We start from the raw sequence: 55769 nt of genomic DNA, 5'->3' as shown, positions 1-55769 counted from the left end.
CGGTTCGCCTCCCGGCGGCAACTCCCGGCGGCGACCCGCACCTGGAAACCGGACCCGGCCGAAGACCACCGGACCCGCCGGCTACGCCGACCCCGCGGAGGGAGGCGCGTCGCGGAAGCGCCGTCTCTCGCCCCGCGCCGGGGCCGGCGCGTCCGCCAGTCTCAGCACCGCGCCGTCCCGCCCCGCCACGACCGGCCCGCCCGCCCGCGCCGCCTTCGCCCGGTACTGCGCCGCGTCCGCCAGCCGGAACAGCCGTCGCGCCGACCCCACCTCCCCGATCGGGTCCCCCGTCGACGCGATCCCGCACGCCACGCCCTCGCCCAGATCCAGCCCGGCCGCCCGCTCGCACACCTCGGCCGCCACCGTCAGCACCTCGTCCGACGTGGGCCCCACCGTCAGCAGACAGAACTCGTCCCCGCCCAGTCGCGCCACCAGCGCGCCGGGGAGCCGCGCGCCGCATACGGACAGCAGGGTGGCGAACCGTTCCAGCAGACGGTCACCGGCCGCATGGCCGTGGGTGTCGTTGACCTTCTTGAGGCCGTTGAGATCGCAGACGACCAGGCTGACGACGGCCCCCTGCTCCTGGTACCGGACGATCGCCTCGTCGAGCCGTACGTCGACCGCGCGCCGGTTGGCGAGTCCGGTCAGCGGATCGGTGAAGGCGAGCCTGCGGACCTCTTCGAGCCGTTCCGTCTGCGCGATCCCCGCCGCCACCACCGACGCGATGACGGTGGCGAAATCCGCGTCGGCCGTGTCGAAGACCGGTGCTTCCGGGGGCCTGGCCACATACAGCTCGCCCCACGCCCGCCCGTGCAGCACGATCGGCGCGACGACGCAGCAGCCGCGGCCCCGCCTGCGCAGCGCGGCCACGCGCTGGCGGTTGTAGCCGGGTACGCCCGAGCCCCCCGGGTCTCCCGAGCCCCCTGGGCCTCCCGAGCCCCGCGAGCCCCCCGAGTGCCCCGGGCCCTCCGGCGGCGCCGGCGCGACAGCCGGCGTCGGCGCGACAGCCGGCCCCGCCGCCGTCTCGACCCAGGCCTGCGGCCCGCCGCCGCCCGCCCAGCGCCCGTGCAGGAACTCCGCGATCTCGGGAAACTCATGCACGGGATACGTCTCGTCCTCGGGGAACTCCTCCTCCCCGGCCGCCCGTGCCCCCGTGTTCACCAGCACCTTGAGGCGACCGAGATCCCGCTCCCACACCGACAGCGCCCCGAAGCTCCCGCCGAGCGCCTCCAGCGCGCCGCGCGCCGCGGCCCGCCAGGACTCCCGCGCTGTTGGGGCCGCCGCCATCGCCTGAGACAGTCGCACTATGGCGCGCAGTCGCCCATCCACTCCCATCGCCCCACCTTAAGACGGTTTGACGGGATTTGATCATCCGGACCGGTGGGTGATCACGCCGCGTTCACCCGTACCGCGCGCCCCGTGGCGTGCTCAGGCGCGCTCACTCACCGGGCCACTGCGGCTTCCGCTTCTCGTTGAAAGCGGCGACCCCCTCCGCCCGGTCCCCGGAGAACGCGACGGACCGCCACGCGGCGTCCTCGACCTCAAGTCCCGCGCGCAGATCGAGCCCGTGCCCGAGCCGCAGCGCGCGCTTGGCGGCGCGCAGGCCGACGGGCGAGTTGGCGGCGATACGGCCGGCCAGGGCCAGGGCCTCGTCCCGGTCGGCGCCCTCGTCCACGAGCTGGTCGACCAGCCCCAGCGCCGCCGCCTCGGCCGCGGCCACCCGCCGTGCGGTGAAGACCAGTTCCGCGGCGCGCGCGGCGCCGACGCGGCGCGGGAGCAGCTGCGTACCGCCGCCGCCGGGGATCACCCCGACCGACACCTCGGGCAGCCCCACGACCGCCGTGGGGTCGGCGACGATCAGATCGCAGGCGAGCGCCAGCTCGAAGCCGCCGCCCAGCGCGTAGCCGTGCACGGCCGCGATCGTCGGCATCGGCAGTTCCAGTACGCCGGTGTACGCGGCCCGCGCGGTCGGGCGCTGGCGCACGAGTTCGGCGTCGCTGAGGGAGTTGCGCTCCTTGAGGTCCGCGCCGACGCAGAAGGCCCGCGCGTGGGTGGAGGTCAGCACCGTGACCCGGACATCCCCGTCGGCGCCGAGCGCGTCGCACGCGGCCGCGAGGGACCGGGCCAGCTCGGTGGAGACGGCGTTCATGGCCTTGGGCCGGTCCAGGACCAGTTCGGCGACATGGCCGTGCCGCCGTACGACGACGAACTCCCCGAACCTCTGCTCAGCCTCAGTCACGACCGCACCCCTCCCGGTTAACGACAGTTCACTTCCGTCGGACCGATCCTAGGGGGCGGCCTCGCGGAGGGGCCATGGGCCCGGCGGACGCCCCCCCCCGGGCCCGGAAGAACCGTGCGCGGCCCTAAGCGTTGCGCCGCCCCATCAGCCACGGCTCCACCACGCCCAGTCCCCGCACCGGCCGCTGCCACATCGGCTGGAGCCCGAAGCGGTACGAGGGCAGCGCCGCGCCCTCCTTCTCGGCCTTCGCCGCCTGCGCCTCGGAAGCCGGGGCGTCGCCCGTGCGGATCAGCTCCTCCGCGAACGCGCCGTCGACCAGCACCGTGTCCTTCGGCGCTATGGAGGTCAGCCGGCTCGCGAGGTTCACGGTCGTGCCGAACACGTCGCCCATCCGCGTCGTGACCGTCCCGAACGCGATCCCGACGCGCAGCGCCGGCATCGAGTCGTCATGGGTCATGGTCTCTATCAGGCGCAGCGCTATCTCCGCGGCCGTGCCCGCGTCGTCCGCCGCGAACAGGACCTCGTCGCCGAGGGTCTTGATCAGCCGGCCGCCGTGCGCGGCGACGAGGTCGGCCGCGGTCGTCTCGAACGCCTCGACCAGTTCGCCGAGTTCCTCCTCCTCCAGCCGCCGGGTCAGCCGGGTGAACCCGACGAGGTCGGCGAAGCCCACGGCGAGCCGGCGGTCGACCATCTCCTCGTCGTCGGCGGCCTGGACGACGCGGCCGGTGGCGGCGGCGAGCTGGCGCCGCCAGACGTAGACGAGGAACTCCTCCAGCTCGGGCAGGAGCAGCTCCACCAGGGGGTACGTGACTTCCGTACGGGTCATCCCCGGCTCGGGCGGCTCGATGAGCCCCTCCAGGAACGAATCGATCTGCCACTCCGCCAGCCGGGCGGTGGTCTGTCCGGTCGAGCGGGCGACCTGGATCGCCATCGGCTCGCTGAGCAGCCCCGCCTCCACCAGACCGGCGAGCCGTCGCAGCGCCAGGACGTCCGCCTCGGTGAACGCCTTGGCCTGGCCGACGTCCGCGAAGCCCATGGCCCGCCAGAAGCGGGAGGCGAGGTCCATCGAGACGCCGGCGGTACGGGCCGCCTGAAAGGGGGTGTAGCGGCGTTCGGCGCCGAGGATCAGCTGTTCGAGGCGGATGGCCAGCGGGTCGTCGGACGGCTCGGCCGTGTGGTCGACGACATGGTGGGGATTGGGGTGTACCGAGGACTCCGACGGCGGCTGCGCGTCCTCGCCGGAAGTCGAATCGTCGACGGTCACCAGCCGCCTCCTGCCCGTTCCCTGCGCACTGCCCTGCCGATCTGTCGTGGACCGCCTCAACGATACGGCAGATGTGCGCTGGCTCACGTATCGCGTGAGGAACCTGAATCCGGGCGCGACGGTCCGGTCACGGGCCGTCGCCGGCGGACGCCCCGGGGCCGGCACGGCGACGGGCCATGTGCATTCTGCATATGCCTAGGTCAACAGACACCCTCGAACAGGCACGGCGGCGGACGCCCCCGAGCGGACACCGCGCGCCTCAGCCGGCCGGCCGCAGATGGACGATGTCGCCCGCCCCGACCGGATGCCTGGCGCCGTCCTCGGTCGCGACCACCAGCCGTCCGTCGCCGTCCACCGCCACCGCCTCGCCCACCAGCTCACGGTCGCCCGGCAGGACCGCCCGTACCGAGCGGCCCAGCGTCGCGCACCCCGCCGCGTACGCCTCCTGGAGCCGGCAGAGCCCCGGGTCGCCGCCCGCCTCGCGCCACTCCCCGTACCACCGCTCCAGGGCCCGCAGGACCCCGCGCAGCAGGGTGTCGCGGTCGAGGGACACCGCGTTCGCCAGGGCCAGCGAGCCGGCCGCCGGTACGGGCAGTTCCGCCGTGTGCAGCGAGACGTTCACGCCCACACCCACCACGACCGCGCCGTCCCCCGCGCGCTCCGCGAGGATCCCGCCGGCCTTCCGTTCCTCGCCGTCCACGGTCACCAGCAGGTCATTGGGCCATTTGAGTGCCGTGTCCACGCCCGCGGCCCGCGCCAGCCCGGTCGCCACGGCCACTCCGGTCAGCAGCGGCAGCCAGCCGTAGCGGTGGACCGGTACGCCGGGGCCCGGCCTGAGCAGTACGGAGAAGAACAGCCCGGAGCGCGCGGGCGCCGACCACCGCCGGTCCAGCCGGCCACGGCCCGCCGTCTGCTCCTCGGCGATCAGCACGGTGCCCTCCGCGGCTCCCGGTGTGCCGTCCGCCGCCGCCACGGCCCGCGCGGCCAGATCGGAGTTGGTGGATCCGGTGGCGGCGACCACGTCGAGCGAGCTCCACAGCCCGCCGGGCCGGATCAGCCCGCGGCGCAGCGCGCGCTCGTTCAGCGGGGGGCGTTCGAGGTCGGACCAGCGGCTCTCAGGTGCATGGGGATCCGTCATGCGAGCCACCCTAGGTGTGGCCAACACCGCACTGCCGAACGGTATCGGCGCCGATACCCTACGGATCAGTAGCAGCCGGAACACCCGCATCCGTGACCCCGCAGGGAGCCGCATCCCGATGTCCGAGCCGGAAAACGCCCGAGGAATCCCCCACGGAACCGCCGCCCACACCACCGCGGGAAAGATCGCGGACCTGCGGCGGCGTATCGAGGAAGCCACGCACGCGGGTTCCGCGCGCGCCGTGGAGAAGCAGCACGCCAAAGGCAAGCTGACGGCCCGCGAGCGGGTCGATCTGCTGCTGGACGAGGGATCCTTCGTCGAGCTGGACGAGTTCGCCCGGCACCGCTCCACCAACTTCGGCATCGAGAAGAACCGCCCGTACGGGGACGGGGTCGTCACCGGCTACGGCACGGTCGACGGCCGGCCGGTCTGCGTCTACTCGCAGGACTTCACGATCTTCGGCGGCTCGCTCGGCGAGGTCTACGGCGAGAAGATCGTGAAGGTCATGGACTTCGCGCTGAAGACCGGCTGTCCGGTCATCGGCATCAACGACGGCGGCGGCGCCCGGATCCAGGAGGGGGTGGCCGCCCTCGGTCTCTTCGCCGAGATCTTCCGCCGCAATGTGCACGCCTCGGGTGTCGTCCCGCAGATCAGCCTGATCGTCGGCCCGTGCGCGGGCGGCGCGGTCTACTCCCCCGCGATCACCGACTTCACGGTGATGGTCGACCAGACCTCGCACATGTTCATCACGGGTCCCGATGTCATCAAGACGGTGACCGGCGAGGACGTGGGCTTCGAGGAGCTGGGCGGCGCCCGTACGCACAACACGACCTCCGGCGTCGCGCACCACATGGCGGGCGACGAGAAGGACGCCATCGACTACGTCAAGTCCCTGCTGTCGTACCTCCCCTCGAACAATCTGTCCGAGCCGCCCGCCTTCCCCGAGGAGGCGTCGCTTGAGCCGACGGACGAGGACCGCGAGCTGGACACGCTGATCCCGGACTCCGCGAACCAGCCGTACGACATGCACGCGGCCATCGAGCACGTACTGGACGACGCCGAATTCCTGGAGACCCAGGCGCTGTTCGCGCCGAACATCATCACCGGCTTCGGCCGGGTCGAGGGCTTCCCGGTCGGGATCGTCGCGAACCAGCCGATGCAGTACGCGGGCTGTCTGGACATCAACGCCTCCGAGAAGGCCGCGCGTTTCGTCCGTACGTGCGACGCCTTCAACGTGCCGGTGCTGACGTTCGTGGACGTCCCGGGGTTCCTGCCGGGGGTCGACCAGGAGTACGGCGGCATCATCCGGCGCGGCGCCAAGCTGATCTACGCGTACGCCGAGGCCACGGTCCCGCTGATCACGGTGATCACCCGCAAGGCCTTCGGCGGCGCCTACGACGTCATGGGCTCCAAGCATCTGGGCGCCGATCTCAACCTGGCCTGGCCGACGGCGCAGATCGCGGTGATGGGCGCGCAGGGCGCGGTGAACATCCTGCACCGCCGCACGATCGCCGCGGCCGGTGACGCGACGGCGCAGGAGGAGACGCGAGCCGAGCTGATCCAGGAGTACGAGGACGCGCTCCTCAATCCGTACGTGGCGGCCGAGCGCGGCTATGTCGACGCGGTCGTCATGCCGTCGGACACCCGGGCACACATCGTCAAGGGCCTGCGTCAGCTGCGGACGAAGCGGGAAAGTCTGCCCCCGAAGAAGCACGGCAACATCCCCCTCTAGGAATCCGGGAAGGGCGCCGAACAGTGATCAAGGTTGTACGAGGAAATCCCACCCGGGAGGAACTGGCCGCCGCACTCGCGGTGGTACGGGCCCGCGCCGCGGCGGTGGCGGACGCGCCGGCGGACGCGGCGCCGCCCCCCGCCGAGTGGTCCGCCCCGACGCGGATCGCCCGCCGCCGGCTCCCGGACCCGGGGCCGCGGGCCTGGGCCCGCACGTACTGGCCCGGCTGACACCGCTGGGGCGCGAGGATAGGCCGTCGGCACCGCGGCGCCTGAGTACACGTACTCAGGCGCCGCGGACCCGGCGGCCGGAGTATCGGTCCCATGCTGTGGTCCGACCCGGAGAACGAGCCCCCCAGGGAGATGCGCGACGCGCAGCTCATGCTGCGCCGCGCCGGTGTGCTGCTCGCGCTGGCGGTGGTGCTGGCGATGCTCGTGCTCGGCCTCCACTGATCATCTCCGGACCTCCCCCGTACCGGCCGGACACCGCGACCTACGATGGCCCGCATGACCGATCAGCGCCGCCGGCTCGTTCTCGCCTCCGCCTCCCCCGCCCGTCTCGGACTGCTCCGGCAGGCCGGGCTCGCCCCCGAGGTGATCGTCAGCGGCGTCGACGAGGACGCCCTCTCCGCCCCGACCCCCGCCGAACTGGCGCTCGTGCTGGCCGAGGCCAAGGCCACCGCCGTGGCCGCGCTCCCCGCGACGGCCGGCGCGCTGGTCGTCGGCTGCGACTCCGTCCTCGAACTGGACGGCGACGCGTTCGGCAAGCCCGCCGACGCCGAGGAGGCCACCGCCCGCTGGAAGTCGATGCGCGGACGGGCCGGAATCCTGCGGACCGGTCACTGCGTGATCGATACGACGACCGGCCGCCGTGCCGCCGAGACCGCGTCGACCACCGTCCGCTTCGGGACTCCGACGGACGCCGAGATCGCCGCGTACGTCGCCTCGGGCGAACCCCTCCACGTCGCGGGCGCCTTCACCCTGGACGGCCGGTCCGCGCCCTTCGTCGACGCGATCGACGGCAGCCACGGCAATGTCATCGGCCTGTCGCTGCCCCTGCTGCGCCGGCTGCTCGGCGAACACGGCGTCACGATCACCGACCTGTGGGCCTGAACCGGCCCCACCGGCACCTGTTCAGCCGACCGCTCAGTCGAGGACCGCGGTGGCTTCGACCTCCACCAGATGCTCGGGCACGTCCAGTGCCGCGACGCCGATCAGCGTGCCGGGTGCCAGCGGCGTGACCCCCAGCTTCGCGGCGGCCCGGTCCACCCCCTCCAGGAACAGCGGCATCTTGTCGGGGGTCCAGTCGACGACGTAGACGGTCAGCTTCGCCACGTCCTCGAAGGAGCCACCGATGCCGGCCAGGGCGGTGCCGACGTTCAGGTAGCACCGCTCGACCTGCGCGGCGAGGTCACCCGCGCCGACCGTGACCCCGTCGGCGTCCCAGGCGACCTGTCCTGCGATGAAGACCAGCTTCGATCCGGTCGCGACCGACACCTGACGGTAGACGGCGATGTCCGGCAGCCCGCCGGGGTTCACCAGAGTGATGGCCATGGTCTCCGCTCCTCGTGGTCTCTTGTGGTTACTGGAGAACTGTAGGAGAGTGACCGCTGACCTGGAAGAACGCACTTTTCGGTAACTGGGGAACCTGATGGTGACCAAGGAATTCACGGGCTCGCCCGACGAGGCCGACCTGACGCGCGCGGACTCGCTCGCGCGGGAGATCTTCTCGGACGTCGCCAACAAGTGGGCGCTGCTGATCATCGAGGCGCTCGGCGAGGGCACCCTGCGCTTCGGTGAGGTGCGGAACGGAGTCGAGGGCATCAGTCACAAGATGCTCACCCAGAACCTGCGCATGCTGGAGCGCAACGGCCTGGTCGACCGGACCGTGCACCCCACCGTGCCGCCGCGGGTCGAGTACACCCTCACCGAGCCGGGCCGGGCGCTGCGGGAGACGGTCGGCGGAATGTGCGACTGGACCCATCGGTACCTCGGGCACATCGAGTCCTCCCGCGACCGCTTCGACGCCTGACCGAGCCCGTCCCTAGCACGCGCGGGCCGAACACGCCCCGAGCGCACCGGGGCCGGGCGGACCCCGGCCGAGCGCGCGCGGGACGTGGCCGGAATCAGGCGGGGGCGGGCTCGTCGTCCGGGGCCGTCCGCTCCGGTTCGTACCCCACCAGCACCAGCACGATCATCCCCAGCACGACCATCATGAACGCGAAGGCGCTCCACCCCACCAGCCCCACCGTCACCGCGCCGAGCACCCCGTGCACGACCGCGCAGGTGATGAGCACGGCCCTGCCGAAACGGCCCGGAATGCGGTCCTTGAGGGCCGTACGCCCCAGAATCGCCGCGACGAGCACGAGATAGCAGCCGAAGACGCCGCCCATCACCCATGCACCGAGCGACATGGCGGACGGGTCGAGTCCGGCGAGGGACATCCGCTGGTTGTCAACAACCGTCGCCAGCACGCCGTTGACGAACACGATGCCGACCGCCTCAAGCAGCAGCACCGCCGCGGCCACCCAGGCCACCGGTCTGCGCGCCACGGCGCCACCCTCTTCCCCTGTTACCGGTAGTACGTAGGACATCGCGAACGCTACTAACCGGTAAACCTCCGGACAAGGGCCCCGGCGGGTGCAGAGAATCATTCGGCCATTCGTAGGGACTCCACAAAGAATCGCGATCCGCCGAGGGGTACTCGGACAGAGAGCTGGACCACATCCGAGCGCTACTGTGCGACGGGGGATCCCGGCGTACCGTGGTGCCACAAGGGATTTCGCCTTCTGAACGAGCCTCGAACCACGCGCCGTGTGGGCAAGGTCACCATGGGGGACGGATCCATGGGGCGTGTCGGCAGTCCCTAAACTCAGCTTGTTTTCAAGGAGGGAGCCATCGTGCGCAAGGTGCTCATCGCCAACCGTGGCGAAATCGCTGTCCGCGTTGCCCGTGCCTGCCGGGATGCCGGGATCCAGAGCGTAGCCGTCTACGCGGACCCGGACCGGGACGCCCTGCACGTCCGCGCGGCCGACGAGGCGTTCGCCCTGGGCGGTGACACCCCGGCAGCCAGCTATCTCGACATGGCGAAGGTGCTTCAGGCGGCCAAGGACTCCGGCGCGGACGCGATCCACCCCGGCTACGGATTCCTGTCCGAGAACGCCGAATTCGCTCAGGCCGTGCTGGACGCCGGGCTCACCTGGATCGGCCCGCCGCCGCAGGCCATCCGCGACCTCGGCGACAAGGTCGCCGCCCGCCATATCGCCCAGCGCGCCGGTGCCCCGCTGGTCGCCGGCACCCCCGACCCGGTCTCCGGCGCCGACGAGGTCGTCGCGTTCGCCAAGGAGAACGGCCTGCCGATCGCCATCAAGGCGGCCTTCGGCGGCGGCGGACGGGGCCTCAAGGTCGCCCGTACGCTCGAAGAGGTCCCGGAACTGTACGAGTCGGCCGTCCGCGAGGCCGTCGCCGCCTTCGGCCGCGGCGAGTGCTTCGTCGAGCGCTACCTCGACAAGCCGCGCCACGTCGAGACCCAGTGCCTGGCCGACTCCCACGGCAACGTCGTCGTCGTCTCGACCCGCGACTGCTCCCTCCAGCGCCGCCACCAGAAGCTGGTGGAGGAGGCCCCCGCGCCCTTCCTCTCCGACGCCCAGAACGCCGAGCTGTACGCGGCGTCCAAGGCGATCCTCAAGGAGGCCGGCTACGTCGGCGCGGGCACCGTCGAGTTCCTCGTCGGCACCGACGGCACGATCTCCTTCCTGGAGGTCAACACCCGCCTCCAGGTGGAGCACCCGGTCACCGAAGAGGTCACCGGCATCGACCTGGTCCGCGAGATGTTCCGCATCGCCGATGGCGAGGCCCTCGGCTACGGCGACCCGGCCGTGCGCGGGCACTCCTTCGAGTTCCGTATCAACGGCGAGGACCCGGGCCGCGGCTTCCTGCCCGCCCCCGGCACCGTCACCACCTTCGCCCCGCCCACCGGCCCCGGAGTCCGCCTCGACGCGGGCGTCGAGTCCGGCTCGGTCATCGGCCCCGCCTGGGACTCCCTGCTCGCCAAGCTGATCGTCACCGGCGCCACCCGCGAGCAGGCCCTCCAGCGCGCCTCCCGCGCCCTGAACGAGTTCACGGTCGAGGGCATGGCCACGGCGATCCCCTTCCACCGCAAGGTCGTCGTCGACCCGGCCTTCACCTCCGACCCGTTCACCGTCCACACCCGCTGGATGGAAACGGAGTTCACCAACGACATCCCGCCCTTCGCGGCCCCCACCGACACCGAGACGGACGACGAGCCCGGCCGCGAGACCGTCGTCGTCGAGGTCGGCGGCAAGCGCCTCGAAGTCTCGCTGCCGTCCAGCCTGGGCATGACGCTGGCCCGCACCGGCCTCGCCGCCGGCGCCAAGCCCAAGCGCCGCGCCGCCAAGAAGTCCGCCTCGGCGGCCTCGGGCGACACCCTGGCCTCCCCGATGCAGGGCACCATCGTCAAGGTCGCCGTCGAGGAGGGCCAGGAGGTCAAGGAGGGCGACCTCGTCGTCGTCCTCGAAGCCATGAAGATGGAGCAGCCCCTCAACGCGCACCGCTCCGGCACGATCAAGGGCCTCTCCGCGGAAGTCGGCGCGTCCCTCACCTCCGGCGCGACCATCTGCGAGATCAAGGACTGACCCACCGTCGAGGCCCCGCCCGATGTGCTCGGGCGGGGCCTCGACGTGTGCGGTGGCATCCTTGACGCCACGGGCGGAGACAGAGAGGACCCCCAATGGCGAGCAGTACGGCACACGCACTGCCCCGGCCCATGCGCGCCGACGCGCGCCGCAACTACGGACGCCTGCTCACGGAGGCCCGCCGCAGCTTCGCGGAACACGGCACGGACGCCTCCCTGGAGGACATCGCGCGCCGCGCGGGAGTCGGCATCGGCACGCTCTACCGGCACTTCCCGAACCGCCACGCGCTGATGAACGCGGTCTTCCAGGAAGCGCTCGCCTCCCTCATCGACCGTTCCCGCGAACTCGCCGAGTCGGAGCAGCCGTGTGCGGCGCTGGTCGAATGGCTGGGTGCGCTCATCACTCATGCGGGTGAGTACCGCGGGCTCTCGCAGGCGCTCATGTCGGCCTCGCACGACAAGAGTTCGGCGCTGTCGCAGTGCAGCGTGCCGATGCGCGAGGCGGGCGGGCGCCTCCTGGAACGGGCGCAGCGGGCCGGGCACGTACGGCAGGAGGTCTCGATCGACGACCTGTTGCAGCTCACGAACGCGATCGCGCTGGCGGCGGAACAATCGTCGGACCCGAGCCTGGGCGAACGCCTGCTCACACTGACGCTGACGGGCCTACGGCCCTGACGGGTCGTCTGGTGCGTTTCGGCTGGGGCCGGTGGTCTGGTGCGGGTTGTCGCCGGGTGGCGCTCCGGGCCTCGCGCCCGGGACTGCATGCTGTGCTTCCCCGGGGGACACCCCCGGACCCCCGTACGGCGCGTTCTGCCTGGCGATGGTTCGGGCCGGTCGCGCGCCACACATCACGCTCTACGTCCCGGACACGCCCCCCGCGCGCCCCCCTTCACCGCCCGCCACCGACTGGCGCGTCCGTGCGCGAGGGCGGGCGGGGGAGGCGGCGGCATCCTCCCGCCCCCGTACCCCACCAGGCCACAACGCACCCCGCGCCACAGGCGCACAACGCACCCCGCCGGACGGCGCCCCGCACCCCCCGCCGGAGGCGCACCGCTACCGCCGCCGTAAGTCCGCCACCCGCGCCCTCTCCCCCGGTTCCTGCGCCGCCAGCGACGCCGCCGCGCTCCGCAGTTGCGGACCCGGCCCGCCGTTCCCCGGCCCCTGTCCCGGCCCCGCCACATGCGTACGGCGCTGCCCAGGAAGCGGTACGTCACGTCGCGACTGCCGCCCCGCCGGATGCGCCTCACCGCCCGAACCGCCGGCCCCGGCAACGGAACCCGTACCGGCCGCGCCCCCGGACACCCCGCCCGCAGAACCGCCGGCTCCGCCGGCCACCCCGCCGGCCACCGCGATCTGTACGCCTTGGTCCGCCAGCGCCTGAAGCTCCGTCGCCGCGCGGTCGTCATGCGCCGGCGGCTCGTCGGTCACCAGCCTGCTGATGAGATCCGTCGGCACCGTCTGGAACATCGTGTCGGTGCCCAGCTTCGTATGGTCGGCGAGCACCACGACCTCCGCCGCGGCCTGCACCAGCGCCCGGTCGACGCTCGCCGAGAGCATGTTGGACGTGGACAGCCCGCGCTCGGCGGTCAGTCCGCTCCCGGACAGGAACGCGCGGGTGACCCGGAGGCCCTGGAGGGACTGTTCCGCTCCGCTGCCGACCAGCGCGTAGTTCGAGCCGCGTAACGTGCCGCCGGTCATGACGACTTCGACCCGGTTGGCATGCGCGAGCGCCTGCGCGACGAGCAGCGAGTTGGTGACGACGGTCAGACCGGGGATCCGCGCGAGCCGACGGGCCAGCTCCTGCGTGGTCGTACCGGCGCCGACGACCACGGCCTCGCCCTCTTCGACGAGACTCGCGGCGAGATCGGCGATGGCCGTCTTCTCGGCCGTTGCGAGATGGGACTTTTGCGGAAAGCCGGATTCTCGCGTGAATCCGCCCGGCAATACCGCACCGCCGTGCCGGCGGTCGAGGAGTCCTTCGGCCTCCAGCGCCCGCACGTCCCGCCGTACGGTCACTTCGGAGGTCTGGACGACGCGGGCGAGCTCACGGAGCGACACGGCCCCGTTGGCGCGCACCATTTCGAGGATCAATTGGCGACGTTCTGCAGCGAACACGAAACTGACAGTAACCCCAACCGCCGTCTACTTTCAGCAGTTTGCGCCGAATAAGAGAAGTTATACACAGACGGGTACGCACAGTGGTATAAGGCCGGGTCCGGAGCTACCCGACGGGCCCCGCCGTCGCGCTCCGCGGTAATCAACTCGTCGAACTCACCCCATAAGACGATTCAAGTTTGTAATAAGTTCTCCGTAAGGTCTAGACCGCTGTCTCTTAAGACCAGCAAGGTCCTCCCGTACCACACCGCCAATCAGGTTCAACCTCAGCGGAACCGCTTCCCCACAGTGATTCCGCAGTACCCCCACAGCGAGAACAGGAACCACGTACATGTCCCACAGAGCTCGTTCGCGCCGCCCCATCACCTACGTACTCGCCGCACTGGGGGCGGGCGCGATAGCGGCGGCAGGCACTGTCGCCTTCGGGGAGTCCGCTCGCACCGACAGCAGCCCGAAGGCCACTGCCCCGTGTGCCTCCCCGGCCGCCGCCATCAAGCTGGGTACCGCCTGGGAGCTCAACCTGCCCACCAAGGACCCCAATCAGGCGAACAAGCCCCTGACGATCACGCAGCCGCAGCTCGCGGCCTACACGAAGGCTCCGTACTTCACGACGACCTCCGACTGCAAGGCCATCCTCTTCCGCGGTCCGGTCAACGGCACCACCACCCCGAACACCAAGTACCCCCGTTCGGAACTGCGGGAGATGAGCGGCGACGGCTCCAAGATCAAGAGCTGGCCGTCCACCTCCGGCACCCACACCATGACCTTCACCGAGGCCATCACCCATCTGCCGAACGACAAGCCGCATGTGATGGCCGGCCAGATCCACGACAGTGACAGCGACGTCACCTCGTTCCGCCTTGAGGGCACCAAGCTGTACGTCACCTCGTACAACAACCCGCGTTACAAGCTCCTCACCAGCGCCTACAAGCTGGGCACCCCCTTCACGGGCAAGTTCGTCGTCAGTGGCGGCAAGGTGCGCGTCTACTACAACGACGTGCTCAAGGCCACCATCGACGCCAAGTTCGCCAGCGGCTACTTCAAGGCCGGCGCCTACACGCAGGCGAACTGCGCCAACTCCGCGCCCTGCGCAAGCACCAACTACGCCGAAGTCGCCCTCTACAAGGTAGACCTCGAACACAGCTGAGGTCCTGAGGCGTCCTGAAAGGCGGGGTTCCGGAGCGGGTCACCGTTCCGGAACCCCCGCGGAGCGCCCGTCCGTCAGCCCTCCTCGCCGGTCTTCCGGGTGTGCAACTGCCGTGCCACCTCGGCGATCGAGCCCGACAGGGACGGGTAGACCGTGAAGGCGTTCGCGATCTGCTCCACGGTCAGGTTGTTGTCGACGGCGAGCGCGATGGGATGGATCAGTTCGCTGGCGCGCGGTGAGACGACGACCCCGCCGACGACGATCCCGGTGCCGGGGCGGGCGAAGATCTTGACGAAGCCGTCCCTGATGCCCTGCATCTTGGCGCGCGGGTTGCGCAGCAGCGGCAATTTGACGACGCGCGCGTCGATCTTGCCGGCGTCGACGTCCGCCTGGCTGTAACCGACGGTGGCGATCTCCGGGTCGGTGAAGACGTTCGACGAGACGGTCTTCAGGTTGAGCGGGGCGACCGCGTCGCCCAGGAAGTGGTACATCGCGATCCGGCCCTGCATGGCGGCGACCGAGGCGAGAGCGAAGATCCCGGTGACGTCACCGGCGGCGTAGACGCCCGGCGCGGAGGTGCGGGAGACCCGGTCGGTCTTGATGTGGCCCGACTCCTTGACCAGGACGCCGGCCTCCTCCAGGCCCATGCCCGCCGTGTTCGGGATGGCGCCGACGGCCATCAGGCAGTGCGTACCGGAGATGACCCGGCCGTCGGAGAGGGCCACCTCGACCCGGTCGCCCACCCGCTTGGCGGCCTCGGCGCGGGAGCGGGACATCACGTTCATGCCGCGGCGCCGGAAGACGTCCTCCAGCACGCCGGCGGCGTCCGGGTCCTCGCCCGGCAGTACGCGGTCACGGGACGAGACGAGTGTGACGCGCGAGCCGAGCGCCTGGTAGGCACCGGCGAACTCGGCGCCGGTGACACCGGAGCCGACCACGATCAGTTCCTCGGGCAGCTCGTCGAGGTCGTACACCTGCGTCCAGTTGAGGATGCGCTCGCCGTCGGGCTTCGCGTCCGGGATCTCGCGGGGGTGCGCGCCGGTCGCGATCAGCACGGCGTCGGCGGTGAGCGACTCCTCCGTGCCGTCCGCCGCGGTCACGATCACCTGGCGCGAGCCGTCCACGGCCTGTCGGCCGTCGAGCCGCCCGCGCCCGCGCATGACCCGCGCGCCGGCCCGGGTGACGGAGGCCGTGATGTCGTGCGACTGGGCGAGCGCGAGCCGCTTCACACGCCGGTTGACCTTGCCGAGATCGACTCCGACGACGCGGGCCTTCTGCTCAAGCGGAGGGGTGTCGTCCGCGACGATGATGCCCAGTTCCTCGTACGAGGAGTCGAAGGTGGTCATCACCTCGGCCGTCGCGATGAGGGTCTTCGACGGTACGCAGTCGGTGAGCACCGACGCGCCGCCGAGTCCGTCACAGTCGACGACGGTCACTTCCGCGCCGAGCTGGGCCCCTACGAGAGCCGCCTCGTAGCCGCCGGGGCCGCCACCGATGATCACGATCCGGGTCACGAAAAAGTCCGCCTCGCGTTGTCAACCCGGCCCGTCTGCCACCCCGGCCGGGGTTCCGGGGGAGCCCCGGGGGATGCAGTACGTACTCCATTGTCCCGCACGCTTCAAGTGCCTTCCCCCCGGGGTGCCCGGCCTCTCTTTTTTCGGGCTCGGTTCGCCGCCGGACGGGAGAGCCGCCCGCCCCCAGGGGACCCGGTGGCGCCCGGAAGCGAACCGAGCCGTCAAAAAACCGGGCCACGCCCGTACCTCCCGTACCCTCGACCCCATGTCGCTCTACGCCGCGTACGCCGGCAACCTCGACGCGCGGCTGATGACCCGCCGCGCCCCGCACTCCCCGCTGCGCGGCACCGGCTGGCTCAACGGCTGGCGGCTCACCTTCGGCGGCGAGCAGATGGGCTGGGAGGGTGCGCTGGCCACGGTCGTGGAGGCGCCGCGTTCCCAGGTCTTCGTCGCGCTCTACGACATCGCCCCGATGGACGAGGACTCCATGGACCGCTGGGAGGGCGTGGGGCTCGACATCTACCGCCGTATGCGGGTACGGGTACACACCCTGGACGGCGAGGAGCCGACCTGGATGTACGTCCTGAACGGCTACGAGGGCGGTCTCCCCTCGGCGCGCTATCTCGGTGAGCTGGCCGACGCGGCGGAGTCGGCGGGCGCCCCGCACGACTATGTGATGGAGCTGCGCAAGCGCCCCTGTTGACGGGGGCGGACGGGCGGCCGAACCGGGCGCGGCCCCCGGGGGCACCGGGGAAGAACCGGGCGGGAACCGGGGAAGCGGCGCATGGCCGCTGTTTTCGTTGGAAACGACAACACAACGATGTCATGACCGCGCGACCTTCATCTACGCGCGTAGGGCATGACCGGCTACCCTCATCCGCGTGAACGCATCTGTTATCCCGGCCAACGCCGACGGATCCGACCCCCTGGCCGCCGCCGACGCCGCCGCCACCCGCCTGCGCGAGCTGACCGGCGCCGAGACCCATGACGTCGCCCTGGTGATGGGCTCCGGCTGGGCACCGGCGGTCGACGCGCTCGGCACGCCCGAGGCGGAGTTCCCCGTCACCGATCTCCCCGGCTTTCCGCCGCCGGCCGTGGCCGGTCACGGCGGCAGAATCCGCTCGTACCGGATCGCCGAGAAGCGCGCGCTGGTCTTCCTGGGCCGTACGCACTACTACGAGGGCCGCGGCGTCGCCGCCGTCGCGCACGGCGTACGTACCGCGGTCGCGGCGGGCTGCAAGACCATCGTTCTGACCAACGGCTGCGGCGGACTGCGCGAGGGCATGCGCCCCGGTCAGCCCGTGCTGATCAGCGACCACATCAATCTGACGGCCGTCTCCCCCATCGTCGGCGCCAACTTCGTGGACCTCACGGACCTGTACTCGCCGCGGCTGCGCGCGCTGTGCAAGGAGATCGACCCGGCCCTCGAAGAGGGGGTGTACGTGCAGTTCCCCGGCCCGCACTACGAGACGCCGGCCGAGATCAACATGGTCCGTGTCCTGGGCGGCGACCTCGTCGGCATGTCCACCGTCCTGGAGGCCATCGCGGCCCGTGAGGCGGGCGCCGAGGTGCTCGGGATCTCGCTGGTCACGAATCTGGCCGCGGGCATCTCGGGCGAGCCGCTCAACCACGAAGAGGTCCTCCGGGCGGGCCGCGACTCGGCGACGCAGATGGGCGCCCTGCTCGCCCAGGTGCTCGAACGCGTCTAGACGCTGTCTTCGAAGCCGCGCCTGCCTCCGGGCGGACGGCGCTACGTTGAGGACAGGACCTGGGTCCTGTCCGAGCCGGGAACGACATCCCGCCGGGGCCACGCCGTCGGCCCCGGCGTCACAGCTACCAGGAGGTGCCCCCCACCGTGCAGGACGCCACGTATCAGGACCTCATCGCACGGGCCAAGGCCTGGCAGGCCGAGGACCCCGACAGCGACACCCGCGAGGAGCTCGGCAAGATCATCGACGCCGGGGACACCGCCACCCTGGCGGAACGGTTCGCCGGCACGCTCCAGTTCGGCACCGCCGGGCTGCGCGGCGAACTGGGCGCCGGGCCCATGCGGATGAACCGCGCGGTGGTCATCCGCGCCGCGGCCGGACTCGCCGCGTATCTCCGGGCACAGGGCCATGGTGACGGGCTGGTCGTCATCGGCTACGACGCCCGCTACAAGTCCGCCGACTTCGCCCGCGACACCGCGGCCGTGATGACCGGCGCCGGGCTGCGCGCCGCCGTACTGCCCCGGCCGCTGCCGACGCCCGTACTGGCCTTCGCCGTACGGCATCTCGGCGCCGTCGCCGGTGTCGAGGTCACCGCCAGCCACAACCCGCCCCAGGACAACGGCTACAAGGTCTATCTCGGCGGCGGCTCGCAGATCGTGCCGCCCGCGGACGGCGAGATCGCGGCCCGGATCGCCGCGGTCGGCCCGCTGGCCGGCGTGGCCCGGCCCGACGACGGCTGGGAGATCCTCGGCGACGACGTACCGGCCGCGTATCTGGCACGTACGGACGCGGTCCTGACCCCCGGCACCCCGCGCACCGCGCGCGTCGTCCACACGGCGCTGCACGGCGTCGGTACGGAAACCCTCCTGGCCGCCTTCGCCCGCGCCGGTTTCCCCGAGCCCGCGCTCGTGCCGGAGCAGGCCGCGCCCGACCCGGCCTTCCCGACCGTCGCGTTCCCGAACCCGGAGGAGCCGGGCGCGATGGACCTGGCCTTCGCCACCGCGCGGCGCGTACGGCCCGACCTGATCATCGCGAACGACCCGGACGCGGACCGCTGCGCCGTCGCCGTCCCCGACGACACGGCCGTCAGCGGCTGGCGGATGCTGACCGGCGACGAGGTCGGCGCGCTCCTCGCGGCCCATCTCGTCCACAAGGGCGCGACGGGCACCTTCGCCGAGTCGATCGTCTCGTCGTCGCTGCTCGGCCGGATCGCCGGGGCGGCGGAGCTGGGTTACGAGGAGACGCTGACCGGCTTCAAGTGGATCGCCCGTGTCGAGGGCCTGCGGTACGGATACGAGGAGGCGCTCGGCTACTGCGTCGACCCCGACGGCGTCCGCGACAAGGACGGCATCACGGCCGCGCTGCTGGTGGCCGAACTGGCCTCCGAACTCAAGGCCAGGGACCGCACGCTCAGCGACCTGCTGGACGATCTGGCCGTCACCCACGGCCTGCACGCCACGGACCAGCTGTCGGTCCGTGTCCAGGACCTGTCGCTGATCGCCGCCGCGATGCGCCGCCTGCGCGAGAGTCCGCCGACGGAGCTGGCCGGCCTGAACGTCGCCTCCGCCGAGGACCTCACGCGCGGTACGGACGCGCTGCCCCCGACGGACGGCCTGCGCTACCACCTGGAGGGCGCGTACCGTGCCCGCGTCATCGTCAGGCCGAGCGGCACCGAGCCCAAGCTGAAGTGCTACCTGGAGGTCGTGATCCCGGTCGAGGACGCGACGGCCCTGGCGGCGGCACGGGAGACGGCCAGGGCGACGCTGGCCGCGATGAAACGGGACCTGGCGGCGGTGGCCGGCATCTGACCGTTCCGCCGCGCCCGGCCGCCGATCCGGGCCCGCGCCCGGCCGCCGATCCGGGCCCACCACAGCCCACTTGCCCGGTGGCGGATCCCAGCCCCCGCCCCGCGTGGGCGCGTACTCCCAGTAATGTGGCTGACTTCGCAGGGATCCGAGAGACAGCCGCGGTGCCGCGACCGGCACCAGGTCCGGCCGGGGGTACGTGGTGGAGGCGTTGAAGGCGTTACGTGCCGGGGACCCCGGACGGGTGGGGCCCTACCGCCTGGTGGGCCGGCTCGGCTCCGGCGGCATGGGCAGCGTATTCCTGGGGCGGTCGCGGGGCGGTCGCATGGCGGCCGTCAAGGTGGTGCGCCCGGATCTCGCCGAGGACCCGCAGTTCCGGCGCCGGTTCGTCCGTGAGGTCACCGCGATCCGGCGCGTGAACGGCGCCTTCACCGCGGGTGTGGTCGACGCCGATCCCGACGCCACTCCCCCCTGGCTGGCGACGGTCTACGTACCGGGAATGGCGCTGAGCGAGGCCGTCGCCGCGCACGGACCGTGGCCGCAGGAGCGTGTCCTGACGCTCGGTTCCGGGCTGGCCGAGGCGCTGGGGGCGATTCACGCGGCGGGGGTGGTCCACCGTGACCTGAAGCCATCGAACATCCTGCTCGCCCACGACGGCCCGCGCGTGATCGACTTCGGCATCTCGGTCGTCAGCGACGCCAGCGCGCTGACCCAGACCGGGGTGATGGTGGGCACCCCCGGCTTCATGTCCCCCGAGCAGCTGACGGACGAGCGGATCAGCCCGGCCAGCGATGTGTTCTCCCTCGGGGCGGTCCTCGCGTACGCGGCGACGGGAGCCGGACCGTTCGGCACGGGGTCGGCGCACGGGCTCCACTACCGGACGGTGCACGAGCGGCCCGGCCTGGAGCGTCTGCCTCCCGCCCTGCGGCCCCTGGTGGAGCACTGTCTGGCCAAGGACCCCGGCCAGCGCCCCACCGTGGCCGAGCTGATGCGCCAGCTGTCCGGGGCGGGCGCGTACGCCGCGCCTCCGCCGGGCCACGGCTGGCTCCCGGAACCGGTCGCCAGGACCGTACAACTCAAAGCTTCCACGGCCCAGTTCACCGACGCACCGCGGCCCACGGCGCTCCCCTCGTCCGGCATCACCCGGCGCCGGGCGCTGCTCGGCCTCGCGGGGGTCACGGCCGCGGCGGGAATCGGTTACAGCGTCTGGCGGTCCTCCGGCACCGACGACGACATGGGTAACGTCACCCCCGCGCCCGAGGAGACCCCGACGGTCCCCCAGCGGCCCGGCACCCCGCGCTGGACGTCCTCGGTCGCCACGGGCGACGGCCGCGACGACGCCGACGGGGCGCCGGCCGTGGCCAATGGCATGGTCTACTTCCCGGGCCGGAAGAGCCTGTACGCGGTCTCGGCCGACAACGGCACCGAACGGTGGACCCACACCACCGGCGCCACGGACGGCACGCTGGTGCCCATCCCGGCCGTGACCGACGACACCGTCTGCGTGGTGGTCGGCGACGTCCTGCGCGCCCTGCACGCGGACACCGGCGAGCAGAAGTGGGCCTCCTCCGAACTCGACGTCGCCGGCGCGGCCCCGTCGGCTGCCGACGACACCGTCTGCTTCCTGGGCGGCAGCGGCGCCTCCACCGTGCTGTACGCGGTGTCCACATCGACCGAGAAGATCCAGCTGGAGACCTCCGCCGGCCTCGAATACGCCGAATCCGCGCGCATAGCCGACGGCACGGTCTACACCAGCAGCGGCGGCGCCCTGTACGCGTACGACCCGGCCACCGGAAAGCGGAAATGGAAGCACCTGACCCCGGCCGTCCGGATCTCGGACGTGGCCGTGGCCGGTGACACCGTCTACTTCACGATGTCCGGCGAGAACGGCACGTCCGTGTCGGCGGTCTCCACGAGCGGGCAGGAGAAGTGGCTGGTCGCCGCCGAGGACGGCGGCTCGTTCCAGGGTCCCCCGGTCGTGTCCGGCGACTCGCTCTACGTCTGCGGCAGGACCACGCTGTACGCCTTGGCCACGAAGACCGGCGCGCCGAAGTGGAACACCCCCTTCACCACCGAGATCCACCCCACCCCGAGCGCCGGCGACGGCACGGTCTGCGTGGCGGCCGACACCACCCTGCACGCGCTCCACGCGGACACCGGCAAGAAGAAGTGGGACTTCCCCGCCGGTGAACAACTCCGCACGGGCCCGCTGATATCGGGCCCCACGGCCTACGCGACCGACGCGTCAGGCACGCTCTACGCGATCACGGTGTAGGCCGCGGCGCGCCGCGCCGCTCACGGATGCCCGGCACCCCGCCTCGGCAGACCGTCTCCATATCGGTGGCGGTATATCGGTGGCGGTGTACTCGCCGGCCGGCTTCCAGGCACCGGACTCCATGTCTTGAGCGGCCACGGTCGCCTCCGCCTCCTTCCGGATGTGCTGTTGATGGTGAGAAGCCCCGCCCCGGCCGGGAATGCGCGGGACTTCGCGCGGTGTGCTGGAGTCCCGGACGTGGTCCGCCGGTCAGTCGTCGGCTGGTGTCACCACAGGACAGGGCCGTCGGCTTCGAGGAAGGCGCCGGTGGGGCCGTCGGGGCCGGTGGTGGCCATGCGGACGATGAATTCGGCGCACTCTTCGGCGCTCTGGGTACCGCGCGGGTTGAAATCGGTGGCGATGCTTCCTGGGTGGACCGCGTTGATCCGCATCTGAGGGAAGGCGTTGGCGTACTGGACGGTGATCATGTTGACGGCGCTCTTGGACGAGCAGTAGGCGACCATCGGGAAGGTCGCTTCGAGGCTGGTGGGGTCGCTGCAACGGGTGAGGGAGCCGCCGGTGCTGCTGACGTTCACGATGACGGGGTTGCTGCCGGTCTCCAGGAGCGGCAGGAAGGCGTGGGTGACGCGGACGAGGCCGAAGACGTTGGTCGCGTAGACCGTCTCCATATCGGCGGCGGTGATCTCGGCGGGTGGATTCCAGGTACCGGAGATACCGGCGTTGTTGACCAGGACGTCGAGCGTTCCGGCTTCCTCGCGTACCAGCTTCGCCGCGGCCTGGACCGATTCCTCGTCGGTGACATCGAGTTGTATCGCGTGGGCGCCGATGGGCTCCGCGACTTCCTGTCCTTGCTTCAGGTCGCGTGCGCCGAGGTAGACGGTGTGTCCGGCCCGGGCGAGCTGGCGGGCGGTCTCCAGACCGAGTCCGCGGGTGGCTCCGGTGATCAGTGTGGTGGTCATGGGCTGTGAGGCACCGGACCCTCCTCATTCCGGGGGTCCTCGCGCCTCGGCCTCCTTCCAAAGGTGTGGCGCATGGTCGTGCCATGCGCGTTCTTACGGTGTGCTCAGGGCGATGAGCCGCTGCCTGCTCTCCGCGTCGGAGGCGGGCATGACCACGAGGGACTGGTCGCGTTCCTGGGCAACGGTGAGGACCTGCCAGTCCAGCCGGATCTCGCCGGCCATCGGATGCAGGATCCGCTTGCTGCCGAAACTCCTGCCGGTAACCCGGTGGGCGGCCCACCAGTGCTGGAACTCCGAGTCCGCGGTGCCGAGCTGTTCCACCAGTTCGTCGAGACGGGGATCGCTCGGGTGGCGGCCGGCGTCGAGCCGCAGATAGGCCACGCATTCACCCGCCGACAGATGCCAGTCCGGAAGCCGCTCGCGCATGCCCGGGTCGAGGAACGTCAGCCAGAGAAAGTTACGCCGCTCTTCGGGGACGGCGCCGAAATCACCCAGCAGCTCGGCCGCGAGAGGGTTCCAGGCCAGGATGTCCGTGAACCGGCCCAGGACCACGGCGGGCGTGGTGCCCAGATCGGCGAGCACGGCCCGTACCGGCCCCGGCACCACCTGCGGCCGGGTACGCCGGCGGCGCCCGGCCGGGGCGAAGTCGGCCAGCCGCCGCAGATAATCCCGCTGGTCGTCGTCGAGCAGCAGCGCGTGGGCGAGCCCGTCCAGGACACTCGCGGAGGGGGCGGGCAGCCGGCCCTGCTCCAGCCGGGTGTAGTAGTCCACGCTGATCCCGGCCCGGCCCGCCACCTCCTCCCGCCGCAGCCCCGCTACCTTCCGTGACTGCTCCTGCGCGGTCAGCCCGGCCTGCCGAGGAGAGACCTCGCCGCGGCGGGCCCGCAGGAAAGCAGCCAATTCACGACGATTGTCGGTGTTCGCACCCTTCACACATTCCACGGTGCCAGGCCCACCGCACGAACGGGAGAGTCACGATCTTCCTGGGAAGAAAATGACCCCCCAGGCGTGTGCCGACGCAAGGAAAGAAGGTCCGGACGGGCCGGGCGGCGGTCAGCTGCCGGCAGGGCGGGTCTTCTTCGTCCAGGTATCGGTGCGGGGGGCCTTTGCGGGTGAGGCGCCTTCACGGATCGTCTCGCGCGGATCACCACACTTCCGGCGCTTTCCCAGGGCGCTGGTGGCGACGGCGATGGCAGCGGGAAGAGTGGCCAGTGTGCCGGCCGCGGCGATCCAGTGGGTCACGACGAAGGCGACAGCGCCGGGGTGAAGGACTCTGGCCCGCGCACGGCGATCAGGAGAAGGATCGGGCATGCCATGGCCCACTTCACGGGGGACCGGTGGGGTCCCCGGATCCGGTCGCCGGCCGTACGCTTCCGTCCGGTGACGTCCGTCGCCGTTGCGTCGATCGTGGACGTCCGCCTGCCCTGGACCGGACACGTCATGGTCGCCTCCGACCTGCGCGGGCCGCGGGATGATCCCGCGGTGCGGGCGCGAGCACGGCCTCGCCGGGTCACGGCAAACTCTGCCGCCCCGGAGGCAAAGGCGCGTCCGCGGACAACCGACTGGTCGTGGCCATGAGGAGCGCGCGGGCCGGCGCCGGACCGTACGGCAGCCTGGGTGCACAAGGCGTACGCCATGTGTTCCCACGCGGTGCCCTGTACGTCCTTGTCGTCCTCGACGAACGTCTCCCGGCGGTGGTGGTTGTGGAGCGGCCACTGCCCGGCCTCAGTGACCACGTCACCCAGCCGCTTCATCTGAACCGACCCGTGCACACCCCCAGCCTCCCGGGCCACGTCCCGGTACGCCGGTGCGCCTTCTGGCCAGCCATCCGACGCACCACGCTGTGGCTTCCGCGACACCGTTGTGGTGAAAGAACCGGGGGTGGGACAGCAGCCCGGCAAGACCGAAGGCGATGCACCGGGAGTGCTCTCCACGTCCGCCCTTGTGACGCGGCAGGCAGTGCCCCGGAATCGCGCCGGCCAAGAAGTCGAGTGCCCGGCGCACTGGCTGCCCCGCGATGCCGGAGGCCCGCAGGATCGGCAGGACCTCGCTGGTATTGACGATCGTCGACACCGAGGTCAGCGTGAGACCTTATCCGCCGTCGTAGCCCTGGTTCCTCAGCAGAGTCCGTGCGGCCTCGCCCGCTCTTGCCTCGAACGCGGTGAGCCCGCCGCGCGACCTCTTCATGATGCGCCTCCGCAGCCAAGTCACGGATTACCCAGGACGGTCCGTACCCAACTTGGCTGCTGTGGACGCGTGTTCACACCTCGGCCGCGGCGCGCCGCGCCGCTCAGAGTTCGGTGCCGTCGGGGATGAGGTGGTCGTACTGCCCCGCCTTGACGGCCAGGATGTGGGCCAGCATCTCCTTGTCGGTGAACCGCAACGCACCGTCCAGGTCGCGGCGCTTGGTGTCGCCGAAGGCGACGCCGCCGTCGATCGGCATGATCTGAACGCAGCTGTCGCCGTTGGGGGCGCTGAATGAGGACTTCTCCCACTCGCCATTGAGCGGTGCCGCGTAGAGGCCATCCTTCGGATCGCTCATTGCAGTTCCTTCTCGATCTCTTCGATGCATCGGATGGTTGCTTCCTCGTTCAATGCGTGGGCAGCCGAGTCGGCGAACCTCCGGCGGGCACGCCGCACCTCGGCAGGATCGTCCTGGAGAGTGTCGCCGATTACCCGTTCCTGCGATACGACGCTGCGGTTGTCGGCGCCAGGGAAGTCGATGGTGGTGAACAGGGCTGCTGCGATGCTCGGGGCACCTGCGGAGAATGGGATCACTCGCAGAGTGACGTTCTGCTGCTGGGCACACGCCACCAGGTGCCGGAGCTGCGCACGCATGACCTCCGGTCCGCCGACAACAGCCCGGAGCGCGGACTCCAAGCACAGCGCGTCCACCATGAGCGGGTTTCTGCGAGTGAGGACTTCCTGCCGCCTCAGCCTCGCCTCGACGAACGTCTCACGGCGCTCCGTGCTCTCGTGCTTCTGACCGAAGGCGACGATCGCCTCGACGTATTCACGGGTCTGGAAGAGCCCCGGAACGTACGTTCCCGAGTGGAGCGAGATGCGTTCCGCGGCATCTTCGAGCGAGAGGTAACGGTACGAGTCCCCGCTGAACAGGGCCTGGATCTCGGGCCGTTCGTACCACGTGCGACCGTACGACCTGCCCTGCTCGATGGTGGCGACGATCCCGGCTCGTTCCTCGGGCGTCACCTTCAGAAGCTTGAGCAGCTTGGGGAGTTGTTCGTCCGTGGGGAACGCTCTGCCGCGCTCGATCTTGCCCACGGTGTACCGCGAGACGCCGAGCGCCTGCCCCACCGCCTCCTGCTGGAGACCAGCCTCCACGCGGAGACGCTGAAGCTCCTCGCGCCGGAGGCGCACCGCGTCAGCCGGTCAGCAGCAGCACGATCAGCAGGATCAGGCCCGCCGCCGCCGGCGCGATCACCTCGTACGCCCACCGCACCGTCGGCTCCCCCTGCGCCGAGGGCCGCGACTCCGCGCCGTCCGACAGTTCGCGCAGATCGGCGACCGTACGGTCCGCCTGAGCCATCCGGACCTCGGCCGCGCCCGCGCCCGAGCCCGCGCCCGAGCCCCCGGACCGGCCCCCGGACGCCCGGCCGGAGGCGCCCCGCACCTGCGTCCGGTTGGCGCGCTTGCGCTGGCGCAGCGAGACCGGGACCGCCCACAGCTGGTACTTCCCGCCGTCCTCCGTCAGCGCCTCGCAGGAGAACTGGGCCCGTACGGTCGAGACCGCGCCCCACGGCAGCGTGATCGTCCGGAACGGGTTCCTGATCCGCAGCCGGTCGGCGTTCGCGTAGACCGCCGGGCGCAGGCTGAACGCGATCACGAGCGGTACGAGGAACAGCATCGCGGCGAGCGCCAGCCATGGTGTGCCGCCCGTCCCGCGGAAGAGCGCGTCGCCGCCGATCCAGAGGGTGAGCGCGAGCAGCAGGCCGCCGCCGACCATCCCGCCGGACGACCGGAAGACGCGGTCGGCGTGGGTCGGCTCGGTGGGCTGCTCGGGACTCGTCATACGTCCGATTCTGCCGCATGGCCGGAACGCGCCTCCACGCCCCCGGCGGCAACCGGCGGCAACCGGCGGCCCACGACGGAAACGGCGGCCCACGACGGAAACCGGCGGCGACCAGCGAGCACCACCCGCGACGGTCACATCTCGGGAACGGCTCCCCCTCGCAACCCCCCACCCCCTGTACACGCCGCTACGCGCGTAGATATGCTCATCTGGTGACCATGCCCACCATTACCCCCGCATTCGCTGACGTGACCGCGTCCGACAGCACACTGCGCCGCTTCCTCCACGGGCTCCCCGGCGTCGACGCCGTCGGCCTGGAGGCACGCGCCGCGTCGCTCGGTACGCGCTCGATCAAGACCACCGCCAAGGCGTACGCCATCGATCTGGCCATCTCCATGATCGACCTGACGACGCTTGAGGGCGCGGACACCCCGGGCAAGGTCCGGGCGCTCGCCGCCAAGGCCCTCCGGCCCGATCCGACCGACCGTACGACGCCCGCCACCGCCGCGGTCTGCGTCTATCCGGACATGGCGGAGACGGCGGCCGCCGCGCTGGCCGGCTCGGGCGTCAAGGTCGCCTCCGTCGCCACCGCCTTCCCGGCCGGCCGCGCCTCGCTGGCCGTCAAGCTCGCGGACACGCGCGACGCCGTGGCCGCGGGCGCCGACGAGATCGACATGGTCATCGATCGCGGCGCGTTCCTCGCGGGTCACTACCTCAAGGTGTACGAGGAGATCCGCGCCGTGAAGGAGGCCGCGGGGGCCGCCCGGCTCAAGGTGATCTTCGAGACCGGTGAGCTGTCCACGTACGACAACATCCGCCGCGCCTCCTGGCTCGGCATGATCGCGGGCGCGGACTTCATCAAGACGTCGACGGGCAAGGTCGGGGTCAACGCCACCCCGGCCAACACCCTGCTGATGCTGGAGGCCGTACGCGACTTCCGCGCGCAGACCGGGGTGCAGATCGGCGTGAAGCCGGCGGGCGGCATCCGTACCAGCAAGGACGCGGTCAAGTTCCTGGTGCTGGTGAATGAGACCGTGGGCGAGGACTGGCTGGACAACCACTGGTTCCGGTTCGGCGCCTCCAGCCTGCTGAACGATCTGCTGATGCAGCGTCAGAAGCTCAGCACCGGCCGCTACTCCGGCCCCGACTACGTGACGGTGGACTGATCACCATGGCATCCGCACCCACATCCGCATCCGCATCTGGTTCCGGTTCCGCGCTCGGCTCCGCGTCCGCCTTCGCGTACGCTCCCGCGCCCGAATCCCGTGCGATCGTCGACATCGCGCCCTCCTACGGGCTCTTCATCGACGGCGAGTTCACCGAGGCGTCCGACGGCAAGGTCTTCAAGACCGTCAGCCCGTCCACCGAGGAGGTCCTCTCCGAGGTCGCCCAGGCCGGCGCCGACGACATCGACCGCGCGGTCAGGGCCGCCCGCAAGGCGTTCGAGAAGTGGTCCGCGCTGCCCGGCGCCGAGCGGGCCAAGTACCTGTTCCGTATCGCGCGGATCATCCAGGAGCGCTCGCGCGAGCTGGCCGTCCTGGAGACGCTCGACAACGGCAAGCCGATCAGGGAGACCCGCGACGCGGACCTCCCGCTGGTCGCCGCGCACTTCTTCTACTACGCGGGCTGGGCCGACAAGCTCGGCCATGCGGGGTTCGGCCGGAGGACGACAGACGGAGGAGGCGGGGCCGCACCGCGCCCGCTCGGTGTCGCCGGCCAGATCATCCCGTGGAACTTCCCGCTGCTCATGCTCGCGTGGAAGATCGCCCCGGCGCTGGCGACCGGCAACACGGTCGTTCTGAAGCCCGCCGAGACGACCCCGCTCTCCGCGCTCTTCTTCGCGGACATCTGCCGTCAGGCCGGGCTCCCCAAGGGCGTCGTGAACATCGTGACCGGTGACGGCGGCACGGGCGCCGCGCTCGTCTCGCACCCGGGCATCGACAAGGTCGCCTTCACCGGCTCGACCGCCGTCGGCAAGGCCATCGCGCGCGAGATCGCCGGTACGGGAAAGAGGGCCACGCTCGAACTGGGCGGCAAGGGCGCGAACATCGTCTTCGACGACGCCCCCATCGACCAGGCCGTCGAGGGCATCGTCACCGGCATCTTCTTCAACCAGGGCCAGGTCTGCTGCGCGGGCTCGCGACTGCTCGTACAGGAGTCCGTCCAGGACGAGCTGCTGGACTCGCTCAAGCGCCGGCTGGCCACGCTGCGCGTCGGCGATCCGCTGGACAAGAACACGGACCTCGGCGCGATCAACTCGGCCGAGCAGCTGGCCCGTATCACGGCGCTGGCCGACGCGGGCGAGGCGGAGGGCGCCGAGCGCTGGTCGCCCGCGTGCGAACTGCCCTCCTCCGGCTACTGGTTCGCGCCCACGGTCTTCACGAACGTCACGCAGGCGCACACCATCGCCCGCGACGAGATCTTCGGCCCGGTGCTGTCCGTGCTGACGTTCCGTACGCCCGAGGAGGCCGTGGCCAAGGCCAACAACACCCAGTACGGACTGTCGGCCGGCATCTGGACGGAGAAGGGCTCCCGCATCCTGGCGGTCGCGAGCAAGCTCCGGGCGGGTGTCGTCTGGGCCAATACGTTCAACAAGTTCGACCCGACCTCGCCGTTCGGCGGCTACAAGGAATCGGGGTACGGCCGCGAGGGCGGCCGCCACGGCCTGGAGGCGTACCTCAATGTCTGACTCGAAGTCCGATGTGACGCGACTGAGTGTCCTCAAGACCTACAAGCTGTACGTCGGGGGCAAGTTCCCCCGCAGCGAGAGCGGCCGGGTGTACGAAGTGACCGCAGCGACATCAGCCGCCGGCGCGGAGGGCAAGGGCACCTGGCTGGCCAACGCCCCCCTGTCGTCCCGCAAGGACGCCCGTGACGCGGTCGTCGCGGCGCGCAAGGCGTTCGGCGGCTGGTCGGGCGCGACGGCGTACAACCGGGGCCAGGTCCTCTACCGCGTCGCCGAGATGCTGGAGGGCCGCAGGGGCCAGTTCGCACGGGAGGTCGCGGACGCCGAGGGCCTGTCGAAGCCGAAGGCGGCCGTGGCCGTGGACGCGGCGATCGACCGGTGGGTCTGGTACGCGGGCTGGACGGACAAGATCAGCCAGGTGGTGGGCGGCGCGAACCCGGTCGCGGGGCCGTTCTTCAACCTCTCCACCCCCGAGCCGGCCGGGGTCGTGACCGTACTGGCGCCGCAGGACTCCTCGTTCCTCGGCCTGGTCTCGGTCATCGCGCCGGTGATCGCCACGGGCAACACCGCGGTCGTCGTCGCGAGCGAGAAGTCCCCGCTCCCGGCGCTCTCCCTCGGTGAGGTGCTGGCCACCTCCGACGTCCCGGGCGGCGTGGTCAACATCCTCTCCGGCAGGACCGCCGAGATCGCGGCCCCGCTCGCCGCGCACCAGGACGTCAACGGGATCGACCTGACCGGCGCGGACGAGGCCCTCGCCAAGGAGCTGGAGGTCGCGGCGGCGGACAATCTGAAGCGGGTGCTGCGCCCGGAGGGCGCGGGCCGTACCGACTGGTCGGCGGATCCCGGTACCCGCCGGCTGACGGCCTTCCTGGAGACGAAGACGGTCTGGCATCCCACGGGCAGCCTCGGCGCGTCGGGCTCGTCCTACTGAGCCGTCGCACGATGGCCCCGTCTTCCCCCACTTCGGGGAAAACGGGGCCGTCGACACCCCGTCACCCCGTCAGCAGGCCCGTCGCCGTGCCCAGCACCGGGCCGAGCACCGGCACGTCCTTGAGCGCCGCGCCCTCGGTCACCGGGGCGGTCAGCGGGGCGGTGGACACCGGCTTGAAGTCGGCGATCTGGGTGCCCACCGCGTTGTCCAGGGGATCCACGCCCGTCTTGGCCAGCGGATAGAGCTTCAGATCCGTGAGCGGGCCCAGCACATAGCCGACGGAGCCGGTCAGGGCCTGGCCCGCCGCCATGTAGGACTCGGAGAGCTGCTCGCCGGAGTCCGTCGCGGGCGTGGGGGCGGCGGGATCCGCCGCCTGGGCCGCCGTACCGCCGAGGCCGAGGACCACACTCGCCGCGGTGACGGTCAGACCGGCGCGGAGCAGAGTGCGCCGGGGAGAGAAGGAAGCTGCGTGACGTGCCATGGATTTTCCCGCCTGGCGTGATCGATGAGTAATCGGACTGACACGCAGAGTAGTTGAGGCGGGGGTGTCGATACCAATAAACCCGCCAAACCAGCCGAACCCGACGCCCCTATCCCGCCCGATCGGTCCCCGGGGGGTTTCCTGAGCAGGTACATGCCTCACACTGGTGTCCCGTGAACTCCGCAACCCTTCCGACCCGAGTCGTGCTGCTCACGGGCCCCTCCGGCTCGGGAAAATCGTCCCTCGCCGCCCGCACCGGTCTGCCCGTGCTGCGCCTGGACGACTTCTACAAAGAGGGCGACGACCCCACGCTCCCGCTGGTGGCGGGCAGTTCGGACGTCGACTGGGACTCGGTGCGGTCCTGGGACGCGGACGCGGCGGTCGCGGCGGTCGTGGAGCTGTGCCGTACGGGACGTACGACCGTTCCCGTCTACTCGATCGCGACCAGCTCGCGCGTGGACACCGAGGCCCTCGACATCCGGCGCACGCCGGTGTTCCTCGCGGAGGGCATCTTCGCCGCCGATATCGTCGCGCGCTGTCAGGAGCTGGGCGTGCTGGCGGACGCGCTCTGTCTGCGCGGCCGTCCGTCGACGACGTTCCGGCGGCGGCTGCTGCGGGATCTGCGCGAAGGCCGGAAGTCGGTGGCGTTCCTGCTGCGGCGCGGCTGGCGGCTGATGCGGGCGGAGCGCGCGATCGTGGGGCGGCAGACGGCGCTGGGCGCGTATCCGTGCGCGAAGGCGGAGGCGCTGGGCCGGATCGCCGCGGCGGCTGCCGGGCAGTGCGTCAGGCCGCGTACCGAAAGGGCCGCGCGCACCACGAGGCCGGCGCATCCCGAGGCGTCGCCGACCGCGACCAGTCGCCCGTAGGCCCCGCGCGGAAGGCCCCGCGCCGGCGCGGGCACAGGGAAGCGGGACCGCACGAGCCCCCCAGGCCCGTGCGATCCCGCTTCCTGCCCTGTGTCCCCCCGGTATCCCCCGTGTACCCCCGTATCCCCTGATCCCCTGATCCCCCTGTGCTTCCCCCGTGCTTCCCCCCACAGCCTTCAGGCGACGAGCTCCCCGAAGGACTCTTCCTCGTCACGGCCGAAGCTGAGGACCTCGTCCTCGCGCATCCGGCGGAGCGACCGCCAGATGCTCGACTTCACCGTGCCGACACTGATGTCGAGGATCTCCGCGATCTCCGGGTCGGTGCGGCCCTCGTAGTAGCGCAGTACGAGCATCGTGCGCTGGAGTTCCGGCAGGCGGGAGAGCGCCTGCCAGAGCACCGCGCGCAGTTCCGTGCCGCGCATCGCGTCGGTGTCGCCCGCCGTCTCCGGCAGCTCCTCCGTCGGATACTCGTTGAGCTTGCGCCTGCGCCAGGCGCTGATGTGCAGATTGGTCATGGTGCGGCGCAGATAGCCGCCGACGGCGGCCTTGTCGCTGATCCTGTCCCACGCCCGGTAGGTCGAGAAGAGGGCGCTCTGCAGCAGATCCTCGGCCTCGAACCGGTCGCCGGTCAGGTGGTAGGCCGTCGCGTACAGGGAGGCGCGGCGCTCCTGGACGTACGCGGTGAACGCCGCTTCGGCGTCCGCCCGCTCCGTCAGGACCGTCCGTTCCCCCGTGGCCTCCCCGTACGCGGCGGCCCTGTTTCCCCCGTTGCCCGGATGTCCCCCGTTGCCCGCACGGTCCGAGCGTTCCGTGCGGTCCGCGTCAACCACCGTCATGTACGACGGCTTGTGCTGACGCCCGGCGCCGCGAACGCACCCCCGCCCGTTCACGGCGCCGGACTTCTCGCTGCTCCGCGTGACGTCATGAAGACGCGTGACCACTGCGCTTGAGGTCGTGCCGTGCAGTGCGTTCATCCCGCGCCCCCCGTCGGTGGAGTCTGGTTCGTTCCGTGTGCCAATGAGCTTGCCGGGGCAGTTTCATGGCCCTGTCCGCCGTCTGTCACAGCCCTGTCACAGGGGACTTCGTGGCTTGTGAAACGCGTGGGGAATGAGTGGGGAGCGCACCGGCGGTCGAACTCCGGTCCCCCCATGGGACAGAATGACCTCCGTGCCTTTCCTGTTGCTGATCGAGGACGACGACGCCATCCGCACGGCCCTCGAACTCTCGCTGTCACGCCAGGGCCACCGTGTGGCCACCGCGGCGACGGGAGAGGACGGCCTGAAACTGCTGCGGGAGCAGCGGCCGGATCTGATCGTGCTGGACGTGATGCTGCCCGGGATCGACGGCTTCGAGGTGTGCCGGCGCATCCGGCGCACCGACCAGCTGCCGATCATCCTGCTGACCGCGCGCAGCGATGACATCGATGTGGTGGTCGGTCTGGAGTCCGGGGCCGACGACTATGTGGTGAAGCCTGTCCAGGGACGGGTGCTCGACGCCCGGATCCGCGCGGTGCTGCGGCGCGGCGAGCGTGAGTCCACGGACTCCGCGACGTTCGGCAGCCTGGTGATCGACCGTTCCGCGATGACGGTCACCAAGAACGGCGAGGACCTCCAGCTCACGCCGACCGAGCTGCGGCTGCTGCTCGAACTGAGCCGCCGGCCCGGCCAGGCGCTGTCCCGGCAGCAGTTGCTGCGGCTGGTGTGGGAGCACGACTACCTCGGTGACTCGCGGCTGGTGGACGCGTGTGTGCAGCGGCTGCGCGCGAAGGTGGAGGACGTGCCGTCCTCGCCGACCCTGATCCGTACGGTGCGCGGCGTGGGATACCGGCTGGACGCGCCTTCGTGACCGACGTGCCCAGGAGGCGCGGGCCGGACGGCGGCCCGCCGGAGAACGACGCGCGTGGCGCGCGCGGCACCCGCGAGGTGTCCGCCGCGCAGGACGCGTACGGCGCACAGGACGCGTACGGCGCGCATCTCGGTGAGGGCATCGACCCGTACCGGCGCCCGCGCCGCCGCGCGGGCGGTGAGGCGAGGGCCGGCGCGGCGAAGAGGGCGCTTCTGGCGGGGCTCCGCTGGACCAGTCTGCGGCTGCGGCTCGTGGTCGTCTTCGCGGCCGTCGCACTGACCGCCGCCGTCTCCGCCTCGGGCATCGCGTACTGGCTCAACCGCGAGGCCGTACTGACCAGGACCCAGGACTCGGCCCTGGAGGACTTCCAGCAGGAGATGCAGAACCGCGCCGCGGAGCTGCCCCTGCGGCCGACCCAGACGGAGTTGCAGAGCACGGCCGCCCTGATGGCGGGCGAGAGCCCCGGTTACAGCGTGCTGCTGATAGGCACGCGCGACGGCGGCAAGCCGATCGTGGGCGTCTCCGATCCGGACACCTTCACGATGGACGACGTACCGAAGTCCCTCCAGGACGCGGTGAACGACAAGCAGAAGGTCACGTCCGGGAACAAGTACCCGTACCACGTCTTCTGGCAGCGCGTGGAGCGCGGCGGCACGCCCTATCTGGTGGGCGGCACACGGATCATCGGCGGCGGGCCGACCGGGTATCTGTTCAAGTCGCTCGACCAGGAACGTACCGATCTCAACTCGCTCGCCTGGTCGCTGGGGATCGCCACGGCGCTCGCGCTCGTGGGCTCCGCCCTGCTGGCGCACGCCGCGGCGACGACCGTACTGAAGCCCGTGCAGCGGCTGGGCGAGGCGGCGCGGCAGCTCGGCGAGGGCAGGTTCGGCACCCGGCTGCGGGTGTCGGGCGGGGACGAACTGGCCGATCTCTCCCGTACGTTCAACAAGGCGGCGGAGTCGCTCCAGAAGAAGGTCGCGGACATGAGCGCGCGGGAGGAGTCCAGTCGCCGGTTCGTCGCCGACATGTCCCATGAGCTGCGCACCCCGCTGACCGCGCTGACCGCGGTGACGGAGGTCCTGGAGGAGGAGGCCGACAGCCTCGACCCGATGATCGCGCCCGCCGTGACGCTGGTGGTGAGCGAGACCCGCAGGCTCAACGTGCTGGTGGAGAATCTGATGGAGGTCACCCGCTTCGACGCGGGGACGGCCCGGCTCGTCCTGGACGATGTCGATGTCGCCGACCAGGTCACGGCCTGTATCGACGCACGGGCCTGGCTGGACGCGGTGGATCTGGACGCCGAGCGCGGCATCATGGCGCGGCTCGATCCGCGCCGGCTCGATGTGATCATGGCGAATCTGATCGGCAACGCCCTCAAGCACGGGGGCTCGCCGGTGCGGGTGGCGGTGCGTACGGAGGACGACTGGCTGGTCATCGAGGTACGGGACCACGGTCCCGGTATCCCCGAGGACGTCCTGCCGCATGTCTTCGACCGCTTCTACAAGGCGAGCGCCTCCCGGCCTCGCTCCGAGGGCAGCGGGCTCGGGCTGTCGATCGCCCAGGAGAACGCGCATATCCACGGCGGTGACATCACCGCGGCCAATGTGCCGGACGGCGGCGCGATGTTCGTACTGCGGCTGCCCCGGGACGGCGCGGACGGCGCGGAGGCCGCGGAGCGTGACCGCGACCGGGATCCGGGAGAGGAAGGCGGCGCCCCGTGACGCGCTGGAGCGGGATGACGGGGAGCGGCGCGAGCCGGACGTCCGGGGCGGACCGGCCGCGGCGCGGGGGCCGTACGCGGCGGGGCGGCGTGGTCGCCTTCGGGCGGCTCGCGGGGGTGGTCGCGCTCGCCGCGCTCGCCGCGGGGTGCGGCATCAGGACCACCTCGGTACCGGTGGACGCGGGCCCCGCGCCGTCCCGGAAGCCGTGCGAGATCTCCGGGAAGGACGTCATCACCCAGGCGCGGCCGGGCGTTCCCGCGCGGATCTATCTGGTCTGCGCCTCCGGGCTCGCGTCGGTGGAGCGTGCGGCGCGGATCCAGCAGGGCAAGGGCCCCGACGACCGGGTACGGATCGCGCAGGGGCTGCTGGACGAGCTTCAGGCGCAGCCGTCCGCCGATGAGCGGGAGGCGGGGTTCAGCACGGCCGTACGCGGGCCGCTGGTCATCTCGTCGTCGCGCGAAGGCGACCCCGCCGGGGCGCTGCGGCTCAGCCGTCAGCCGGAGGATCTGCCCACGACGGCGTTGGCGCAGATCGTCTGTACGTTCGCGGAGAGCGAGGCGACGGACGGGCAGGTCGTGCTGGGCGGGCCCGGTGACTATCCGGCGCGCGCCTATGGCTGCACCCGGGCGACGAAGGCCCAGCCGGACGCGCCGGTGCCGACGCTCGGCCCGGTCTCGACGGCGTCCTCGGCGGCGTCCTCCGCTCCGTCGGGCCGGTAGGGCCTCTCGTCCGGATCGTGGCGGACCGGGGCAGGCGCGGGCCGGACGGGTGATACCCGTCTCACGGCGCCCTTCTTCCACCGGGGGCGGAACCGTTCCCGCCGGACACCGCGTCTTGGCTTGCGTGCGTCAAGGTCCGGGCGGCAGTGCCGTCATCCGCTTCCGTATGGCGGGGTTCGTTCTCCTCCTGCTGCATTTGATGCTGGTGGGATGGCTGACGCTCCGCCCGTTGGACGTCATGTGGGTGAACGCGGCCAATCTGACGCCCTTCGCGGGCATCAAGGCCGATCTGACGCTGGGGCCCGTCCAGGCCGCCCGGCGCATCGGCGAGGGGCTTCTGCTGCTGGCACCGCTGGGTGTGCTGCTCCCGATGGTCGACGGCCGCCTCTTCGTCTCCGGGTGGGCCTCGATGGCCCGTACGGTCACGGCCGGCGCGATGATCTCGCTCGGGATCGAGCTGCTCCAGACCGGGGTGCCGGGCCGGGTGGTGGACGTCGACTCGCTGCTGCTCAACACGACGGGGGTGGCCCTGGCGCATCTGCTGGTGGTCCCGGCCGGAAGGGCGCGGCTGCGCCGCGCGCGTCGTTCCCGTACGGGCCCACGCCGCGTCCCCCGTATCCCGCCCCTTTCACGCCTTTCACGCCTCTCACGCGTCTCACGCGTCCCCCGCGGGTCGCACCCGGGCAGCCGTGAGAATGAGACGGACACCGTCACGCGGGATGAGGCGCTTCAGGGAACGACCCCGACGATTCCCAGGGTCGGCATCGCTCCGTAGAGCGACGCTCAGGCCCCGGCTCCCGGCGCACCATGGAGACATCGGGGAGCACGACGAGAGAGGCTCCCGAACGGTCTCGCGAAGGAGCCCATCATGGCCAGTCTGGTCCGCCCTCGACACGGACGGATGCTCGGTGGAGTGTGCGCGGCGCTGGCCCGGCGCTTCGGTACGTCCACGAACACGATGCGGGTGATCTTCCTCGTCTCGTGTCTGCTGCCCGGCCCGCAGTTCCTGCTCTATCTGGCGCTGTGGCTGCTGCTGCCGGACGAGAAGACCGCCACGACCGCCTGGTAGCCGACAGCGGACAGGCGCCCGTACACATGACGGTGGGGCGTACACCCGGATCCGGGTGTACGCCCCACCGCTGTGTGCGCGCGTGCTCAGCCGCCGAGCGGGATCCCGTTGACCGGCAGTCCCTTGCCCAGGCCGTTCACCGGCAGCCCGCCCACCAGCTGCTGGACGGGGTTGGCCGTCTTCACGGCGTCGATCGCGTACGGGGCGGTCGTCTGGACGGTGCTCAGGGCCAGCCCGGTCGCCGTCAGCACGTCCGGAAGGGGCGCGGGGAGCTGGCCGGCGAGGTCCCCCACCGGCAGCGTCTTGGTGACGAGGTCCAGCGCGGCGCCGGCCTGGGGGGCGGCGGGCGCGGCGGCCGCGCTGCCCGCGGCGGTGGCGGCGAAGGCGGCACCGAGGGCGACGGTGCCGAGCGTCTTGATGGCGGACTGCTTCATCTGGAATGTCGTCCTTGCGGAAGGTGAGGTGACGGAAAAAGAGGGGGAAGGAAAGGGAAGGGGAATGGCGAAAATGGGGGGAATTGCGAGCGGCTCTCCAAACTAGCCAGCCGCGCGCCTGCCCCGCAAACACCCGGAAGCGGCCGGGATTCCGTGTTCCCGGCCGCTTCCCCATCCCGGCGATCACCTCACCGGCGGTAAGAACTAGCTGGTCACAGCGGTCTGCCTGAACAGCCATTCGGACTTCAGCTCGGCATATCCCGGCTTGATCACGTCATTGATCATGGCGAGTCGTTCATCGAAAGGAATGAATGCTGATTTCATCGCATTGACTGTGAACCACTGCATGTCGTCGAGTGTGTAATCGAAGGCGTCGACCAGCAGCTCGAATTCCCGGCTCATGCTCGTGCCGCTCATCAGCCGGTTGTCGGTGTTCACCGTCGCCCTGAAGTGCAGCTTGCGGAGCAGCCCGATGGGGTGCTCCGCGATCGAGGCGGCGGCGCCCGTCTGGAGGTTGGAGCTGGGGCACATCTCCAGCGGGACGCGCTTGTCGCGTACGTACGCGGCGAGCCGGCCCAGCTTCACCGAGGCGTCCTCGGCGACCTCGATGTCGTCGATGATGCGCACGCCATGGCCGAGCCGGTCGGCGCCGCACCACTGGAGCGCCTGCCAGATCGAGGGCAGCCCGAAGGCCTCGCCCGCGTGGATGGTGAAGTGGTTGTTCTCGCGCTTCAGATACTCGAAGGCGTCGAGGTGGCGGGTGGGCGGGAAGCCCGCCTCCGCGCCCGCGATGTCGAAGCCGACGACCCCCGAGTCGCGGTAGCGGTTGGCGAGTTCGGCGATCTCCAGCGCGCGGGCCGCGTGCCGCATGGCGGTGAGCAGAGCGCCGACGCGGATGCGGTGGCCGTCGGCCTGCGCGCGCCGCTCGCCTTCCCTGAAGCCGTCGTTGACGGCCTCCACGACCTCTTCGAGGGTGAGCCCGCGCTCCAGGTGCTGCTCGGGCGCGTACCGCACCTCGGCGTAGACGACACCGTCCCGCGCCAGGTCCTCCGCGCACTCCGCCGCGACCCGGAAGAGCGCCTCACGGGTCTGCATGACGGCGCAGGTGTGGGCGAAGGTCTCCAGATAGCGTTCCAGCGAACCGGAGTCGGCGGCCTCGCGGAACCAGAGGCCGAGTTTGTCGGACTCCTGCTCGGGCAGGTTCTCGTAGCCGGTCTCACGTGCGAGATCGATGATCGTGCCGGGACGGAGTCCGCCGTCCAGGTGGTCATGGAGGAGGGCTTTGGGGGCGCGGCGGATCTGGTCGGCACTGGGCGGACGGTAGGTCTGGCTCGTCATCTCCGCACTCTAACGCCTACGCGCGTAGAGCGTAGGGGGTCGATATGTAACAGTGACCGGGCGGACGGGTGGAGTACACCTCTCCTTCTGAGACTGTTCTGCTATGGGACAGCAAGCGGTTCCCGGGCCGGGGGGACGTACGGCAGGCCGGGACGGTTCGGCGCGCGCGGGTCGCGCGGAGCCACGGGCACGGTTGGGCCGGGCGTTCGGCGCATGCGTCGCGGGGGCGGCGGTGGGGGGCGTGATCCTGGTGCTTCCCGAGGGCGAGCCCGTCTCCGACCGGCGCCCCTCCCCCGTCGCGTACGCGCGGATGCTGCCCCTCCTCCGCCACCTCGCCAGGGCCGGCGCGGCCGAGGGACTGGTCGCGCACGCGGTGCACTACGGCGGACGCGGCTGGAACGGCGCGCGGGCGCGGCTGGCGGCGGACGCCGAGTGGGCGGCCGACGAGGTCGTACGGCGCTACGGCGATGTGCCGGTGTGCCTGGCGGGGCACGGAATGGGCGGCCGGGCCGCACTGCACGCGGCCGGGCACCGCGCCGTCAACTCCGTGCTCGCGATGGCCCCTTGGCTGCCGGAGGACGACCGGGCCGCCGAGCCGGAGCCCGTACGGCAACTGACGGACCGTCAAGTCCTCATCATGCACGGCACCACCGACGCGCGCACCGACCCCGAGCTGTCCTACCGGCTGGCCGAGCGCGCCAAGAAGGTCAACCGGGACACCTGCCGCTTCGAGGTCCACTCCGACGGGCACGCGCTGCGCCAGCACCACCAGGAAGTCCTGGCGCTGGCCGCGGACTTCGTCCTGGGCGCGCTGCTGCCGCGCACATACTCCCGGCCGGTCGCGGACGCGCTGGCGGCGCCGCCGCCGCTGGGGCTGCGGATGCCGCTGGCGGCCGGGTTCGGGCGGTCGCTGCGGCCGTGAGCCGTGCCTCCCGGCCGCCGGGGCCTGTCCTCACAGTGGCGCCGTCCGCCCGGGGGGGGGCGGGCCCGGCGGCGCCCGCCGCGCACGCTCGCCGAGGCCCGTGGGCCGGTGGATACCAGAACCGAGCATCGGGCGGATGTGGCCTCCGGGCGCCACGGGGTCCCGGCCGGCGCGCAACCGGCTCTGGCGGGTTCCGCCGCCCGATGCGATCATGCGCTTCATGCCGAATGCCGCTTTTCCCTCGGATCCTTCCCGTCTCTCGCGCCGTGGTCTTATCGCCACCCTCGGCACCGCCGTGGCCCTCCCGCTCGTCGCGCCCCACACCGTCTCGTACGCCCGTACTCCCGGCGTGACCCCCGCAGCCGCCGCGGCCGTCGCCGGGACGGCGGGCGGCTCCCTCACCGGAGTCACCATCGCCGGCAACGACGCCTCCGCGTACGCGTCGTTGAGCCTCGGCACGCTGACCGCCGTTCCGCTGACCGGCACACCGGGCCAGCTCTCCGTACGTCACGGCGACACCGAGGTCGCCCTGTTGACCACGGGGGCACGGACCGTACGTCTGCCCGGCCCGGAGCGGACGTTCGTGGAGAACAAGAAACCGTTCACGGACGACTTCGGCCGGGAGAGACCCGCCGACTGGGGCAACTCGCCCGCAGGCGGCTCCTGGTCGACCGTCAACGGCGCCGATACCGACTACACCGTCCAGCCAGGGGCCGGGACGATCGTCCTGAGCAGCGCGAACCTCAGCCGGCACGCGACGCTCCTCGATGACATGATCACGGATGTCGACGTCCGCGTGGACGGCTCCTTCGATCGGGTACCCGCGGGCGCGGCCCTGTCGTTCGCCCTGTCCTTCGGTTACCGGGACACCAAGAACCACTGCCGGGCCCGGGTCGTCCTCAACCCCGGCGGCACCGCGGAGCTGCGGATCGAACGCGAACAGGCCGACACGACCACGCTGCTGACCCCCGCCGTCGCGCTCCCGAGTTCCTCCGGCACCGTCCCGTGGTCGATCCGCGTACGCCGCACCGGCGACCTTGTCGAGGTACGCGCCTGGCAGACCGCCGGAGCCGAGCCCACCGCGTGGACGGCCAAGGTGACCGACTCCGTGTTCCGCCAGGGGCGCGTCGGGGTACGCGCACTCGCGTCCACGGGCAGCACCAACCTCCCCGTACGCTTGCGCGTCACCCGTTTCCGCGTCTGCGAAGGACGTTGGGCCGTCGCGCCGGCCGTGACGCACCGGGAGTGGATACGTCTTCTGCCCGAACCCTTCGACGGCGTGTGGACCACAGCCCTCGAACGGACCATACGGGGCTGGGCGGGGTCGACCGCTCCGGACGTCCTCGCGTACGCCTTCATGTTCGTCTCGGGCGCTCCTGAGGTCCGCTCGGTCGCACTCGGCGGTGCGCGGGTGCTCGGCGAGGCCGGTTACGGGCCGACGGAGGCCGACGGCACGCTGAGCGAAGGCGCGGACTTCCACGAGTACATGGGCCTGCCCTGGACCTTCCCGGTCGGCGGTACCAACCCCGCCCCGGAGGACGACAGTTGGCACGACAACCTGGACTGCTCCGGATACATCCGGATGGTGTACGGCCACCACAGCGGCGTCCCTCTTGCCGCGGGTGACGATCCCACCAGGAGCGCACTGCCCCGCCGTTCCCACGATCAGTCGCTCCGCTCGCCGGGCGTCACTCTCGCGCGGGCCGTTGGCCAACCACCCGCCACCTCCCAACTCCTCCCCGGCGACCTGCTGTTCTTCGACGCCGAAGCGTCCGAGAGCGGGGAGATCGACCACGTCGGGATCTACCTGGGCACCGACCACGCCGACCGCCGCCGCTTCCTCTCCAGCCGCAAGACCCCCGACGGCCCCACCATGGCCGACCTCGGCGGCCCCTCCACTCTCGACGGGGACGGTCTGTACGCCCGTACCCTCCGCACGGTCCATCGCATCTGAACCACAACGGTCCTGCCGCCAGGCCGTTTCGTCCTGATCGCGCACGGCACCACCGACGCGCGCACCGACCCCGAGCTGTCCTACCGGCCGGCCGTCGGGTCCGGTGGCCGGGGCTCCTCGGCCGTCGGGGGGTCTCAGCGCTCCCCGCGGTCGAGGGCGGCGATCTCGCGTACGGATTCGGCGATGGCCGGGGAGTCCTTGCGCAGGATCGCCCCGTGGTTGCTCGCGACCTTCGCACCGACCCGGATGTTCGCGTTGCGCGCGGTCACCGCGTCGAGGCCGGCGCGTATCCGCTCCTGCTCGTCACCGCGGCTTCCGAGGGACGTTCCCGAAGCGACGACGTACCGCACCGGGACGGTGATGTCGTCCAGCACGGGGCCCAGTTCGCGGGCGCGGGAGAGCCTGCCGAGTTCGATGTTGCTGTCGGCCTGCTGTTCCGCGGTCATCCGGGGCACCAGGCCCGTCGGACGCAGCAGCGGTGTGAACCAGCCCAACCGCCGGAACAGCTTCCGGATCCGCAGCTCCATGGCGTCGTCCAGCCAGTCGTGCGGGAACGCGCCGTCGACCAGGACCGCGCCCACGGTACGGTCCGGATTCCGGTGCGCCCAGTGCGCCGCGACGACCGCCCCGTAGGACCAGCCCACCACCAGCGCCCGGTCCACACCCCTGGCCGCGAGAACGGCGTCGACGTCCCGGACGGCGGCCTCGAAGGAATAGTCCGCGGACCGCTTCGATCTCCTGCCGCGGGCCCGCTCGTCGTAGGTGATGTGCCGCCACCCCGGGCCCAGTTGGGCGAGGGTACGCCGCCAGTACCCCTGAGTCGCGAACTGGCCGTTGAGGTAGAGCACGGGGATGCCGGGACCGCCGGTGTCGGTGACGGCGAGGGCCGTGTCATCGACCGGCACCATGCCGGTCCACTTCGAGCCGGCCGAGGACGTGCTGTTCTTCGTCATGAGTTCCACCTGATCGCTTTGGAGGTTCTGGGTGACGGGGGGCTGGAGTGACCGGAGGTCTTGGTTGCGGCGGATGACCCTTACCGCTTCAGAGGCCGCGGGCGGTGATGTCGCCGTGGTCGGTGGTCGCGCGGATGGTCAGGGCGGCCGCGGCGCCCTCCGTGTTCTTCAGCGTGTTGTGGATCCGGCCGTAGCCGGTGCCGGCGTCCAGGGAGGCGGAGACACCGTGGGCGGCGCCGATCGTCACGTCGCCCGTCCGGGTGCGCAGCACGACCGTGCCCGAGGTGGCCTCGGCGATGCGGATGTCGCCCTTCTCGGTGCTGATGTCCGCGGGGCCCGTCAGGCGGCCGACCATGACATCACCGGCCTGGGCGGCCACGCGTACGCTCGCGGCCTCGTCGATCTTGACCGCGCCGTACACGCCCTGGCCGTACAGGCCCTCGCCGACGACGGCGCCGAGCCGGCCGACGCCCCGGAACTCGGCGCCGGCCGCCTTCGCCTCGACGCTCGAACCGGCGGGCAACTGGACCGTCACCTCGATGGATCCGGAGGCGCCGAGCATCCGGTTCTTCTCCGCCGGGGCCGTGATCCGCAGGACGCCGTCGCCGAATTCGACCGTGGTCCGTTCGGCCGCGGTCACGTCGCGGCCCTTGGCGGCGTCGGCGGGGAGGACCTCGACGGTGGTGTCGGCCCGGTCGGCGGCGATGATCTGGACGCGCCCGGCGGGGATGTCCTGGACGACGGAGATCGCGGCGGGGGTGTCGAACTTCCGCATCATGTTCTCCTCGTGAGCTCATTGTTTCTGACAACAGAAACGCTACGTTGCGTTCGAGAAACACGCAACGAGTTCGTTGCGCACGAGAGGCATCACAGCAGGTAAACAGCCACTTTTCATTGCAACGGAGGTAAATCTAATGCAACGACAGATACCTCTATCGTTGCATTGAGGTGAAGGCGAACGCTACGCTGGCGGCGTCAGGGAAGCACGAAGGGAGATCGCGGTGCCGGGAGGCAGACTCACCCAGCAGGAACGTCAGCAGATCGCACTGGGGCTGGCCGACGGCCTCGCCTACGCGGAGATCGCCCGACGCCTCGACCGCCCCACCTCGACGGTCACGCGTGAGGTGATGCGCAACGGCGGCCCCACCGCCTACCGCGCCGACGTGGCCCACCGCGCCACCGAACACCGCGCCCGCCGGCGCAAGCACACCCCGCCCCGCGGGCCGGGAGCGCCGGCGGGCGCTCCCGGGCGCGACGACGAGGCCCTGCGCGCGTACGAGGAGGCGTTCACCACCCTCCTGATGCAACAGGGCCTGCCCAAGATGATGGCCCGGGTGCTGACCTGCCTCTTCGTCACCGACGCGGGCAGCCTCACCGCGTCGGAACTCGTCCGGCGCCTCCAGGTCAGCCCGGCGTCCGTCTCCAAGGCGGTCGCGTTCCTCGAAGGCCAGGGCCTCATCCGCAGGGAACGCGACGAGCGCCGCCGCGAGCGCTACTTCGTCGACGACAACGTCTGGTACCAGTCGACGATCGCCGGTGCCCGTGGGATCGCCCAGGTCGCCGAGATCGCACGGCAGGGCGTCGGCGTCCTCGGCGCCGGCACCCCGGCCGCCGCGCGCCTGGAGAACATCGCCCGGTTCAGCGACTTCATCAGCGAGAGCATCTTCCGCGCGGCGGAGCAGGTGCGCGACCTCCTCCACACGAAGCCCGAGGCCGGATAGACAGCGGTTGTGGTGATCACGCCGGGTCAGTCCGGCAGCAGCTGTCCGCGCCGGGAGAGCAGGAAGCGTTTGAAGGCCGCGACGGGCGGGGTGTCCGGGTGGCCGTCGAGCCACGCGACACCGATCTCGCGGGCCGCGCGGGGCGCCGTGACGGTCAGCTCGGCCACCCCGGGGCGGGCCACGGCGGGCGGCGGCAGCAGCGCGACGCCCAGGCCCGCCGCCACCAGCCCGCGCAGCGTCTCGGCCTCCTCGCCCTCGAACGCGACGCGCGGCCGGAAGCCCGCCTCGGCGCACAGGTCGTCGGTGATCCGGCGCAGCCCGTACCCCGGTTCGAGGGTGACGAACGTTTCGTCGGCGGCCTCGGCGAGGCGCACACGGCGGCGCCGGGCCAGCCGGTGGTCGTCGGGCACGACCAGCCGCAGCCGCTGTTCGTCCAGTCTGCGCGCGACCAGACCGGGGGCGTCGGGTACGGGCGAGGTGAGACAGAGGTCCAGCTCGCCCGCGCGCAGCCGCTCCAGCATCGCCTCGCCGTAGTTCTGGACGAGCTGGAACCGGACCCGCGGATGGTCGGCGCGGAAGGCCCTGATCAGCGCCGGTACGGTCTCCGAGCCCATGGTGTGCAGAAAGCCGAAGGCGACCTTGCCGGACGCCGGGTCGGCGTCGGCGCGTACGGACTCGGCGGCCCGCTCGACCTCCGCGAGGGCCCGTTCGACGGAGGTCAGGAACGTACGGCCCGCGGGGGTGAGGGAGACCGTACGGCCCTTACGGGCGAACAGGGCGACGCCCAGGTCCCGTTCGAGCCTGACCATCGCCCGCGAGAGCGTGGACTGCGGGACGGCCATGTCCTGGGCCGCGCGCGTCACATGCTCGTGGCGGGCCACTCCCGCGAAGTGGGCGAGCCGGGGCGCGAGGACCGCGGACCAGGAGTCGGGGTCCAGCCCGGCCACGGGCGCCGCGCGATCCGGGAGTCCCATGTGATCCATGTCGTGTTCGTAACTGTTCCGTGACAGCCGCCGCTGTGAGCTGGATTCATGCACCATGGGAACGATTATCGCCATTCCATGCATTGGACGCATGAAGATGCGGTGCCTACGTTCGAAGCATGCCTTCCGTCAGTACCGAGGCACCCGCCACCGCGGGTGCCGCCGCCGCGCCGTCCGCCGCCGCCGACACCACCGATTCGCTGCTCTCCCCCGGCCGCCCCGGCTACCGCCGGATGAGCCTCGCGCTCTTCGCCGCCGGGATCGCGACCTTCGCCCTCCTCTACTCCACCCAGGCCCTGCTGCCCGCCATCTCCGCCGGTCTCGGTGTGACGGCGAGCCAGGCCAGTTGGACGGTCTCGGCCGCGACGGGCGCCCTGGCGCTGTTCGTCCTGCCGCTGAGCGCGCTGTCCGAGCGGTTCGGCCGGCGCACGCTGATGAGCGTCTCGCTGGCGGTCGCGGTGGCCGTGGGACTGCTGGTGCCGTTCGCGCCGAACGTCGAGTGGCTGGTGGCGCTGCGCGCCGTACAGGGCGCGGCGCTGGCCGGTCTGCCCGCCTCGGCCATGGCGTTCCTGGCGGAGGAGGTACGGCCGAAGGCGCTGGTCGCCGCGATCGGACTGTTCGTCGCGGGCAACAGCGTCGGCGGCATGAGCGGCCGTATCCTCACCGGCTGGGTCGCCCAGCTGTGGGGCTGGCGGGCTGCGCTCGGCGCGGTCGGCCTGCTCGCGGTGGTGTGCGCGGTGGTGTTCCGCGTCCTGCTGCCGAAGGCACGCAACTTCACGTCGCGGTCACTGAGTCCGCGCGCGCTGGCGACGACCGTGGGCGGGCATCTGGCCGATCCGCTGCTGCGCCGGCTGTACGCGATAGGCGCGCTCTTCATGACGGTGTTCGGCGCGGTCTACACCGTGATCGGCTACCGGCTGGTGGAGGCGCCGTTCCAGCTCGCGCAGGGCGTCATCGGCTCGGTCTTCCTCGTCTATCTGGTCGGTACGGTCTCCTCGGCGGCGGCCGGACGGCTGGTCGAGCGGCTGGGCCGGCGCGGCGCGCTGTATCTGGCGGTGGGCACGACGGCGGCGGGTCTGCTGTTGTCGCTGGCGGACTCGCTGACCGCGGTGCTGCTCGGACTGGTGCTGATCACGGCGGGCTTCTTCGCGGGCCACGCGGTCGCCTCGTCGTCGGTGAGCCGTACGGCGAAGTCCGGCCGCGCGCAGGCGTCGGCGCTCTACCAGTCGGCGTACTACCTGGGCAGCAGCGCGGGCGGCACGCTGGGCGCGATCGCGTTCCACGCGGGCGGCTGGACGGCGACGGTCGCGCTGGGTCTGCTCGCGGTCCTCGGCGTCGTCTCCCTCACCCTGTACGGATCGCACGCGGCGCGCAGGGATCGGCGGCGGTCGCTCGCCGGGGCGCGTGCCGCCGGGACCCAGTCCGCCACGACCCCGTCCGCCGGGGCGCGCGCCCGGGAGCTCGTCAGCGACTGAGTCGCGCCATTCTGTCCCCTCCGGGCAACTAAGCCCGCGTTTCACCCGTCTAGCTCACAGAACGCGTCTTCCGGACGGCGCGGTTGAGGGAAAAAGGATGGGGGGACGGAACGGGATGAGACACGCACACATAGGCCGTAACGGCGCTGTGGCGGCGGGCATCACCGCGCTGGTGGTCCCACTGACCGTGGTGCTGGGCGGGGCCTCGCCCGCACAGGCGGCGTCGTGCACCACCAGCACGGGCACGCATCAGAAGCAGGTCGAGAAGTTCCTCGGCCGGCCGGTGGACGGAAAACAATCGGCCACGGACTGCAAGGCCATCCGCGCCTTCCAGTCGAAGCACGGCATCACCCCGACCATCGGCTACGCCGGACCCATCACCTGGGGCGTGATGGATCTGATGAACAAGCAGAAGGCCGCGGGCAAGACCCCCAACAAGGCGGGCAAGTGCCCGACCAACAAGGGCCGCATCGCCTGCGTCGACCTCTCCCGCCAGCTGAGCTGGATCCAGGACGGCAAGAAACTCGTCTACGGACCGGTGCCGGTGCGCACCGGGCGGGACGGCTACGAGACCAGGACCGGGCTCAAGAAGGTCTACTGGCGGAACAAGAACCACGTCTCCACGATCTACGACGTGCCCATGCCCTACGCCCAGTTCTTCGACGGCGGGCAGGCCTTCCACCAGGCGAACCTGAGCATGTGGAACCCGCCCGGTTCGCACGGCTGCGTGAACATGACCAAGACGGTCGCCGCGAAGTACTGGTCGCTGCTGAAGAACGGCGACGATGTCTACGTTTACGGCCGTAAACCCGGAACCTGAGCGCATTGTCAGTGCCCTGCGGTAGCTTCCGTGAGACCGGTCTCACAGACTGGTCTCAAGGGGGCGACTGGGGTGACGCGATGAGTGATCTTGCAGCAACAGAGGACCTGGACACCCGGCTGGAGAAGCACCGCACGGAGCTGACCGGCTACTGCTACCGGATGCTGGGGTCGGCCTTCGAGGCCGAGGACGCCGTACAGGACACGATGGTGCGCGCGTGGAAGAGCTTCGAGAAGTTCGAGGGCCGCTCCTCGCTCCGGTCGTGGCTCTACCGCATCGCGACGAACGTATGCCTGGACATGCTCAACGCGGGCAGTCGGCGGGCCCGGCCGATGGATCTGTCGGGCCCGACGCCGGTGGCCCAGGCGCAGCTCACCGCGCGTCCGGAGAACGTCTGGCTGGAGCCCGTGCCGGACGGCCGGGTGCTGCCTTCGGTGGCCGATCCGGCCGAGACGGCGGTGTCGCGCGAGACGATCCGGCTGGCGTTCGTCGCGGCGCTCCAGCATCTGCCGCCGAAGCAGCGGGCCGTGCTGATCCTGCGCGAGGTGCTGGCGTGGAAGGCGAGCGAGGTCGCCGAGCTGCTCGATACGACGGTCGCCTCCGTCAACAGCGCGCTCCAGCGGGCGCGCGCGACGATCGCCGAATCGGAGCCGGCCGCGACGGACGCGGCCGATCCGCTCGACGAGGAGCAGAAGGAACTGCTCGAACGGTACGTGACGGCCTTCGAGGGCTACGACATGAAGGCGCTGACCGCGCTGCTCCATGACGACGCGAAGTTCACCATGCCGCCGTACGACCTGTGGCTCCAGGGCCACGACGACATCACCGGCTTCATGCTCACCATCGGCGCGGGCTGCCGGGGTTCACGGCTCCTGCCCACGGTGGCCAACGGCACCCCGGCCTTCGCGCACTACAAGCCGGCCGAGTCGGGCGACGGCTTCACGCCGTGGGCGCTTCAGGTCATCGAGATCGAGGACGGCAAGATCGTCACGATGCACTGCTTCCTGGACACGGAGCGGTGGTTCCCGCTGTTCGGCCTGCCGGCGGGGCTGGAGAAGGCATAGGCCCCCGCCACTGGAGCCGCCCCGCCGACGCGGCTGCACCACGTCGGCGGGGCGGTACGCCCAGGGCCGGGACGGCTCGCAGTACACCCCCGGCCCGTCAGCCGCCGGACCGTCAGCGCCGAGCGGTCAACGCCGGGCCGTCAGCCCGGAGCCGTCAGCCCGGCTCCCCTCTTTCTCCTTCTCTCGCGCGTCAGCCCACCAGCCGTTCTGGCAGACCCGGCCCTGGGGGTCGGTGGCTCCCTCGGCGTAGTCACCGAAGCCCTCGATCTCTCCGTTCGGGCCCTGGCCCCAGCTGGAGTAGTAGTAACGACATTTGTGCGCCGCCGCGTTGGGCGCGGCCTGAGCCACGGAAACAACGGCGAGACCGGCACCGACCACACAGACGGCGACCAGCGCGGCACGCGTGAACGCTCGCATGTCGAGCACCTTTCCGTCATGGGGCACGTGACCCGCGCCCCGGAAGGATGCCCTTCCCGCCACAGGGCGTCTCCCCACGGCCCCCACCGCGAACCACCTGATCAACCGGTGCGCCACGCACCTATGGCCGTTGCCCGCTAACCCGCCATGTCACCCAGGCCCACGAGATCCAGCAGCAGCCGCAACTCCCGTCCGGCGCCCCGCAAGCGGAGCCGGCAGCCGCGTCTGCGGGCGTCGAGCCGGAGTCTGGCGAGCACCTCGACCGCCGCCAGGTTCGGCCGGACGAGACCGCCGACCTCGCAGATCACCTCGGCCGCGCCGAAGTCGTCGGGCCGCGCGGCCAGTTCCCCGTACAGCCGCTCGTACAGCTCCTCATGGAACCGGGGCACATCGGCCGGCGTGAGGTGGCCGGCGATGACGAGGACGATCGGTTTCGTGGCATCCACACGGGGGAGACCGGTCCGGCGGCCGGAACTCATCGCAGCGGTCCGGGCACACCCCGTACGCTGCCGGGCATGACCCGTGATCCTTTCGAATTGGTGATCTTCGACTGCGACGGCGTGCTGGTGGACAGCGAGCGGATATCCGTACGGATCGACGCCCAGGTCTTCGCCGCGCTGGGCTGCCACTTCACGGAGGAGGAGATCATCGCGACATTCGTCGGCTCCTCGGGAGAGGTCTTCGACGCGGCCGTCGAGGAGCGGCTCGGGCGCCCGCTGGAGCCTGGGTGGTACCGCGCGTACGAGCATCTCTACCAGGAGGCGTTCGACGCCGGGCTGACGGCGGTGGACGGGATCGCCGAGGTGCTGGAGGCGCTGCCCATCCCCTTCTGCCTCGCGTCGAACGGCGGCCATGACGGGATCCGCCGCAATCTGACGACCACCGGTCTCCACGACTACTTCACGGGCCGTGTCTTCAGCGCCGCCGACGTCGCCCGTGGCAAACCCGCCCCGGATCTCTTCCTGCACGCGGCCCGCACCCTGGGCGTGGACCCGGCGCGCTGCGCGGTGGTGGAGGACAGCCCGTACGGCGTCGAGGCGGCACGGGCCGCCGGAATGCGCGCCTTCGGTTACGCGGGCGGCCTGACGGCCCCGCACCGGCTGACCGGCCCCGGCACGGTCGTCTTCGACGACATGCGGGAACTGCCGGGGCTGCTGGCGGGGCGGTCGGTCAGCTGATCCCCGTCAGCTGACGGGGAACTCCGTTGTGTCGATGGTGAGATCGAACGGGGGCGGCGGCGTCAGCTTGCCGCCGTATTCGACCGACTGAAGCATGCGGTATGTGCCGCCAGCGGCCCCCGGCCGCGGGCCGCAGGTCAGGCGATACGTTCCCGCACCACCGGCGCCGCCTTGAACGCCGTGTCGGACGCCTCGATGTCGTACGCGCCCGCCAGCGCGCCCAGCGCGTAGTCGAACTTCTCCGGGGTGTCCGTGTGCAGCGTCAGCAGGGGCTGGCCCGCCGTGACCCGGTCGCCCGGCTTGGCGTGGAGTTCGACGCCCGCGCCCGCCTGGACCGGGTCCTCCTTGCGGGCGCGGCCCGCGCCCAGGCGCCAGGCGGCGACGCCCACGCCGTACGCGTCCAGGCGGGTCAGGACGCCGGTGGCCGGGGCCGCCACCACCTGGGTCTCGCGGGCGACCGGGAGCGTCGCGTCCGGGTCGCCGCCCTGCGCGGCGATCATGCGGCGCCAGACGTCCATCGCCGAGCCGTCCGCCAGCGCCTTCGCCGGGTCCGCGTCCTTCAGACCCGCCGCGTCGAGCATCTCGCGCGCCAGGGCGAGGGTCAGTTCGAGGACATCGGCCGGGCCGCCGCCCGCCAGGACCTCGACGGACTCGCGTACCTCCAGGGCGTTGCCCGCGGTGAGGCCGAGCGGGGTGTCCATGTCGGTGAGCAGGGCGACGGTCCGTACGCCGTGGTCGGTGCCCAGTCCCACCATCGTGGAGGCGAGTTCACGGGCGTCCTCGATCGTCTTCATGAAGGCGCCGGAGCCGACCTTGACGTCCAGGACCAGCGAGCCGGTGCCCTCGGCGATCTTCTTCGACATGATCGAGGAGGCGATCAGCGGGATGGCCTCGACGGTGCCGGTCACATCGCGCAGCGCGTACAGCTTCTTGTCCGCGGGGGCCAGTCCGTCGCCCGCCGCGCAGATGACGGCGCCGGTGGTGTCCAGGACGTGCAGCATCTCGTCGTTGGAGAGCAGCGCCCGCCAGCCGGGGATGGACTCCAGCTTGTCGAGCGTGCCGCCGGTGTGGCCGAGGCCCCGGCCGCTGAGCTGCGGTACGGCGGCGCCGCACGCGGCGACCAGCGGGGCGAGCGGCAGCGTGATCTTGTCGCCGACGCCGCCCGTGGAGTGCTTGTCGGCCGTGGGGCGGGACAGCGCGGAGAAGTCCATGCGCTCGCCGGAGGCGATCATGGCCGCGGTCCAGCGCGCGATCTCCGTACGGTTCATGCCGTTGAGCAGGATCGCCATCGCCAGCGCCGACATCTGCTCGTCGGCGACCTCGCCGCGCGTATAGGCGTCGATCACCCAGTCGATCTGCTCGGGGCTCAGCTCGCCCCGGTCCCGCTTGGTGCGGATGACGGAGATGACGTCCATGGTGGTCCTTTCGATGACTGCCGTACGTAGGCGAGGGTATCCCGGAGTCTCTACGCGCATAGATCGGAGGTGGTGCGGCCCCTCCGCCGCCGGGTCGGTCGCGGCGGCGGAAGAGCCGGGTTCAGGAGGTTTCTCACGCCCGGAGGGAGGGTGCGTACGCCCGGAGGGAGGGGCGTACGCCCTGCGGGCCGTGGCCCGTGGTCAGTTCAGGTGGCCGGGGCCGAACGCCTGCGGCAGCATCTCGGCCATCGTGCGGAAGCCGTCCGGGGTCTCCAGGACCAGCTCCGGGCCGCCGAACTCGTACAGCAGCTGGCGGCAGCGCCCGCACGGCACCAGCACCTCGCCCGCGCCGTCGACGCAGGTGAAGTGGGTGAGCCGGCCGCCGCCGCTGAGCTGGAGCGCCGAGACCAGACCGCATTCGGCACACAGCCCGATGCCGTACGAGGCGTTCTCGACATTGCAGCCGGTGATCGTACGGCCGTCGTCCACCAGGGCCGCGACCCCGACCGGGTACTTCGAGTACGGGGCGTAGGCGTGGGTCATGGCGGCGCGGGCGGAGGCCCGCAGCGCGTCCCAGTCCACCGCCGGTCCGGCCGGTGCGGTCATTTTCCTTGCCCCTTCCGGTACGGCATCCCGTCCGCCTTGGGCATCCTGAGCCGTTGCGCGGAGAGCGCGAGGACCAGCAGCGTCGTGACGTACGGGGCGGCGTCCACGAACTGGCTCGGCACCTGGTCGGTCAGCCCGTACCAGGCGAAGAGCAGCGCCGAGACGGCCGCCGAGATCACCGCGGAGACGTACTTCTTCTTGTACAGCTGCCACGCTACGACCAGCACGAGCAGGATCGCGAGCAGAAGCAGCATGGCGTGGACGTTCTCGGCGCCGCCGCGCAGCTTGAGGCTGTCGGTGAAGCCGAAGAGCCCGGCGCCGAGGGCCATGCCGCCCGGCATCCAGTTGCCGAAGATCATCGCGGCGAGACCGATGTAGCCGCGGCCGCCGGTCTGGCCCTCCTGGTAGATGCCGGTGGCGACGATCGCGAGGAAGGCGCCGGCGAGACCCGCGAGACCGCCGGAGACGGTGACGGCGATGTACTTGTACTTGTAGACGTTGACGCCGAGCGACTCCGCGGCGACGGGGTTCTCGCCGCAGGAGCGCAGCCGCAGGCCGAACGCCGTACGCCACAGCACCCACCAGGTGCCGGGGATCAGCAGCAGCGCGACGACGGTGAGCAGCGACAGGTTGGTCACCAGACCGCCGACGACGCCCGCGATGTCGGAGACCAGGAACCAGTGTCTGGCCTGGAGGTCCTGCATCCAGTCGGCGAGTCCGGGGACGGTGATCTCGGTGATGGAGTCGATGCGCGGGGACTGCTTGGAGGAGCCGCCGTCGACCCCGTCGAAGGCGAAGTTGGAGAGATAGCGGGTGGCGCCCACGGCGAGGATGTTGATGGCCACACCGGAGACGATGTGGTTCACGCCGAAGGTGACGGTGACGACGGCGTGCAGCAGACCGCCGAGGCAGCCGCCGAGTATGCCGAACAGGACGCCGACCCACGGACCCCACTGGAAACCGGCCCAGGCGCCGAACCAGGTGCCGAGGATCATCATGCCTTCGAGGCCGATGTTGACGACGCCCGCGCGCTCGGCCCACAGTCCGCCGAGTCCGGCCAGGCCGATGGGGATGGCGAGTTCGAGGGCGCCGGCGACCTGGCCGACGGAGGTGATGTCGTCGGCGCCGCTGATCAGCCGTACGAGCGAGACGAGGGCCAGCGCCCCCGCGACGATCAGCAGGATGACGGGCAGGGAGAGCGTGCGGCGGCCACCGCCCTTCTTGGGGGCGGCGCTGGTGGCTGAGACGGTGCTCGTGCTCGTACTCACAGCGCGGCCCCCTCCTTCTCGGTCTGGTCGTTCTTGGGGCGGGCCTCGGTCGTGAGGGCCCCTCCGGCGGCGAGTTCCGCGCCGACCTTCTGCTGCTGGCGGCGGATTCCGTAGCGGCGGACGAGCTCGTAGCTGACGACGACCGAGATCACGATCAGGCCCTGCATGATCGTGGCGATCTCCTTCTCGTACCCGTACTGGTCGAGGGAGGCCGACGCCTTGTCCAGGAAGGCGATGAGCAGGGCGCTGAAGGCGATGCCCAGCGGGTTGTTCCGGCCGAGCAGGGCGATGGTGATGCCGGTGAAGCCGATGCCGGTCGGGAAGTCGAGGCTGTACGTGTGGGTGTCGCCGAGGAGCGTCGGCATCCCGGCGAGGCCGGCGACCGCGCCCGAGATCAGCATCGAGGTGAGGATCATCTTCTTGGCGTCGACGCCGGAGGCCTGGGCCGCGGTCTCGCTGGCGCCGGTGGCGCGCAGGTCGAAGCCGAAGCGGGTGCGGCCGAGGACGAACCAGTAGATGAGGCCGCAGGCGGCGGCGACGAAGGTGAAGCCGTAGATCTCGCCGGCCTCGGCGCCCATGGACAGGCCGGGGAACCAGCCGGACTCCGGGATCTCGCCGGTGGTCAGGTTGTTGGAGCCGGCCGGCTGGACGCCGAAGTTCTTGGGCAGGATCAGCCAGGCGACGAGGCTGGTGGCGATCGAGTTGAGCATGATCGTGGAGACGACCTCGCTCACCCCGCGGGTGGTCTTGAGGATGCCCGCGATACCGGACCAGAAGGCGCCGACCAGCATCGCGACGATCACGATCAGCGCGATCTGGAGCGGTCCCGGCAGATCGACGCTGGCGCCGACGAGCGCCGCCATCATCGCGGCGAGCCGGTACTGCCCGTCGACCCCGATGTTGAAGAGGTTCATGCGGAAGCCGACGGCGACCGCGAGCGCGGCCAGATAGTACGTGCCGGCCTGGTTGACGATCAGTACCTGGACATCCACGTACGAGGCGGACTCGAACATGATGCGGTACGGCTCGAAGGGGTCGCTGCCCGAGACGAGCAGCACCACGGTGGTGAGGACCACGGCGACGACCAGCGCGAGCACCGGGCCCGCGAAGCCCAGGATCAGCCGGTCCTTGTCGAACTTCTTCATCGGGCGTCGTCCTCCGGTGGTGCCGCTGCGGCCTGTGGTGCCTCCGCCGTGGGCGCGGACTCCGCCGCCGGCTCGGGCTCTGCCTCCAGGTGACCGGTGGCGGCGCCGGTCATGGCCGAGCCCAGTTCCTCCGGAGTGATGGTGGCGGGGTCCGCGTCGGCGACGAGCCGGCCGCGGTACATCACGCGCAGGGTGTCGGAGAGCCCGATCAGTTCGTCCAGGTCCGCGGAGACCAGCAGGACGGCCAGCCCTTCACGGCGGGCCTCCCGGATCTGGTCCCAGATCTGCGCCTGCGCGCCGACATCCACACCGCGGGTCGGGTGGGCGGCGATCAGCAGCTTGGGGCTGTGGCTCATCTCGCGGCCGACGATCAGCTTCTGCTGGTTGCCGCCGGAGAGCGAGGCCGCGGTGACCTCGATACCGGGGGTGCGGACGTCGTACTCGCGCACGATCCGCGTGGTGTCGGCGCGGGCGGCCTTCAGGTCGAGCAGTCCGCCGCGGCTGTTGGGCTTCTCGGTGACATGGCCGAGGATGCGGTTCTCCCAGAGCGGCGCCTCCAGCAGCAGGCCGTGGCGGTGCCGGTCCTCGGGGATGTAGCCGATGCCGTCCTCGCGGCGCTTGCGGGTGGGCGCGTGCGAGATGTCGGCGGTGTCGAGGGCTATCACCCCGCCGTCGGGGTCGCGCAGCCCCATCAGCGCCTCGATCAGCTCGGTCTGCCCGTTGCCCTCGACGCCCGCGATGCCCAGGACCTCGCCCTGGTGGATGGTGAAGGTGATCCCGTCGAGCACCTCGCGTACCGCGCCGTCGGGGTCGGTCGCGGTCAGCCGCAGCCCGTCCACCGTCAGCATCGGTATGTCCGTCACCGTCGACTCGCGGGTCTCCGGCGAGGGCAGCTCACTGCCCACCATCAGCTCGGCGAGCTGCTTGGGGGTGGTGTGCGCGGGGTCGGCGGTGCCCACGGTCGTGCCGCGGCGTATGACGGTGATGTCGTCGGCGACCGACAGCACCTCGCCCAGCTTGTGCGAGATGAAGATGACGGTCAGGCCCTCGGCCTTGAGCTCGCGCAGATTGTCGAAGAGCGCCTCGACCTCCTGCGGCACCAGCACGGCGGTGGGCTCGTCCAGGATCAGGATGCGGGCGCCGCGGTAGAGGACCTTGAGGATCTCCACGCGCTGGCG

Annotated in this window: 55 protein-coding genes (1 of these 55 running past the window's edge); 28 read left to right on the top strand and 27 right to left on the bottom strand. The window is 71.2% G+C overall.

The genetic code is table 11. From position 1 onward, the window contains the following. Positions 1-81: 81 nt before the first annotated feature. The 4 genes from ACZ7LS_RS06515 to ACZ7LS_RS06500 form a co-directional block, all read right to left on the bottom strand. Positions 82-1335 carry a GGDEF domain-containing protein gene (locus ACZ7LS_RS06515; protein WP_385132046.1) on the bottom strand — a complete coding sequence of 418 codons (1254 nt, stop codon included), beginning with the start codon at positions 1333-1335 and terminating at the stop codon, positions 82-84. A 103-nt stretch (positions 1336-1438) separates the two neighbouring features. Next, a complete protein-coding gene (locus ACZ7LS_RS06510; RefSeq protein WP_382669389.1) occupies positions 1439-2239 on the bottom strand; it encodes an enoyl-CoA hydratase/isomerase family protein in 801 nt (266 codons plus the stop codon). 124 nt (positions 2240-2363) lie between these two features. After that, the gene (locus tag ACZ7LS_RS06505; protein WP_382526654.1) at positions 2364-3503 is read right to left on the bottom strand and encodes an adenylate/guanylate cyclase domain-containing protein; all 1140 of its coding nucleotides are present in this window, start codon (positions 3501-3503) and stop codon (positions 2364-2366) included. Between the two features lie 259 nt (positions 3504-3762). Continuing rightward, the gene (locus ACZ7LS_RS06500) at positions 3763-4641 is read right to left on the bottom strand and encodes a biotin--[acetyl-CoA-carboxylase] ligase (protein ID WP_382526656.1); all 879 of its coding nucleotides are present in this window, start codon (positions 4639-4641) and stop codon (positions 3763-3765) included. Between the two features lie 118 nt (positions 4642-4759). Here ACZ7LS_RS06500 and ACZ7LS_RS06495 point away from each other — a divergent pair, with 118 nt between their 5' ends. The 4 genes from ACZ7LS_RS06495 (at position 4760) to ACZ7LS_RS06480 (ending at position 7485) form a co-directional block, all read left to right on the top strand. After that, positions 4760-6373, top strand: coding sequence for an acyl-CoA carboxylase subunit beta (locus ACZ7LS_RS06495; protein ID WP_382669381.1), 1614 nt, complete (start codon positions 4760-4762; stop codon positions 6371-6373). 23 nt (positions 6374-6396) lie between these two features. Further along, on the top strand, positions 6397-6603 hold the full coding sequence (locus tag ACZ7LS_RS06490; protein WP_385132042.1) for an acyl-CoA carboxylase epsilon subunit: 207 nt from the start codon (positions 6397-6399) through the stop codon (positions 6601-6603). Between the two features lie 93 nt (positions 6604-6696). After that, entirely contained in the window at positions 6697-6825 is a 129-nt protein-coding gene (gene mmpB, locus ACZ7LS_RS06485) for a morphogenic membrane protein MmpB (RefSeq protein WP_382526663.1), read from the top strand. A 45-nt stretch (positions 6826-6870) separates the two neighbouring features. Then, the gene (locus ACZ7LS_RS06480) at positions 6871-7485 is read left to right on the top strand and encodes a nucleoside triphosphate pyrophosphatase (protein WP_382669374.1); all 615 of its coding nucleotides are present in this window, start codon (positions 6871-6873) and stop codon (positions 7483-7485) included. 33 nt (positions 7486-7518) lie between these two features. Here the strand turns inward: ACZ7LS_RS06480 and ACZ7LS_RS06475 are convergent, their stop codons facing one another. After that, positions 7519-7926, bottom strand: coding sequence for a RidA family protein (locus ACZ7LS_RS06475; RefSeq protein ID WP_382526669.1), 408 nt, complete (start codon positions 7924-7926; stop codon positions 7519-7521). Positions 7927-8023: 97 nt separating this feature from the next. Here ACZ7LS_RS06475 and ACZ7LS_RS06470 point away from each other — a divergent pair, with 97 nt between their 5' ends. Beyond that, the gene (locus ACZ7LS_RS06470) at positions 8024-8404 is read left to right on the top strand and encodes a winged helix-turn-helix transcriptional regulator (protein ID WP_382526672.1); all 381 of its coding nucleotides are present in this window, start codon (positions 8024-8026) and stop codon (positions 8402-8404) included. 94 nt (positions 8405-8498) lie between these two features. Here the strand turns inward: ACZ7LS_RS06470 and ACZ7LS_RS06465 are convergent, their stop codons facing one another. Further along, positions 8499-8966, bottom strand: a complete 468-nt coding sequence (locus ACZ7LS_RS06465; protein WP_382526675.1) for a hypothetical protein — start codon at positions 8964-8966, stop codon at positions 8499-8501. 306 nt (positions 8967-9272) lie between these two features. Here ACZ7LS_RS06465 and ACZ7LS_RS06460 point away from each other — a divergent pair, with 306 nt between their 5' ends. Further along, entirely contained in the window at positions 9273-11027 is a 1755-nt protein-coding gene (locus ACZ7LS_RS06460; protein ID WP_382526678.1) for an acetyl/propionyl/methylcrotonyl-CoA carboxylase subunit alpha, read from the top strand. A 95-nt stretch (positions 11028-11122) separates the two neighbouring features. After that, the gene (locus ACZ7LS_RS06455; RefSeq protein ID WP_382526681.1) at positions 11123-11701 is read left to right on the top strand and encodes a TetR/AcrR family transcriptional regulator; all 579 of its coding nucleotides are present in this window, start codon (positions 11123-11125) and stop codon (positions 11699-11701) included. Positions 11702-12079: 378 nt separating this feature from the next. Here ACZ7LS_RS06455 and ACZ7LS_RS06450 read toward each other — a convergent pair whose 3' ends face one another. Beyond that, the gene (locus tag ACZ7LS_RS06450) at positions 12080-13105 is read right to left on the bottom strand and encodes a DeoR/GlpR family DNA-binding transcription regulator (protein WP_382526753.1); all 1026 of its coding nucleotides are present in this window, start codon (positions 13103-13105) and stop codon (positions 12080-12082) included. Positions 13106-13472: 367 nt separating this feature from the next. Between ACZ7LS_RS06450 and ACZ7LS_RS06445 the strand changes: the two genes are divergently transcribed. Next, the gene (locus ACZ7LS_RS06445) at positions 13473-14288 is read left to right on the top strand and encodes a polysaccharide lyase family 7 protein (protein WP_385132035.1); all 816 of its coding nucleotides are present in this window, start codon (positions 13473-13475) and stop codon (positions 14286-14288) included. 74 nt (positions 14289-14362) lie between these two features. On the opposite strand, the gene ACZ7LS_RS06440 is transcribed toward ACZ7LS_RS06445, so the two are convergent. Next, entirely contained in the window at positions 14363-15802 is a 1440-nt protein-coding gene (locus ACZ7LS_RS06440; protein ID WP_356514289.1) for an NAD(P)H-quinone dehydrogenase, read from the bottom strand. A 265-nt stretch (positions 15803-16067) separates the two neighbouring features. Between ACZ7LS_RS06440 and ACZ7LS_RS06435 the strand changes: the two genes are divergently transcribed. From ACZ7LS_RS06435 to ACZ7LS_RS06420, 4 genes are all read left to right on the top strand, one after another. Further along, positions 16068-16505: a gamma-glutamylcyclotransferase family protein gene (locus tag ACZ7LS_RS06435; protein WP_030355792.1), complete on the top strand. Its 438-nt coding sequence runs from the start codon at positions 16068-16070 to the stop codon at positions 16503-16505. Between the two features lie 178 nt (positions 16506-16683). Further along, positions 16684-17511 carry a purine-nucleoside phosphorylase gene (locus ACZ7LS_RS06430; protein ID WP_382526687.1) on the top strand — a complete coding sequence of 276 codons (828 nt, stop codon included), beginning with the start codon at positions 16684-16686 and terminating at the stop codon, positions 17509-17511. Positions 17512-17657: 146 nt separating this feature from the next. Then, positions 17658-19319 carry a phospho-sugar mutase gene (locus ACZ7LS_RS06425; RefSeq protein WP_382526689.1) on the top strand — a complete coding sequence of 554 codons (1662 nt, stop codon included), beginning with the start codon at positions 17658-17660 and terminating at the stop codon, positions 19317-19319. Positions 19320-19515: 196 nt separating this feature from the next. Further along, on the top strand, positions 19516-21591 hold the full coding sequence (locus ACZ7LS_RS06420) for a protein kinase domain-containing protein (protein ID WP_471063902.1): 2076 nt from the start codon (positions 19516-19518) through the stop codon (positions 21589-21591). 266 nt (positions 21592-21857) lie between these two features. Here the strand turns inward: ACZ7LS_RS06420 and ACZ7LS_RS06415 are convergent, their stop codons facing one another. From ACZ7LS_RS06415 to ACZ7LS_RS06395, 5 genes are all read right to left on the bottom strand, one after another. Beyond that, entirely contained in the window at positions 21858-22550 is a 693-nt protein-coding gene (locus tag ACZ7LS_RS06415) for an SDR family NAD(P)-dependent oxidoreductase (protein ID WP_382526693.1), read from the bottom strand. 93 nt (positions 22551-22643) lie between these two features. Continuing rightward, positions 22644-23450: a helix-turn-helix transcriptional regulator gene (locus tag ACZ7LS_RS06410; RefSeq protein WP_385132031.1), complete on the bottom strand. Its 807-nt coding sequence runs from the start codon at positions 23448-23450 to the stop codon at positions 22644-22646. Positions 23451-24840: 1390 nt separating this feature from the next. After that, a complete protein-coding gene (locus tag ACZ7LS_RS06405) occupies positions 24841-25092 on the bottom strand; it encodes a DUF397 domain-containing protein (protein WP_382526702.1) in 252 nt (83 codons plus the stop codon). Next, positions 25089-25928: a helix-turn-helix domain-containing protein gene (locus ACZ7LS_RS06400; protein WP_385132028.1), complete on the bottom strand. Its 840-nt coding sequence runs from the start codon at positions 25926-25928 to the stop codon at positions 25089-25091. The genes ACZ7LS_RS06405 and ACZ7LS_RS06400 overlap by 4 nt, the downstream gene beginning before the upstream one ends. A gap of 4 nt (positions 25929-25932) precedes the next feature. Beyond that, positions 25933-26580: a PH domain-containing protein gene (locus ACZ7LS_RS06395; protein WP_382875815.1), complete on the bottom strand. Its 648-nt coding sequence runs from the start codon at positions 26578-26580 to the stop codon at positions 25933-25935. 218 nt (positions 26581-26798) lie between these two features. Between ACZ7LS_RS06395 and deoC the strand changes: the two genes are divergently transcribed. Genes deoC through ACZ7LS_RS06380 form a run of 3 tightly spaced genes read left to right on the top strand, consistent with a single transcriptional unit; the run spans position 26799 to position 30197 of the window. Further along, positions 26799-27746, top strand: a complete 948-nt coding sequence (deoC, locus tag ACZ7LS_RS06390) for a deoxyribose-phosphate aldolase (RefSeq protein ID WP_382526708.1) — start codon at positions 26799-26801, stop codon at positions 27744-27746. Between the two features lie 5 nt (positions 27747-27751). Next, complete coding sequence (locus ACZ7LS_RS06385) at positions 27752-29269, top strand: aldehyde dehydrogenase family protein (protein ID WP_382669346.1); 1518 nt, start codon at positions 27752-27754, stop codon at positions 29267-29269. Then, a complete protein-coding gene (locus tag ACZ7LS_RS06380) occupies positions 29262-30197 on the top strand; it encodes an aldehyde dehydrogenase family protein (protein WP_382669343.1) in 936 nt (311 codons plus the stop codon). Before ACZ7LS_RS06385 ends, ACZ7LS_RS06380 begins: the two co-directional genes overlap by 8 nt. A 61-nt stretch (positions 30198-30258) precedes the next feature. Here ACZ7LS_RS06380 and ACZ7LS_RS06375 read toward each other — a convergent pair whose 3' ends face one another. Beyond that, complete coding sequence (locus tag ACZ7LS_RS06375) at positions 30259-30678, bottom strand: hypothetical protein (protein WP_382526717.1); 420 nt, start codon at positions 30676-30678, stop codon at positions 30259-30261. 173 nt (positions 30679-30851) lie between these two features. Here ACZ7LS_RS06375 and ACZ7LS_RS06370 point away from each other — a divergent pair, with 173 nt between their 5' ends. Next, complete coding sequence (locus ACZ7LS_RS06370) at positions 30852-31544, top strand: hypothetical protein (protein WP_382526719.1); 693 nt, start codon at positions 30852-30854, stop codon at positions 31542-31544. Between the two features lie 176 nt (positions 31545-31720). Here ACZ7LS_RS06370 and ACZ7LS_RS06365 read toward each other — a convergent pair whose 3' ends face one another. Continuing rightward, a complete protein-coding gene (locus tag ACZ7LS_RS06365; RefSeq protein WP_382875809.1) occupies positions 31721-32518 on the bottom strand; it encodes a SigE family RNA polymerase sigma factor in 798 nt (265 codons plus the stop codon). A gap of 193 nt (positions 32519-32711) precedes the next feature. On the opposite strand from ACZ7LS_RS06365, the gene afsQ1 reads away from it, so the two are divergent. From afsQ1 to ACZ7LS_RS06340, 5 genes are all read left to right on the top strand, one after another. Further along, positions 32712-33389 (top strand): two-component system response regulator AfsQ1, encoded by a 678-nt coding sequence (afsQ1, locus tag ACZ7LS_RS06360; RefSeq protein WP_173476453.1) that lies wholly within the window; start codon positions 32712-32714, stop codon positions 33387-33389. Further along, the gene (locus tag ACZ7LS_RS06355; protein WP_382669334.1) at positions 33386-35110 is read left to right on the top strand and encodes an ATP-binding protein; all 1725 of its coding nucleotides are present in this window, start codon (positions 33386-33388) and stop codon (positions 35108-35110) included. Before afsQ1 ends, ACZ7LS_RS06355 begins: the two co-directional genes overlap by 4 nt. Before the next feature lie 14 nt (positions 35111-35124). Beyond that, entirely contained in the window at positions 35125-35829 is a 705-nt protein-coding gene (locus ACZ7LS_RS06350; RefSeq protein ID WP_385132196.1) for a hypothetical protein, read from the top strand. Positions 35830-35995: 166 nt separating this feature from the next. After that, positions 35996-36604, top strand: a complete 609-nt coding sequence (locus ACZ7LS_RS06345) for a VanZ family protein (RefSeq protein ID WP_385132021.1) — start codon at positions 35996-35998, stop codon at positions 36602-36604. 93 nt (positions 36605-36697) lie between these two features. After that, positions 36698-36898, top strand: coding sequence for a PspC domain-containing protein (locus ACZ7LS_RS06340; RefSeq protein ID WP_382531028.1), 201 nt, complete (start codon positions 36698-36700; stop codon positions 36896-36898). An 86-nt stretch (positions 36899-36984) separates the two neighbouring features. Here the strand turns inward: ACZ7LS_RS06340 and ACZ7LS_RS06335 are convergent, their stop codons facing one another. Together ACZ7LS_RS06335 and ACZ7LS_RS06330 are read right to left on the bottom strand one after the other, a co-directional pair. After that, positions 36985-37332 (bottom strand): ATP-binding protein, encoded by a 348-nt coding sequence (locus tag ACZ7LS_RS06335; protein ID WP_382520708.1) that lies wholly within the window; start codon positions 37330-37332, stop codon positions 36985-36987. A gap of 204 nt (positions 37333-37536) precedes the next feature. Continuing rightward, positions 37537-38670 (bottom strand): adenosine deaminase, encoded by a 1134-nt coding sequence (locus ACZ7LS_RS06330; protein WP_382520707.1) that lies wholly within the window; start codon positions 38668-38670, stop codon positions 37537-37539. Between the two features lie 241 nt (positions 38671-38911). Between ACZ7LS_RS06330 and ACZ7LS_RS06325 the strand changes: the two genes are divergently transcribed. Next, a complete protein-coding gene (locus ACZ7LS_RS06325) occupies positions 38912-39592 on the top strand; it encodes an alpha/beta hydrolase (protein WP_382520705.1) in 681 nt (226 codons plus the stop codon). Positions 39593-39812: 220 nt separating this feature from the next. After that, on the top strand, positions 39813-41546 hold the full coding sequence (locus ACZ7LS_RS06320) for a C40 family peptidase (RefSeq protein WP_385132017.1): 1734 nt from the start codon (positions 39813-39815) through the stop codon (positions 41544-41546). Positions 41547-41680: 134 nt separating this feature from the next. Here ACZ7LS_RS06320 and ACZ7LS_RS06315 read toward each other — a convergent pair whose 3' ends face one another. Beyond that, a complete protein-coding gene (locus tag ACZ7LS_RS06315; RefSeq protein WP_385132014.1) occupies positions 41681-42499 on the bottom strand; it encodes an alpha/beta hydrolase in 819 nt (272 codons plus the stop codon). A gap of 88 nt (positions 42500-42587) precedes the next feature. Further along, positions 42588-43274, bottom strand: a complete 687-nt coding sequence (locus ACZ7LS_RS06310) for a DUF4097 family beta strand repeat-containing protein (RefSeq protein ID WP_385132193.1) — start codon at positions 43272-43274, stop codon at positions 42588-42590. A 226-nt stretch (positions 43275-43500) separates the two neighbouring features. On the opposite strand from ACZ7LS_RS06310, the gene ACZ7LS_RS06305 reads away from it, so the two are divergent. Further along, positions 43501-44220: a GbsR/MarR family transcriptional regulator gene (locus ACZ7LS_RS06305; RefSeq protein ID WP_382520699.1), complete on the top strand. Its 720-nt coding sequence runs from the start codon at positions 43501-43503 to the stop codon at positions 44218-44220. 26 nt (positions 44221-44246) lie between these two features. Here ACZ7LS_RS06305 and ACZ7LS_RS06300 read toward each other — a convergent pair whose 3' ends face one another. Next, a complete protein-coding gene (locus tag ACZ7LS_RS06300) occupies positions 44247-45260 on the bottom strand; it encodes a LysR family transcriptional regulator (protein ID WP_382520697.1) in 1014 nt (337 codons plus the stop codon). Positions 45261-45322: 62 nt separating this feature from the next. On the opposite strand from ACZ7LS_RS06300, the gene ACZ7LS_RS06295 reads away from it, so the two are divergent. The 3 genes from ACZ7LS_RS06295 (at position 45323) to ACZ7LS_RS06285 (ending at position 48562) form a co-directional block, all read left to right on the top strand. Further along, the gene (locus ACZ7LS_RS06295) at positions 45323-46678 is read left to right on the top strand and encodes an MFS transporter (protein WP_385132011.1); all 1356 of its coding nucleotides are present in this window, start codon (positions 45323-45325) and stop codon (positions 46676-46678) included. Positions 46679-46793: 115 nt separating this feature from the next. Further along, a complete protein-coding gene (locus ACZ7LS_RS06290; protein WP_382520693.1) occupies positions 46794-47498 on the top strand; it encodes a L,D-transpeptidase family protein in 705 nt (234 codons plus the stop codon). An 80-nt stretch (positions 47499-47578) separates the two neighbouring features. Continuing rightward, the gene (locus ACZ7LS_RS06285) at positions 47579-48562 is read left to right on the top strand and encodes a sigma-70 family RNA polymerase sigma factor (protein ID WP_382520691.1); all 984 of its coding nucleotides are present in this window, start codon (positions 47579-47581) and stop codon (positions 48560-48562) included. A 126-nt stretch (positions 48563-48688) separates the two neighbouring features. Here the strand turns inward: ACZ7LS_RS06285 and ACZ7LS_RS06280 are convergent, their stop codons facing one another. Further along, on the bottom strand, positions 48689-48979 hold the full coding sequence (locus ACZ7LS_RS06280; RefSeq protein WP_382520689.1) for a hypothetical protein: 291 nt from the start codon (positions 48977-48979) through the stop codon (positions 48689-48691). 137 nt (positions 48980-49116) lie between these two features. Then, positions 49117-49425: an STAS domain-containing protein gene (locus ACZ7LS_RS06275; RefSeq protein WP_382520687.1), complete on the bottom strand. Its 309-nt coding sequence runs from the start codon at positions 49423-49425 to the stop codon at positions 49117-49119. Positions 49426-49494: 69 nt separating this feature from the next. Between ACZ7LS_RS06275 and ACZ7LS_RS06270 the strand changes: the two genes are divergently transcribed. Continuing rightward, positions 49495-50157, top strand: coding sequence for an HAD family hydrolase (locus ACZ7LS_RS06270; RefSeq protein ID WP_382520685.1), 663 nt, complete (start codon positions 49495-49497; stop codon positions 50155-50157). Between the two features lie 137 nt (positions 50158-50294). Here the strand turns inward: ACZ7LS_RS06270 and ACZ7LS_RS06265 are convergent, their stop codons facing one another. From ACZ7LS_RS06265 to ACZ7LS_RS06245, 5 genes are all read right to left on the bottom strand, one after another. Beyond that, positions 50295-51572, bottom strand: a complete 1278-nt coding sequence (locus ACZ7LS_RS06265; protein WP_382969204.1) for a thymidine phosphorylase — start codon at positions 51570-51572, stop codon at positions 50295-50297. Between the two features lie 201 nt (positions 51573-51773). Next, a complete protein-coding gene (locus ACZ7LS_RS06260) occupies positions 51774-52178 on the bottom strand; it encodes a cytidine deaminase (protein WP_129770704.1) in 405 nt (134 codons plus the stop codon). Then, entirely contained in the window at positions 52175-53446 is a 1272-nt protein-coding gene (locus ACZ7LS_RS06255) for an ABC transporter permease (protein ID WP_385132005.1), read from the bottom strand. Before ACZ7LS_RS06255 ends, ACZ7LS_RS06260 begins: the two co-directional genes overlap by 4 nt. Continuing rightward, positions 53443-54591, bottom strand: coding sequence for an ABC transporter permease (locus tag ACZ7LS_RS06250; protein WP_382520679.1), 1149 nt, complete (start codon positions 54589-54591; stop codon positions 53443-53445). Before ACZ7LS_RS06250 ends, ACZ7LS_RS06255 begins: the two co-directional genes overlap by 4 nt. Then, a protein-coding gene (locus ACZ7LS_RS06245; protein ID WP_385132190.1) for an ABC transporter ATP-binding protein crosses the window boundary here: on the bottom strand, positions 54588-55769 show its 3' portion. It continues 465 nt past the right edge of the window; the window shows 1182 of its 1647 coding nt (coding positions 466-1647); its start codon lies off the right edge, out of view; it ends in the stop codon at positions 54588-54590. The genes ACZ7LS_RS06250 and ACZ7LS_RS06245 overlap by 4 nt, the downstream gene beginning before the upstream one ends.

It is taken from the genome of Streptomyces sp. NPDC039430 (assembly GCF_055639435.1).
Note: the sequence above shows the minus strand (reverse complement) of the source record. Positions and strands in the feature narration are given on the sequence as shown.

Coding starts and splice junctions, on each gene's coding strand:
- ACZ7LS_RS06515 (WP_385132046.1), bottom strand. CDS start 1,335: ATGGGAGTGGATGGGCGACTGCGCGCCATAGTGCGACTGTCTCAGGCG.
- ACZ7LS_RS06500 (WP_382526656.1), bottom strand. CDS start 4,641: ATGACGGATCCCCATGCACCTGAGAGCCGCTGGTCCGACCTCGAACGC.
- ACZ7LS_RS06495 (WP_382669381.1), top strand. CDS start 4,760: ATGTCCGAGCCGGAAAACGCCCGAGGAATCCCCCACGGAACCGCCGCC.
- mmpB (WP_382526663.1), top strand. CDS start 6,697: ATGCTGTGGTCCGACCCGGAGAACGAGCCCCCCAGGGAGATGCGCGAC.
- ACZ7LS_RS06480 (WP_382669374.1), top strand. CDS start 6,871: ATGGCCCGCATGACCGATCAGCGCCGCCGGCTCGTTCTCGCCTCCGCC.
- ACZ7LS_RS06475 (WP_382526669.1), bottom strand. CDS start 7,926: ATGGCCATCACTCTGGTGAACCCCGGCGGGCTGCCGGACATCGCCGTC.
- ACZ7LS_RS06470 (WP_382526672.1), top strand. CDS start 8,024: ATGGTGACCAAGGAATTCACGGGCTCGCCCGACGAGGCCGACCTGACG.
- ACZ7LS_RS06465 (WP_382526675.1), bottom strand. CDS start 8,966: ATGTCCTACGTACTACCGGTAACAGGGGAAGAGGGTGGCGCCGTGGCG.
- ACZ7LS_RS06455 (WP_382526681.1), top strand. CDS start 11,123: ATGGCGAGCAGTACGGCACACGCACTGCCCCGGCCCATGCGCGCCGAC.
- ACZ7LS_RS06450 (WP_382526753.1), bottom strand. CDS start 13,105: ATGGTGCGCGCCAACGGGGCCGTGTCGCTCCGTGAGCTCGCCCGCGTC.
- ACZ7LS_RS06445 (WP_385132035.1), top strand. CDS start 13,473: ATGTCCCACAGAGCTCGTTCGCGCCGCCCCATCACCTACGTACTCGCC.
- ACZ7LS_RS06435 (WP_030355792.1), top strand. CDS start 16,068: ATGTCGCTCTACGCCGCGTACGCCGGCAACCTCGACGCGCGGCTGATG.
- ACZ7LS_RS06415 (WP_382526693.1), bottom strand. CDS start 22,550: ATGACCACCACACTGATCACCGGAGCCACCCGCGGACTCGGTCTGGAG.
- ACZ7LS_RS06405 (WP_382526702.1), bottom strand. CDS start 25,092: ATGAGCGATCCGAAGGATGGCCTCTACGCGGCACCGCTCAATGGCGAG.
- ACZ7LS_RS06395 (WP_382875815.1), bottom strand. CDS start 26,580: ATGACGAGTCCCGAGCAGCCCACCGAGCCGACCCACGCCGACCGCGTC.
- deoC (WP_382526708.1), top strand. CDS start 26,799: ATGCCCACCATTACCCCCGCATTCGCTGACGTGACCGCGTCCGACAGC.
- ACZ7LS_RS06385 (WP_382669346.1), top strand. CDS start 27,752: ATGGCATCCGCACCCACATCCGCATCCGCATCTGGTTCCGGTTCCGCG.
- ACZ7LS_RS06380 (WP_382669343.1), top strand. CDS start 29,262: ATGTCTGACTCGAAGTCCGATGTGACGCGACTGAGTGTCCTCAAGACC.
- ACZ7LS_RS06375 (WP_382526717.1), bottom strand. CDS start 30,678: ATGGCACGTCACGCAGCTTCCTTCTCTCCCCGGCGCACTCTGCTCCGC.
- ACZ7LS_RS06365 (WP_382875809.1), bottom strand. CDS start 32,518: ATGAACGCACTGCACGGCACGACCTCAAGCGCAGTGGTCACGCGTCTT.
- ACZ7LS_RS06350 (WP_385132196.1), top strand. CDS start 35,125: ATGACGGGGAGCGGCGCGAGCCGGACGTCCGGGGCGGACCGGCCGCGG.
- ACZ7LS_RS06345 (WP_385132021.1), top strand. CDS start 35,996: ATGGCGGGGTTCGTTCTCCTCCTGCTGCATTTGATGCTGGTGGGATGG.
- ACZ7LS_RS06340 (WP_382531028.1), top strand. CDS start 36,698: ATGGCCAGTCTGGTCCGCCCTCGACACGGACGGATGCTCGGTGGAGTG.
- ACZ7LS_RS06335 (WP_382520708.1), bottom strand. CDS start 37,332: ATGAAGCAGTCCGCCATCAAGACGCTCGGCACCGTCGCCCTCGGTGCC.
- ACZ7LS_RS06330 (WP_382520707.1), bottom strand. CDS start 38,670: ATGACGAGCCAGACCTACCGTCCGCCCAGTGCCGACCAGATCCGCCGC.
- ACZ7LS_RS06320 (WP_385132017.1), top strand. CDS start 39,813: ATGCCGAATGCCGCTTTTCCCTCGGATCCTTCCCGTCTCTCGCGCCGT.
- ACZ7LS_RS06315 (WP_385132014.1), bottom strand. CDS start 42,499: ATGACGAAGAACAGCACGTCCTCGGCCGGCTCGAAGTGGACCGGCATG.
- ACZ7LS_RS06310 (WP_385132193.1), bottom strand. CDS start 43,274: ATGCGGAAGTTCGACACCCCCGCCGCGATCTCCGTCGTCCAGGACATC.
- ACZ7LS_RS06300 (WP_382520697.1), bottom strand. CDS start 45,260: ATGGTGCATGAATCCAGCTCACAGCGGCGGCTGTCACGGAACAGTTAC.
- ACZ7LS_RS06295 (WP_385132011.1), top strand. CDS start 45,323: ATGCCTTCCGTCAGTACCGAGGCACCCGCCACCGCGGGTGCCGCCGCC.
- ACZ7LS_RS06290 (WP_382520693.1), top strand. CDS start 46,794: ATGAGACACGCACACATAGGCCGTAACGGCGCTGTGGCGGCGGGCATC.
- ACZ7LS_RS06285 (WP_382520691.1), top strand. CDS start 47,579: ATGAGTGATCTTGCAGCAACAGAGGACCTGGACACCCGGCTGGAGAAG.
- ACZ7LS_RS06280 (WP_382520689.1), bottom strand. CDS start 48,979: ATGCGAGCGTTCACGCGTGCCGCGCTGGTCGCCGTCTGTGTGGTCGGT.
- ACZ7LS_RS06270 (WP_382520685.1), top strand. CDS start 49,495: ATGACCCGTGATCCTTTCGAATTGGTGATCTTCGACTGCGACGGCGTG.
- ACZ7LS_RS06265 (WP_382969204.1), bottom strand. CDS start 51,572: ATGGACGTCATCTCCGTCATCCGCACCAAGCGGGACCGGGGCGAGCTG.
- ACZ7LS_RS06260 (WP_129770704.1), bottom strand. CDS start 52,178: ATGACCGCACCGGCCGGACCGGCGGTGGACTGGGACGCGCTGCGGGCC.
- ACZ7LS_RS06250 (WP_382520679.1), bottom strand. CDS start 54,591: ATGAAGAAGTTCGACAAGGACCGGCTGATCCTGGGCTTCGCGGGCCCG.